Below are 56,497 nucleotides of genomic sequence, written 5' to 3' on the forward strand. Positions count from 1 at the left end.
GGGCGATGTCGACGACCTCGTCCAGGTTCAGGTGGATGGAGCGGAAGCCCTGGCCCACCACGTTCCAGTGGACCTGCTTGCCGACGAGGCTGAGAGCGGTGACGTCGGTCAGGGCGCGCTGGAGGGCATCGCGCAGCTCGGGGGTCGCGGTGAAGGTGGGCAGGACAGCGGGGGCAGTGACGTTCTTGGTGCTCATGGACTCCACTTTACATCAAAGACGATTAAAAGTACAGATTTTGATAACCGGCCCCTAGAAAATAGGGGTGGCGCTCATCCTCAGACCGACTCAGCCCTCAGCCTGCTGGGCGGCGATCTTGGCCTTGACGTCCTCCATGTCCAGCTCTCGAACCTGGGTGATAAGGGCGTCCAGCGCCTTGGCGGGCAGGGCGCCGGCCTCGCGGTAGACGAGGACGTCATCACGGAAGACCATGAGGGTCGGGATCGAGGAGATGCCGAGCGCGGCCGCAAGACCCTGCTCCGCCTCGGTGTCCACCTTGGCGAAGGTCAGGTCCGGGTTCGCCTCAGAGGCCTTCTCGAAGACGGGGCCGAACTGGCGGCACGGACCGCACCAGGAGGCCCAGAAGTCGACCAGGGTGATTCCCTCGCCGCGGACGGTCTCGTTGAACTGCTCGCCGGTGATGTTGATCGTGGCCACGGTGGCTCCTTCGTGCTGGTGGGCGACGCGGTGCGCGACGCCTGGCAGTTGCCTGCACCGGCGCTAACGGATAGAACTGCCTATCTATTCCGCCTCGCCGATCACCTGCACCAGATACCCGGTGCTCGGTTGGTGCACCCTGGCCCTGGCACTCGTGGTGCCCGCACTCATCAGCCTGCGCTGGTACCCCCGAGCCGTCGGGCTCCGGGCGCCCCGCCCGTTCGTCGTTGTCCGCCGTCAGGCTCGAGCCTCACGCAGCTCAGCAGCCACCAGCTCGGCGATCTGGACGGCGTTGAGGGCCGCCCCCTTGCGCAGGTTGTCCCCGACGGCGAAGAGCGAGATACCGTGCCCCTCGTCCCAGGCCTGGTCCGCGCGCACACGACCCACGAAGGTGCCGTCTCGGCCCGTACCCTTGAGAGGGCTGGGCACGTCCTCGTACGTGACGCCGGGCGCCTGGCGCAGCAGCTCGATGGCGCGCTCGGCGCTGATCTCGCGCTCGAACTCGGCTGAGACGCTCACGCCGTGGCCGGAGAAGACCGGGATGCGCACGCAGGTACCGGAGACCTTCAGGTCGGGGACACCGAGGATCTTGCGCGACTCGTTGCGCAGCTTCTGCTCCTCGTCAGTCTCGCGGGAGCCGTCACCGGCGTCGTTGCCCGCCCAGGCGACGGCGTTGAAGGCGATGGTGTCCACGTAGACGCCCGGCTCCGGGAAGGTCACGGCCCGCCCGTCCAGCGCAAGGCCCTCCAGGTCAGCTCCCTGCTCGACGACGGTGCGCACCTGCCCGGCCAGCTCGGCCACGCCTGCGCGCCCTGACCCGGACACGGCCTGGTAGGTCGAGGCGACGAGTCGCTTGAGTCCTGCCTCGTCATGAAGGACCTTGAGGGCCGGCATGATCGCCATGGTCGTGCAGTTGGGGTTGGCGATGACGCCCTTGGGCCGCACGCGCACGGCCTCCGGGTTGACCTCAGAGACGACGAGAGGGACCTGCGGGTCCTTGCGCCAGGCCGAGGAGTTGTCGACGACGACGGCGCCCGCCGCGGCGAACCTCGGGGCGTGCTCCTTGGAGGCGGCACCTCCGGCGGAGAAGATAGCGACGTCGACACCAGCCAGGTCCGCCGTCGCGACGTCCTCGACCTCGACCCGGGCACCACGGAACTCCACGACCTGCCCAGCCGAACGGGCCGAGGAGAAGAAACGGACCGAGCGGGCCGGGAAGTCGCGCTCCTCCAGCATCACGCGCATGACGCGCCCGACCTGGCCGGTGGCACCGACGACGGCGACCACGACGCCGTCGGCCGGGCCGACGTACTCGTTGACGACCTCAGACGCTGTCTGTGAGCTCATGGGACTACCTCACCTTCCGGTTCCGCCGTAGACGACCGCCTCAGCGGTCGAGGCGTCGAGGCCGAAGGCTGAGTGGACTGCGCGCACGGCCTCGTCGAGCACGGAGTCGTCGACCACGACCGAGATACGGATCTCAGAGGTGGAGATCATGTGGATGTTGACCCCGGCCTCGCTCAGGGCGCTGAAGAGCCTGGCCGAGACACCCGGGTGAGAGCGCATGCCGGCGCCCACCAGGGAGAGCTTGCCGATGTCAGGGTTGAAGTGCAGGGACGTGAAGCCGAGCTCTCCCTGCGCCGCCTCCAGTGCCGCGCGGGCGTCAGCGGAGTCGCCGTCGGGGCACGTGAAGGAGATGTTGGTCAGGCCCGTGCCCTCGGCAGAGACGTCCTGGACGATCATGTCGATATTGGCGTCCGTGCCCGCGACGATGGCGAAGATCCGGGCCGCGGCGCCAGGAACGTCCGGCACGCCGACGAGCGTGATCTTGTCCTGACTGCGGTCGTGGGCGATGCCGGAGATGACGGGGGCTTCCACGTTGTCCTCCTTCGCGGACGGGTGGGGACGGGCCTTGGCACGGGCCTGGATGGCATGAGAGTGGGCGGCGCCGACGTTCGAGGCGTCAGGCGCGGGCGTGCCGGCAGGCGCGACGACACGTCCCGACACACCGTCGAGCTGAACGGCCGGCCCCTGGGAGCCACGGCGGGCGGTCTCCTGGGAGGCACGCTCGTGGTCCTCGGTGTCCGCCTCGACCACAGCGTTGAGTCGCTCAGCCACGGCTGGCGGGGTGAAGCCGCCCTCTCGGCGGCCGTCATAGATCCAGGTACCGGTCTTGTCCGAGAAGGACGAGCGCACGTGGATCGGCACACCGAAGCGGCGGGCGTACTCAACAGCACGCAGGTGGAGGATCTTGGCGCCGTTGGCCGCCATCTCCAGGGTCTCCTCACTGGTGAGAGACTCGATGCGCCTGGCGGTGGGCACGATCCGGGGGTCGGCGGTGAACAGTCCGTCGACGTCGGTGTAGATCTCGCACACGTCAGCGTTGAGAGCAGCCGCGAGCGCGACGGCAGTGGTGTCCGACCCACCACGTCCCAGCGTGGTGACGTCCTCGACCTCGTTGATGCCCTGGAAGCCGGCGACGATGGCGACGGCACCCATCTGGATGGTGCGGGCCACGCGCTCGGGCAGCACGCCGACGATCGAGGCCTTGCCGTACCTGGAGTCCGTCAGCACGCCAGCCTGGGCCCCGGTGTAGGCGCGGGCCGGCACTCCCAGCTCGTTGATGGCCATGGCCAGCAGGGCCATCGAGATGCGTTCGCCGGCTGACAGCAGGATGTCCATCTCGCGGGCAGGTGCCTTGGTGGTCAGGGCGTCTGCCATGTCCAGGAGGTCGTCCGTGGTGTCACCCATCGCAGAGACCACGGCGACGACCGTGTTGCCGGCGTTGCGCGTGGCGACGACGCGCCGGGCGACGCGCCGCATCGCCTCGACGTCACTGACCGACGAGCCGCCGTACTTCTGGACGACCAGTGCCATGTGCTGCTCCTGAGGTTCCGTCACCGACAGACCGTGACCGCGCTCAGCAGGCAGCCTCACAGGTCTCGCAGATCGCTCAGTGCGGGCGGCCCACCTCAGCGTGGCTCAGGGGCAGCATACGGCGCGTCCAGGAAGTGGGCAGAGCCAGTTCTTCATATTGAGACTGCCAGGAGCGGCAGCGGAGGCCGCCATCACCCCCTTGGCCTCGCCTGCTACTGCCGGCAGCATGAAGCTGATCTGAGACTGACAGGCCACTGCGGCGCCGTTCATCGCTGAGCCTGCGCACCTGCCTGTCGAGACGTCCGCCTTCCGCTCTCCCCACGTGGCGAGCCTGGTCTCATGACGCCTCGCGCCGTCGCTCCTCGTGACCAGCGCCCGCTGTGGGAGCCCCACAGAAAGCACCTGTCATGCCACGCCACCCTTCTCACGCGCGTCCTCAGGCCCCACCTGGCGGCGCTCCCTCACACACGGCCGCCACCTTCCATGAGCTCACCTTCACCTGGCCCGACGGCGGGACCGCACTATCTGCCGTCAGCGGTACCTTCCCCACCGGCCGCTCCAGCCTCATTGGCCGCAATGGTTCAGGCAAGTCCACCCTCCTGCGTCTGATCGCCGGCGAGCTGGCACCGTCCTCAGGGCGGCTCAGCGCTCAGGGCGAGGTGGCCTACCTGCCCCAGACACTCACACTGAAGACAACCCTGTTGCGTCACCTCCTGTCCGGTGGGCCTGGCGCGCCTGGCCTCCCCCACGGTCGGTTACTCACCCAGCGAGTGGACTACCTCCCCCAGCGTCTGGACAACCTGAAGGAGGTAGCCAGCGCCATGGACAACGTCCGGGCCGTGTCACATGACACTCCGCCGGGCACCATCCGCAACCGGCTGGCACGGTTGCTGCTGGCGGATCCTCCCGCCGAGCTGCTTATCCTGGACGAGCCGACGAACAACCTCGACATCGACAGCGTTGAGCAGCTGGTCCAGGCGCTTACGGCCTATCGCGGTGCGCTGCTCGTCGTCAGCCACAACGAGGTCTTCTTGAGCCAGCTCAGGATCGACACACGCCTGGAACTGGACGAGAACGGGCATCTGGGCCGACAGTAGCCCTGCCAGTGGGTGGAGTGCTCAGCCCTCGACGCGGCGTCGCCCCTCAAAGGCGCGGCCGAGAGTCACCTCGTCGGCATACTCCAAGTCACTTCCCACCGGCAGCCCGGAGGCCAGGCGCGAGACCGGGACCTCCATCGTGCGCAGCATGCGGGTGAGGTAGGCGGCGGTCGCCTCGCCCACGACGTCAGGGTCGGTGGCGATGATGACCTCCTCGACCTCCCCGCCCAGCCGCGCCAGGAGCTCGCGCACGCGCAGGTCGTCCGGGCCCACGCCGTTGATCGGGTCGATCGCGCCGCCGAGCACGTGGTAGAGGCCGCGGTACTCCCGTGTGCGCTCGATAGCGACGACGTCCTTGGGCTCCTCGACCACGCAGATGACCCTCTGGTCCCGGCGTGGGTCACGACAGATGGCACACTGCTCGGACTCCGCGATGTTGCCGCAGGTCTCGCAGAAGCGCACACGGGCCTTGACCGCCCGAAGCGCCTCGATGAGGCGCTCGACGCTGGAGGAGTCCGCGGACAGGACGTGAAAGGCCAGACGCTGGGCGGACTTCGGGCCGATGCCCGGCAGCTGACCGAACTCGTCGATGAGGTCCTGGACCGCGCCCTCGTAGACCGCTGGCATCTTCAGTACTCCTCCGGGTTCACGATGATCTCCTCCAGGACGGTGGCTCCGAGCAGACGCTTGACCACCTCCAGGCCGACGACGCCGGCCTCCTCCGCGTCCTCGTCGTCCTCACTGGGGACGTCGTCCTCCAGGGACACGGTGCGTAGCTCGGCAGCCCCCGGAGGGGGAGCCTCGCCGCGGGCTGCCGCCCGTGCTGCCGCCATCGCCGCAGAGACCGAGGCTGACGACGCGCGCGAGGACCGCGCCCACGCGTCCCCAGGTCCGTCCGGGTCTCCTGGCTCCTCAGGGAGCGGGACCCCGTCGGAGAAGGTCGGCGGGGCAGGCTGTGTGGACGCCTCCGCCCGAGCAGGCTCCGGCGTCATCGCCGCTGAGCCACCCGGCCCGTGCGACGACGATGCCCCGCCGGGAGTCTTCGGCAGGGCGTGGAGGCGGTGGACGGTCGCGAGGTGAGGCTCCTCCTGTGAGCCCTCACCAGGCGGGGTGGGCTCGGACGGGCGCCCCAGGGTGGGACCGTCGGCATCAGCAGGTGAGACGGTTGTCGGGGCTGAGGAGCCACCCTCCGAGGAATCGTCCAGGCGACCGCTCACTGGGGAGCCGGCACCACCCGGGGTGCTCGCACGGTCTGTGTCAGACTCAGAGGAGCTAGGCGGAGTAGCCGGGGTATTCTCTGCGGTCTGCGGTGGATCCCCTGCTGTACCCAGGCCCTCCGGTACAGGCGCGAGAGCGTCAGTACTGCGGCCTGAGGCAGGCTCCTCGCGCGGGAGTACTACCTCGGCAGTCACGCTTCCAGCAGACGCTGTGACGTCCGAGCCGCCTGCCTCGCGAGGGTCCGGGGCAGGCTCAGCCTGCGCCTGACGAGCCCGCCCGATCGGTGCTACCTCGCCCCAGCCAACCGGCTCAGGCTCCGAAGGAGCCGGCAGCGAAGGCTCCGCCTGTGCACTGGGAACCTCGTGGGACGGTGCCGGTAAGGCGACAGCACCGACCCGCCCGCCCGACCCGGAAGGTCCGCGACTCGATGGTCCAGACCCGCCTGCGGGACCGGAGGAGCCTCCTGCCGGCCCGTCACCACCAGTCAGGACCGCCTGAACCTGCACCTGCAGGCCTAGCGCCTGGTGGATCGCCTCAGACAGGACCTGGGCGTGGCCACCGTTCTCAAAGGCGTTCACGAGCCCGGGCGCGGTGAAGAGCACCTGGAAGACTCCTCCCGTCAGGGAGCCTGGCTGGGCGTGCTGCTCCACCAGGGCCCAGGTCGCACGACGGGTGCGCCTGGCTGAGTCCAGGACCTCGCCCCACCGGGTACGGATCATCTCCGCGTCAGCCGCCTCCGGGGCCGAGGACCGACCCTCCGGGGCCGGGGTCGGCTCAGTGGCGACAGCTGCCGCCGCGCTGGCGGCCACCGGCGCGCTCGAGGCTTCAGGCACGCTGGGGCCCTCTGAGGCGGCCAGCGCAGAAGACGCGGGCGAGACGGGGACGGGTGCAGCTTCCGGCGACGGGGCAGCAGGCTGCCTGCGACCGGGTGACTGCACGGACGCCGGTTGCTGCGCGGGCGGGGCGCCGTCGACGCCGATCTCAGAACGACTCTGTGAGGCGTCAGGCTCCTGAGCATGCGCCGTCGCTGCCTGTCGAGCGATCTGCGCCGCAAGGGTGCGCCCCTGACCGGTGGCTGCGCCGTCGTCTGGGGCCGGCCCGTGAGGCGCTGGACGCGCGGAGCCAGCCGGCTGGGACGCACCTCCGCGCGCGACCGGCTGGGCAGCCTGGGTCGGCTGTGCGGGCACGAGCAGACGTGCCATGAGCAGCTCCAGCTGTAGGCGCGGTGAGGTAGCACCCACCATCTGGGTCAGCGCCTGGGCCGTCATGTCCGCGTAGCGGGACAGAGCACCCGATCCCAGGGTGCGGGCCTGGACCTCCATACGCTCCAGCTCGTCAGCAGGCAGGGAGCCGAGCGCCGGCCCAGCCTCAGCCCCGGCCAGGGCGATGACCAGCAGGTCACGCAGGCGCTGGAGGAGGTCCTCCACGAAGCGTCGCGGATCGTGGCCCGACGCGATGACCCGGTCCACGACGCGGAACACACCGGCGCCGTCCGCACCGGCGATCGCGTCCACGCACTGGTCGAGCATGGTGGTGTCCGTGTATCCCAGCAGGGCGACCGCACGCTGGTAGTCCACCTCGCCGTCGACCGCGCCACCGATGAGCTGGTCCATGACGGACAGCGTGTCTCGCACGCTTCCGCCGCCAGCGCGGGTCACCAGCGGGAAGACCCCGGGGCCCACCTGTACGTCCTCGGCCTGGCACAGGTGCGCCAGGTAGCCCTCCAGGACGTCCGGGGGCACCAGTCGGAAGGGATAGTGGTGGGTGCGCGAGCGGATGGTGCCGATGACCTTCTCCGGCTCAGTGGTGGCGAAGATGAACTTCACGTGGGCCGGTGGCTCCTCGACCAGCTTGAGCAGGGCGTTGAATCCCTGCGGGGTCACCATGTGAGCCTCGTCGAGGATGAAGATCTTGAAGCGGTCTCGCGCCGGGGCGAAGGAGGCGCGCTCGCGCAGGTCACGGGCGTCGTCGACACCGTTGTGGCTGGCGGCGTCGATCTCGACCACGTCCAGGCTGCCCGGGCCGCCGGTGGCCAGGTCCCGGCAGGAGGGGCAGACGCCGCACGGGGTGTCCGTGGGGAACTGCTCGCAGTTCAGGCAGCGCGCCAGGATACGCGCCGAGGTGGTCTTGCCGCAGCCGCGAGGGCCGGAGAAGAGGTAGGCGTGCGTGACACGGTCCGCACGCAAGGCCGCCATGAGCGGGGCAGTCACGTGCTCCTGCCCGATGACGTCCTGGAAGGTGTCTGGGCGGTAGCGGCGGTACAGAGCGGTGGTCACGGTCCGACTCTAAACGGGACCACCGACACGATGCGACGCTCTCGGGGACGGAGCACCGCCGTCGGCACGTCAGGACCCCCCGTGCACCCGCCAGAGCCCGCTTACCCTTGCTACCTTCCGGTCCTGGGGGATTCACTGGATGACGCCGCACGAGGGGCCGGGAGACAGTGTACCTGACGCTCGCGGCTACTCGTCCCCAGGTCCGATCCGCTCCACGCAGACGTGAGGCAGACATACGGTCGTGACCGATGCCACCGTCGCGGGCTGGCACCAGCGGGCAGCGTTCCGATATATTCCATTCCCGTTGCACGTACTGTCGCTCCACCGTCAGTACGTGGGACACCTGGAGGATTCGCCTAGTGGCCTATGGCGCACGCTTGGAAAGCGTGTTGGGTGCAAGCCCTCGGGGGTTCGAATCCCCCATCCTCCGCCACCATTTTTCCCCGGAACCGCAACGGTTCCGGGGATCCTTGTTTTCAGCGGTCAACACGTGCGATCAACACCTAGACGCCACTGTCATGACCGACAGCACATGCAGAAGAGGCGCCTCACCACCCATGAGCGGGTGGTGAGGCGCCTCTTCTGCACCTGGTCTGTCGAAGCGGAGCTTCACCGCTACTTCGCTGACAAACGCGTCAACCGCATTAACACCCGAAGAGAGTTCTTCTACGCCACCCCTGCAGAGGTACGAGATGCTCTCGCCAAGATCACCGGAAACCTCCTTGAATTCACGGAGGAACCAAAGGCTGAGCAGTATCGCCTCAGCCTCCAGCTGGCTACCGACGATGCGCAAACCGAATGAGATGCCGCCTACGAGATGACCCCATTTCGTGTCGGTGGTCGCCTCTAGCCTGCCGTGCATGACCCAACCGACCCTGGACGCCCTACTGCGCAAGTGCGCCGAGAAGGGCGTCCGTGTGGGACGCCTGCCAGGGGAGATGGCGGGCTGCTACGACCACTCCCAGTCCACGATCTGGCTACGAGACGGCGCCCCCGAGTGGGTGAGCGTGCCCATGCGGGTCGTCCAGGCTCTCCAGGCCACCCTCGTCCCCTGGGACTCGGGTACGTCCTCGATGGTGAAGCCGGAGCGGTCGAGGAAGTAGATCATGCTCATCCACGCCGTGCGCTTGTTTCCGTCCTGGAAGGCGTGGGCCTGGTTGATGGCGTCGAGGATCATTGCCGCCCGCTGTGTGACCCGCGTGGCAAGGGGAGCGCCGTCGAATGTCTGGAACGCGCGCCCGCAGGCGCCGGCCAGTTTCTCCGGTGAGAGGACAGCGTGGTCGGCGCCGCAGGCGCGCCGGTTGTACCTGATCGCGAAGCCGTGCAGGTCAGCGCCGATGTCGCTCGCGGTCACGAGGCGAGGCGCGCGAGGAGGCCGGCCCAGCGGTTCTCCTCATCCTCCATACGGGCGTCAGAGGCCTCGTCCCATCGGGCCTCCTGGGAGACTGCTGGGACGATGGTCGTCTCGTCCGAGGTGGAGAAGAACCGCATCATGGACTGGTGGGTGATCGGCTCCTTGGAGTCTGCTTCCTTGGGCAGGTCTCCTCTGGCCTGGGTCCACGGACCTGCCTTGTGGGTCAGGCTCATCATGCCGACCGGCCTGTAGCCGCGGTACCGCTCGACCACGGCCCGGATGAGCTCCTTCTGAGGCCCGGTCAGCACGGACTCGTCTGCTTCGTCCACCGCTCCGGTGCTGTGCTTGTCGGAAACGTAGACGGGCACGTAGACGGGGCCGAACCTCCAGGCCTGAGGCTCCTCAGGGAAGAGGGGTCTGCCTGTCTGGACGAGGTAGGAGCCCTGGACGTAGTAGAGGAGCTTCTGGATCTTCATCCTGTCAGCCGCCTCCAGGTCCCGGATGTACCTGGCGGTGGCGAGCAGCTGCTCGGAGCCCTGTCGGGCTGGGGTCACGAACGGATTCTTCATGCTTCCTCCCGTCAGCGGCTCATGGCCGGAGCGCCCATGAGGCTCTGGCTCTGTTCATCCATTACAACACGCTGGGGTTCCCGGGTCACCCCTTTGGTTCCCGTTGTGTCCCAGTCTGGAGAAGACGTTGTGGCGCACGGTGGTGCCGGCAGGGGTGGTGAACAGCGGGTCAGTGCGCTTCCTGCCCTCGGCCAGGTCCGCGAGCGCGGTGGCGACGTCGGGGGCGAGCGCGACGTGCCGGTTGGCTCGGCGTGTCTTGGGCGGGCCGATCTTGAAACCTCCGGGGACCTTCTTCCACGCCTTGTTGACGTGGACGGCGTCGGTGCCGAGATCCGCAACGGTGAGTGCTGTGACCTCGGACCAGCGCAGTCCTGCTGAGGCAAGGAAGGTCACCAGGGGCGGTAGTGCTCGGGGGTGACTGACCGCAGGGCGGCAAACTGCTGCGGGATCAGGAAGATCATCCCCCATCCTCCGCTGGCAGACCCCGCGATCGTCGAGATCCGGGGTTTTTCGCGCGATGGGGCGGATCTCCACCAAGGACGATCCACGCGGCGGCGCCTTTGGCAGGCTTGACCCATGCACACGTCCGCCCGTCTCACGGTCCTGTCTGCCGCCCTGCTGCTCGCCGTCTGCCTCGGTAGCTGCTCTGGAGGCACCGCCTCCACGGGCAGCACCGGCGCTCCCTCGTCCGCCGCGGCCACACCCACGGCCGACGGCGAGACGACGCTCGGCGCCACCACCTCACCAGGCCCCGCACTCACCTCGGTCCAGGACATCCGTAGCGGGGACTGCTTCGTACCGGCACCCGTCGCCAGCAGCCAGCCGTCCGCCGGCCCCGATTCCAGTGCTGAGGGCAGCGCCGCGGCCACCGCAGACGAGGACACCACGCAGTCCAGCCAGGTCGACCTCGTGTCGATCGTGGAGTGCTCACAGCCTCATCGCTTCCAGGTCCTGGACGTCACCGAGATGAGCGGGGAGTCCCTCCCTGAGCCTGACGCGCTGTACCAGCAGGCCCAGGCCTCCTGCGAGTCCGTCGCCGCCCCGTACCTGAGTGACCAGACAGGACAAGCCACCTACCGGGCCCAGTTCCTCGCCCCGACCGCAGACTCGTGGCGAGCCGGGGACCGCAGCCTCGTGTGCCTGCTCACCTCCGCTGACTCCACCGAGCTCACCGGCCCCGCCACGCGCTGACACGTGCTGGCCGGCCCCGCCGTCGGTGCCCCTTCCCGCTGGTCCTGCGCGGTCCGGACAGGCTGTGGGGTCCCACGCGGGTGTCACAGCCGGCCGCTAGCATGACCCCGTGATCTTCAAGGCCGTCCGCGACCGCGCTCCCTACCCTGACCACGGGGTCGAGGCGCAGCGCGACTGGTCCGTCATCGCCCCCAGGCAGATCCGTCTGGACCAGCTCACCACGACACGTGCCACCCTCGACCTACGCACCCTCCTCGACGACGACTCCACCTTCTACGGTGACCTGTTTGCTCACGTCGTGGCCTATCAGGGCGAGCTCTACCTGGAGACCGGGCTGCACCGCGCCCTGCGGGCTGCTCTCCAGGGACGCACGGTCCTGCACGCCCGGGTCCTGGAGCTGGACCACGCGGGCCGCGCTCTCCTGGCCCCGCCGCCTCCGGCCGTCTGAGACTGCCGGCCGCCGACGCCACGAGGCCTCCTGACCGCCACGCACCAGCTCGGTTACTGTTGGCCGGTGAGCACTCCCCCAGACCCGCGCGCTGAGTACCGCCGTCGTCTCCAGCACCGCCAGACGATGGTCATCGGAGGCATCCTGTCCACGATGGTCGTCCTGACTCTCGTGTGTCTGCTGCTGTGGACCGGGATCGTGCCCGCCCCCTACGAGCCCGGCTTCTCCAGCGCCAAGGACGAGGCGACTCCTGTGGCCCAGCCCTGCCCGCCCGCTGACGCTGTGACGGTCGAGGTCACCTCCGTCCCCGTCAACGTCTACAACGGCACGGACACCACCGGCCTAGCCGGTGACGTCACTACAGCCCTGACCGAGTCGGGCCTGACCGTGACGACGACGGCGGACTGGCCCCGCGGCTCCTACGACGGCAACGTCCTCCTGACCACCTCGCAGGCAGGGATCACCAACGCCTACACCCTGGCCCGCGTCTTCACCGGGACCGTCAACGTCACCATTGACGAGACCGCCGACGCCGCCGACCCGGCCGTGAGCGTCGTGCTCGGCTCGGAGTACAAGCAGTCGATCCTCACTACCTCGGAGATCGGTCAGCTCAAGGCCGGCACGCCGATCTCGGCGCCCACCAGCTGCGTCGCCGTCACGAACGCTCCATCCGATCAGGACAGCCCGGCTCCGGCCAGCTGATCGGATCACTCACTGCGGCTCCTTCAACGTCATGGGGGCGTGCTTCCCGGAACCTGGGAAGCACGCCCCCATCACGTGGGTACGCCCAAGACGTCTACAGCACGCCTCTCACCGCGCTCAGTGCTCAGTCCTTCTTACGCGCGCGGGTCGCGTAGGCCGGCCCCTCCAGCTCGGTTCCTGCCGGCGCCGAGGCAGGCGAGGCCTGCTCCAGGTTGGTCCCACGAACCTTCGAGATCCAGCGCATGGCGTGGTAGATCGCGATAGCGGCCGCCGAGCCCATGGCGATGCCTGTGAAGGTCATGTCACCCCAGTGCCAGGTGTAGTCAGCGATGGCCACGACCATGGCGATCGCCGCAGTGTTGAGGTTGACCGGGTCGGAGAAGTCCACACGGTTCTGCACCCAGATCCGCACACCGAGCATGCCGATCATGCCGTACAGGATCGTGGCCGCGCCACCGAGGACGCCAGCGGGGATCGTGGCGATGATGACGCCGAACTTCGGCAGCATGGACAGGCCTAGCGCCGTGATCGCGGCGACGACGTAGGCCGCGGTGGAGTACACGCGCGTCGCTGCCATGACGCCGATGTTCTCGGCGTAGGTCGTGGTGCCCGAGCCGCCGCCGGTACCGGCCAGCATCGTGGACAGACCGTCAGCGAACAGGGCCCGCCCCGTCACGTCGTCGAGGTTCTCGCCCGTCATAGCGGACACGGACTTCACGTGCCCGATGTTCTCGGCCACGAGCACGAGCACCACCGGGACGAACAGGCCCAGCAGACTGAGGTCGAAGGCAGGGGCCCTGAAGGTCGGGGCGCCCACCCAGTCCGCCGAGGCGATGGCAGAGAAGTCGACCTCATCGCGCACGCAGGCGGTGGCGTAACCGATGAGCACACCGATGAGGATCGCCAGGCGTCCGATGATGCCCTTGAACAGCACGGTGATGACAAGGATCGCCACAATAGTGACCAACGCGGTGACCGGCGCGGTCTTGACGTTGTTCCAGGCTGAGGGCGCCAGGTTGAAGCCGATCAGGGAGACGATCGCGCCGGTCACGATGGGAGGCATGAGCCGGTCGATCCAGCCTGCGCCCGCGAAGTGGACGATCAGGCCCACCACGACCAGGGCGGCACCTGCGCTGATGACTCCACCCTGCGCCAGTGAGGCCAGGTGGGGGTCGATGGCCTCTCCGCCGCCGGCCACGTATCCGGTCACGGCGCCGATGGGGGCGATCAGGGCGAAGGAGGACCCCAGGTAGCTGGGCAGACGCCCCGCCGTGATCCCCAGGAAGAGGAGGGTCCCCACGCCGGTGAAGAACAGCGTGGTCGAGGGCTCAAAGCCGGTGAGCAGCGGGACGAGGAAGGTGGCGCCGAACATGGCGACGACGTGCTGGACACCGATGCCGATCGTACGAGGCCAGGTCAGGCGCTCAGCCGGGGAGACAACCTCACCGGGAGCAATGGAACGGCCGTCGCCGTGCAGGCGCCAACCGCGTGCACGAGCAGGGCGGTCTGGGGAGGAGGTGGGCACAAGAGCTCCTGTCGCGAGTGGGTCGGGGTGGGTGGCGGCATGGGAGCATGCCTCCCGTGCCGAGCGACAGGGCCCGGCAGAGCCCTGCCGGGTCTCCAGTCTAGACGGCTCAGCCCCCACCTACCTGCCCACCCCGTGGCGTCGTCGGACACAGGGACGCCGGCGCCACCCTTGCCCTTCGGCGCCCATGAGGCATGATGGACGGGTGACGACGCCGCAGCCCGCCTTCTCCTCCAGCGCCTCAGCCCCAGCGCCGGGCCTGTCCGCCGGCGCCCGTACCGGCGGCGCCACGCCGTCGTACCCCCATGCCGCACCGCGTCGCCCCTTTCCTGGCACGGAAGAGCTGCGGGCCGCTGAGATCTTCTCCGGCCCCGGCTACCAGGCCCCGCACCCACGCACCAACCCGCTAGCCGTGGCCGGGCTCGTGACCGCCCTGCTGTCCTTCATCCCTGCGCTCGGACTCATCGCGATCGCGCTGGGAGCCGCGTCCTTGCGCACTATCCGCCGCCACTACCAGACCGGCGAGGCCCTCGCCTGGTTCGCGATCGTCGTCGGATCCGCCTCCTGCGCCTTCTGGCTCGTAGTCACGCTGCTGGTAGCGGTGATCTAGCCCCCGGAGGCCGGCGTTCATCCGGCCCCGGCCCCGTCTGTCCCCTCACCTCAGGACTCAGCCCTCCCGCCTGGTGGGACACCTCTGTGCGGAGGCCTCAGAGCCTTACAGTGGACCCGTGAAGCCCTTCATCATGGTGTCGACGCGTCCGGAGATCGAGGCTGCCGAGCAGGAGTACGAGTCCTTCCTGCTGCAGGGCGGCCTGGAGAAGGACCAGCTCCAGCACGTGCGCCTGGAGGAGGTCGACTTCCTCAGCGCCTTCCAGGCCGGAGACGTCTCAGGCGTCCTGATCGGCGGCAGCCCCTACGACCTGTCCACCGCCGAGGCCTCCAAGACCCGCACGCAGGTGCGCATGGAGGAGCAGGTCCGCGAGCTGCTGTCGGTGGCTCTCAAGGAGGGCGTGCCAGTGCTCACCACCGGCTTCGGGCTGGAGGTGCTCGCCGGGTACCTGGGTACTGAGACCTCACACCGCTACGCCGAGGACCTGGGCGCCACGGACATCTTCCTCACCGCCGAAGGACGAGCGGACCCTCTGCTGGAGGGGATGCCACAGACCTTCACCGCCTTCGTCGGGCACCACGAGGGTGCTGTGGCCGTGCCGGAGCACGCTACGCTCCTGGCCAGCTCCGCGGACTGCCCGGTCCACATGATCCGGGTGGGCAGGAACGTCTACGGCACCCAGTTCAACCCGGAGCTGGACGTCGAGCGCTTCCTGCAGCGTGTGTCCATCTACGCCGACGCCGGCTACGGGGACCCGGGCCTGATCGACGACGTCCTGACCGAGGCCCGCACCAGCGTGGACGAGCACCAGGCCGGACGAGTTATCCGCCGCTTCGTCGAGTACTTCGCCCAGGACTGAGCAGGCAGACGCGGGACCCAGGAGCCTACGACCGTGTCGTGTGCCTGGAGCGCGGGCAGGTCCTGCCCCGCGTCGAGGGCGGGACGAGCCAGCTCCTCGCAGCCGTCGCCGACCGCCTGACGGGCTGAGGGAGGGCGGGCCGGGCCAGGGGTCCGGCCCGCCCTCTTCTCAGGACAGGTCCGCGTAGTCCTGCGGGACCTGGGCCAGGGCCTGGGCGATCGGGGTGCTGCCGTCGCGGAAGGGGATGACCTTGCGAATCGTGGCGTCGTCCTCCAGGGCGCCGAGGATGACGCGGGCGACGTTCTCGCGCGAGGTCAGCAGGGAGCCACCGTCCTCGGTGCGCTCCACCGTGATCTCACCGGAGGCCGGCTCGGTGGTCAGCGTGCCGGGCCCCAGGATCGTCCAGTCGAGGTCGCTGGCCACCAGGTGGCGGTCGGCGTCGAGCTTGGCCATGGCGTAGGTATGGAGCGGGTGGTCGGCCGGTACCGGCTCGTCGCCGTAGGAACCCGCCCACGAGACCATGAGGTAGCGGCGCACTCCGGCCTGCCGAGCGGCCTCCATCGAGCGGATGGCAGCCTGACGGTCGACGGCGTCCGTACGCTCCGGGCCTCCCTTGCCACCGGCTCCCGCGGACCAGACGACGGCGTCCGCGCCGTCGAGGGCCGAGGCCAGCGCCTCCTGGGTCGCGTCCTCGACGCTGAGCAGCAGCGGACGCGCGCCTGCGGCCTCAACCTCGTCAGCGTGCTCAGGGTTGCGGATCACGGACACGATCTCGTAGCCGGCGTCGCGCAGGAGCGTGGAGGCTGCGAGCGCGACCTTGCCGTGGCCACCGAAGATGACGACACGGGACATAGCAGAACCTTTCTCACGACGGAATCATCGTGGGGAGCAACAGCCTGGCGCCCAGCGTCATTCCCGGGCCACGCCTTCCTCGCCGGTACCGGGTAAGGGCTCAGCGGGCGTAGATCTCCACGAAGTTGCGCAGCACCACCCAGGACTGGCTCACGTCCTGGGCCCGGGTCCACGCCTGGACGCTGGCCAGCTCGTCGGGGGCGAAGTAGCCGTGGTCGGCGTAGAAGGCCTGGCGGTGCGCGAAGGCCTCTCCGTCGAGCTCAGGGTGGAACTGGGTGGCGTACAGGTTCTTCCTGATGCGCAGCATCTGGATCGGGCACGCCTGCGAGGTCGCCAGGACCACGGCACCCGGTGGCGGCACGCTGATCGCGTCGTTGTGCGCCACAAAGGCCCGGAAGGTGCTGGTCATCCCGGCGCACAGGGGGTCTGCCAGCCCCTCGGTCGTCAGGGTGATCTCGGGGGCGTCCACCTCCTCGGCGTAGCGGGAGTCGATGACGGCGCCCTGGTGGCGGGCCAAGGTCCCGATGCCGTAGCAGGCACCGAGGAACGGGAAGTCCTCGGCCACGAGCCGGTCCAGCAGAGCGTCGAACTCCGCCTCCACGCGCAGCTGGACGGCGGACTTCTCCTCCTGCGGGGTGGTGGTGTTGAAGGGGGAGCCTCCCACCATGATCCCGGACCACTGGCTGAGGTCGAGGTCCGGCATGGGCTCGGCCTCCAGGCGGTGGCGGACGAGCTCGCGCTCGCTCAGGCCGGTGCGCGCGAGGAAGGCCGCGTACTCGCCGTCGGCGGGTCCGTCGTCGTCTCGTGTGGCCAGCAGGAGGAAGGGCTTCATGGTCCTGGAGCCTATCGGTCGGTGTCGGGGGCAGACGGCACGTCCGGGTGCTGGGCAGAGCTCAGCGCAGCGTCGACAGCACCGTCTCGACCGCCGCGCGCACGACGTCGGGAGCCGGCCGGTGCGCCGACCTCGCGTCCTGGCTCGGAGCGGCTGCAGCACGCCGGCCGGTGCGCCGACCAGAGGCTCCCGGGTGCGTCGCGACCACGTGGTCGACGTAGGCCAGGCCGGACACGCGCACACCACGTCCCGCCAGGGTCATCGCCTCAGCCACGCTGTCCATGACGACGGCGTCGGCCCCCAGCCGGCCGACGATCGCAGCCTCCGACCTGCTGGGACGCACCGGACCTGGCACGAGCCCGACCACGCCCATACCTCGCACCCCGCCGATCCGGGCAAGGTCCTCCGCCAGGTCCTCGTCCCACACAGCCTCCAGGGGGGCAGTGGCAGGGAAAAGGGGTGCGCCGGTGAGGTTGAGGTGGTCAGCGACGGCCAGGAAGTCACCCAGGGACGTCGCACCCAGGCTCGAGGCCCGCGTCACCAGCACAGCCGCGCGCACACCCGCGCCCGCGGCCAGCCGTGCCAGCCCCGTCACACGGCGCGAGGGCTTGCCCTCGTACAGGCAGGTGCGTCCGCGAGCCACGAGGACTCCCAGGCCTCCGCGGTCGTAGGAGGTCAGCAGATCCTCCTGACCCGGCACCTGCGGGGCAGAGACGCCAGGGAGGAAGGACAGGCGCACGCGGGAGGCGGGGCGCCCCCAGGCGGCGTCGAGCTCGGTCAGCAGAGCAGGCTCAGCCACGACCAGCAGGTCGTGACGAGGCCGACCCGTGGCGAGGAGGATGGAAGCAGCCGTGGGGTCCTCGTCCCAGGTACCGGGGTGAGCGCCTGCGGTAACGCCGGTGGGCTTGGGCGACACGGCTCCTCCTCATCGCGTGGGTGAATGCCTCCGACCTCGAGGGTACCTGTCGCCCACGTCCCGGGAACCCGCTGCCAGGTGGAGCACAGCGCGGGACGGCTCACACCCGCGTCTACGAGGTGACGTAGCTTCCGGCGCGCTCGAAGAACTCCTCGATCCTGCCCGCTCGCTCGTCAGCGCCCTCCACACGTACGGAGATCGCGTCCAGGAGGGCTTCCAGCACGGCCATGAGCGGGACCCGGCTACGGAACATCGGGCTGGCCTGGCTCGTGATCGCCAGCAGGTGGTCAGCCTCTGCCGTGGTGCCGAGCTGGAGGGGCCCCTTCTTCTGACCGAGCACGTCCTCATGGAGCTCGCTCCTGCCATCGGCCACGAGAAGGCGCACGACGTCCTGCAGGAGTACGTCACGCAGTACCAGCGCACAGGCGTGAGCCTGCGTGAGTACCTGGATTCACGTCCGGACACCCGCGAGGCTGTGGCTGGTATCGACCTGGAGGCCGCCACGGACCTGCGCAGCTACCTGGGCCTGGCTCGCGAGGTCGCCAGGCTCTAGGAGCACCACCCCCTCAACCGGCTGGGCCGGACAGCAGTGCCTGACACTCGCTGTCCGGCCCGGTCACAATGGCCGCGTGAGCAGCACGCCGTCCGGACCTCCCCCCGACCCCATCGCCCGTCTGCTGGCCGACCCGCCGCAGCTGCCGGTCGTGGCCGGCCTGCCGCACCTGCGTGAGCTGCTCACCACGGCGACGACGTCGGGGCAGGCCAGGTCCGTCGTCGTCACCGCCCCGCCCGGCACAGGAAAGACGACCCTCGTGCCCCCGCTCGTGGCTGACGTCGCGCGCCAGTCCGCTGACGTCCCAGGATCTCCAGTCCCCGGCCGCGTCCTGGTCACCCAGCCGCGTCGCATGGCCGCTCGCGCCGCGGCACGGCGCCTGGCCAGCCTGCTGGGGGAGAAGGTCGGACAGAGCGTGGGCTACGCCGTGCGCGGCGACCGACGCGCAAGCGCCTCCACCCGGATCGAGGTGGTGACCGCAGGACTGGCGCTACGCAGGCTGCAGGCCGACCCGGACCTGCCGGGCGTGTCCGCCGTCGTCCTGGACGAGGTCCACGAGCGCTCCCTGGAGGGCGACCTCCTGCTGGCGCTGCTGCTGGACGCCCGGGCCCTGCGCGAGGACCTCATGGTCGTGGCGATGTCCGCGACCGTGGACCTCGCGCGCCTGCCGCGGATGCTGGGCGAGGACGGCGCTCAGGCCCCGGTCCTCGACGTCCCCTCCGCCCTGCACCCGCTCCAGGAGCGCTGGGCGCCACCGCCCACGAGCGCCCCACGGCTCGGGCCCCGCGGTGTTCCTCGCGAGTTCCTGGCCCACGTCGCCGCCACGACGCTCCAGGCGCTTGAGGATCCCGGGGACGTGCTGGTCTTCCTTCCCGGCGCTCGCGAGGTTGACGACGTCGTCACCCGGCTGCGCGCGCAGGCTCCCCGCGACGTGGACGTCCTGCCGTTGCACGGCCGCCTGGGGCCCAAGGCTCAGGACGAGGCGCTCGCTCCCTCACTGTCGGGACGACGCCGGGTGGTCGTCTCCACGAACGTTGCCGAGTCCTCCCTGACGGTTCCGGGAGTGCGGGTCGTCGTCGACTCCACGCTGGCGCGCGAGCCTCGCGTGGACGTGGCCTCCGGTATCTCCGGCCTGGTGACGGTGGGTGCCTCCCGGGCCGAGGGAACCCAGCGTGGTGGGCGCGCCGGGCGCGAGGGCCCGGGTGTGGTGGTGCGCTGCTGCTCCCCGGCGGACTGGGCCCGCTCCCCTCAGGCGCCTACGCCGGAGATCCTGTCCTCAGACCTGACACGTACCGCGCTGGAGCTGGCGGTCTGGGGCGCCCCCGGCGGGCACGGACTGGCGTGGATCGACGCCCCGCCGCCGCCGGCGATGGCGGTGGCGGCCCGCGCTCTGGACGATCTGGGCCTGGTCACGCAGGACGGCGGTGTGACGCCCCTGGGACGTGCTGTGGCCGCGGTACCGACGGAGGTCAGGCAGGCACGGGCGCTGCTCCTGGCCTCCAGGATCCTGGGGGCGCGTCGTGCCGCGGAGACGACGGCGTTGCTGACCTCCGGTCTCAGGGCGAGCGGAGGGGACCTCACCGCGCTGGCTCGCTCGGTGCGGCACGGTGGCGAGGGTGCGAGCCTGTGGCGCGAGGAGGCCAGGCGCCTGGAACGAGCCGCCGGTCATGGTGAGCTCCTGGGGGTGGACGAGCTGGACGCCGTCGTCACCGTGCAGGCTGGTGGGGAGACGGGCGAGCCCTCCTGGTCGGGCGCTGACGCCGTCGGGCTCGTGGCGGCCCTGGCCCACCCGCAGTGGATCGCGCGCCGCCGTGGTCCTGTGCCCGCCGCTGGCCAGGAGGCACGGTACGTCAGCGTCGGAGGCGTCGGGATGCGGGTCGCAGCCGGCTCTGCGCTGGCAGCCTCCCAGTGGCTGGCCGTGGCTGAGGTCGACCGGGCCCCTGGCCGCTCCGAGGCCCTGGTGCGAGGCGCAGCCCCTGTGGACCAGGACCTGGCCCTCGCCGTCGCCGGAAGGTGGCTGGAGGAGAGCGAGGAGGTAGCCTGGGAGGAGGACCGGCTACGAGCGCGACAGGTCCGCTCCCTCGGTGCCATCACGCTGTCCCAGACCCCGTTGTCCGCGCCATCAGCCGACGCCGCGGCCAACGCCGTCGTCGCGCGCTGCCTTGAGGAAGGGCTGGGCTTCCTGCCCTGGGGCGGCGGCAAGCACCCTGCCAGCGTCCTGCGGGCTCGGCTGACGCTGCTGCACAAGGCGCTTGGTGAGCCGTGGCCTGCTGTGGACGACGAGGCCCTGCTCGCACGCGTGGATGAATGGCTCGTTCCGGCAGTGCGAGCTGCTGCGAGCAGGGACAAGCGTCTGGACGTGGGGCGCATCGACCTGACCGAGGCCCTGCGCGGCCTCCTGCCCTGGCCAGAGGCTGCCAGGCTCGACGAGCTGGCTCCCGAGCGGCTCACGGTCCCCTCCGGGTCGCAGGTCCGCCTGAGCTACCTCGACGAGCAGGGTGAGGTCCTGGAGCGGCCGGTCCTGGCGGTACGGGTCCAGGAGTGCTTCGGCTGGAAGGACACTCCGCGAGTGGCTGACTCCCGCGTCGGCGTGCTGCTGCACCTGCTCTCGCCCGCGCGCCGGCCCGTGGCAGTCACTGACGACCTGCGCTCCTTCTGGGAGGGGCCCTATCAGCAGGTGCGCCGCGAGCTGCGCGGACGCTACCCCAAGCACGCCTGGCCCGAGGACCCGTGGACGGCTCCGGCCGTCCGGGGGACCAGGCGTCGGGGCTGAACCCCACTCCACCATCGCAATCGTGGTTTTCTGTTCTGGATCGGGGGTTACGACGCGCGTATCCCCCGGTCCAGAACACGAAACCCCGGTTCTGATGGTCCGGGAGCCGCGCACAATGTGCTCATGAGCCAGCTGCGCGACCTGTCCTGTCCCACGACCCCCTCCAGCGCCGTCCAGGAGCTCATGGCCTCCGAGACGGCAGTGCGGCAGGAAAGCGTGCCTGCCGCCGCCGCGCTGTCAGAGGCCTGCGGGGCCCAGGCGGAGGTACGCGCAGAGCTGGCCAGCATCGTCGAGGGGCTGGCCCCCGAGATCGTCGCCCTCTCGCGGGACGTCCATGCCCACCCAGAGGTCGGCTACACCGAGCACCACGCCGTCGCGGCCGTGGCAGCCCTGCTGCGCAGGCACGGCATCGAGCCGGACGAGGGCGTCTTCGGGATGGAGACCGCGCTGCGCGCGCAGGTGGGCCCGGCCAGGTCCGCAGAGACAGGGCGCACCCACGGCAGCACAGCTGATGGGGCCAAGGCGGGCGTCGGCACTGAGGCGAGCGACGGCGTCGGCACCATCGCGATCCTGGCGGAATTCGACGCCCTGCCCGGCATCGGGCACGGTTGCGGGCACAACGTCATGTGCGCCAGCTCGGTGGGTGCCTTCCTCGCGCTGGCCGAGCTGGAGCGCTGCCGTCCCGGGACCCTTCCCGGCCGCGTCGTGCTACAGACCACCCCGGCCGAGGAGAGCGACACCGCCAAGGAGCGCCTGGCCGTGGCCGGGATGCTCGACGGCGTGGACGCCGCCATCCAGACCCACTCCTACGCCCACGACGTGGTCGACCAGCCCTGGCTCGGCGTGCGCCGGATCCGGGCCGTGTTCACCGGCGTGCCCGCGCACGCCGCCTCCCAGCCCTTCATGGGGCGCAACGCCCTGGACGCCGCCACCCTGACCCTGACGGGGATCGGTCTGCTGCGCCAGCAGATCACGCCCTGGGACCGGGTCCACGCCGTCGTGGTCGACGGCGGACAGGTCGCCAACATCATCCCCGAGCGCACCGAGCTGTCGATGTTCGTGCGCTCGAAGTACGCCGCCACGCTCAAGGACCTCGTCACGAGGGTCGAGGACGTGCTGCGCGGTGCCGCGCTCATGACCGGGACCGGTCTGGAGATCATCACCGCCGACTACTCCAACGAGATGCCGGTGCGCTCCAACGGCCCGCTGCTGGAGTCCTGGACCCGTGCCCAGCGCGCCCGGGGCCGCGACCCGCTGGCTCCCGGCGTCCTGCCGGAGCAGGTCGCCGCGGGCACCGACTTCGGCAACGTCTCTCAGCGAGTGCCCGGCATCCACCCGCTCGTCAAGGTCACCGAGAGCGGGGACGTCGCCCTGCACACCCGTGAGATGGCGGCGGCTGCGGGCTCCACCACCGGTGACGCCGCCGCTGTCGACGGTGCCTACGGCCTGGCAGCAGTGGCGCTGGACTGGCTCTCAGACACCGACCTTCGCGAGGCCGTGCGAGCCGATTTCGAGGCCAGTGGGGGCGTGGTCGACGTCGAGCACTTCTGGGACGAGTGAGACTGCCACCTTCAGTAACGGGGTTTTGTGTACTGGATCGGTGCCTACGCAGGTCGTAGGCACCGATCCAGTACACAAAACCCCGGTTTTCATGGTTGGTCTCCAGCTCTCAGATTCAGCTCGCAAGCGCCTGCCGCAGGACGTCCAGGCCCACGCTGCCCAGGCGCAGGGCGCGCATGTGGAAGTCCTTGAGGCTCGTGCCCCGGGCGACCGCCTCGTCGCGTACCTGCTCCCACAGCCGCTGGCCGACGGCGTAGCTCGGTGCCTGCCCCGGCCAGCCGAGGTAGCGGTCAAGCTCGAAGCGCAGGAACCCTTCGCTCATCGCCACGTTCTCACGCAGGAACGCCCAGGCCGACCCATAGTCCCAGCGCCCCTCGCCGACCCCGGGCAGGGACGCCAGCTCAGCAGGACGCTCCTTGCCCAGGTGCACGCCGATGTCAAGCACGACGCGAGCCGCACGCAGGCGCTGGGAGTCGAGCATGCCCATCCGGTCACCCGGGTCGTCCTGGAAGCCGAGGTCCGCCATGAGCTTCTCGGCGTACAGCGCCCATCCCTCACCGTGCCCGGAGACCCAGCAGCCCAGCCGCCGCCAGGAGTTGAGCTCCTCGCGCACGTAGGTCTGCATACCCACCTGCAGGTGGTGGCCGGGCACTCCCTCGTGGAAGACCGTGGTGCGCTCCTGCCACGCGGCGAAGGTGTCGGTCCCCTCAGGCACTGACCACCACATCCGGCCAAGTCGGCTGAAGTCGTCCGAGGGGCCGGTGTAGTAGATGCCGCCAGTCGCCGAGGGCGCGATCATGCACTCCAGGGTCCGTAGCGGCTCGGGGACGTCGAAGTGGGTGCCGTCCAGCGCGGCGACCGCCGCGTCGGAGGTCTCCTGCATCCACTGCCTGAGGGCCTTCGTACCGTGGATGGTGCGAGCCGGGTCCTCGTTGAGGCGGTCCAGGGCCTCGCGCACGCTCGTGCCCGGCCCGTAGAGCCGGCTCGCGATCTCCCGCTGCTCCGCGTCGATCGCCGCCAGGCGCTCGCGGCCCCACTCGTAGGTCTCGTCCAGGTCGACGACGGCGCCCAGGAACTCTCGGCTGAAGCGAGCGTAACGCTCAGGCCCCACGCCGTCGGCCTCGCCCGCGACCGGCAGGATCTCGGCCTCCAGCACCCGGGCGACCTCCTCGTAGCCCTGGCGCGCGGCCGTGGAGGCCGCCTCGAGGTCAGCCTTGAGGGCCTCGGACAGCTCGCCGCCGTCGGCCAGACGGGCCTCGGCGACCAGGGTCGTGTACGAGCTCGTGGCCACCCCGGCCTGGTCCCGGGCCTGCTCGATGCAGGCACGTACCTGGCGCTGGGCGGCGACGTCTCCGCGGGAGGCTGCCAGGCGCAGAGAGGTGGCGTACTCGCCCAGGGCGCGCGGGACGTCGCGCAGGCAGGAGGCGAAGTCCGCCCAGTCCGCCTCGGTGGCGGTGGGCAGGTTGTCGAAGAGGTCGCGCAGCCCCTGGATCGGCGAGGCGATGTTGTCCAGCGAGCGCAGACGCTCACCAGCCTCAGCCAGCTCGATGGCGACGCCAAGGCGCTCGCGCATGGCCGCCACGGTGACGCGGTCGACGTCATCAGTCGGCTCGACGCCGTCAAGCTCCGCCAGCGTACTGCGGTCGAGCTCGGTAGCGGCCTGAAGGGCGTCAGGCGAGTACCCGTCCAGGACACCGCGCCTGCCGGGCAGCCCGACGGAGACGGCGAGCTCAGGGGAGATCTCGCACAGGCGGGCCATGTAGCGCTCGGCGACCTCGTCGACGGCAGTGGGGCGACGCGAAGGCAGGGGCTGGGTCTCAGTCATGTCCCGAGGGTACGGCCCCTGGGCACGACGCACCCGCCATCTGACCTCGCTCCTCATCTGACCTCGCTCCTGCGGCCTCGCCCGGGTCCAGGCCGGCGTCTCCAGGAGCCCACCTGGAGCCACGCTGCCGTCACCGCACGGTCAGCCCGGCTTGGAAGGCTCGCACCATGAGCGAGACCATGACCCTCATGTCACCTGTCATCACGCCCGCCGACCTGCCCGCCCCACGTACCGCTGACGCCCCTTACCGGGTGGTCATGGTGTGCACCGGCAACATCTGCCGCTCCGCCATGGCCGAGATGGTCCTCATTGACCGCCTGACGGCTGCAGGCGTCCCCACCGACGGCGCCGACGGCGTCCTGGTCACCTCCGCGGGGGTCTCAGACGAGGAGCTGGGAAACCCCGTGGACCGCAGGGCCCGCCGGGTGCTTGCTGACCACGGCTACGGCACCGGGTCCTCCCCCACCGACCTCGCTGTCTCAACCGCGATCGCCACGCACCACGCCCACCGCCTATCCGACTCTGAGCTGGCTGGAGCCGACCTGCTGATGGCCATGACCTGTGCCCACCGGCGCGAGATGCTGAGTCGGGCCGAGAGGCTGGGCGTGGAGACCTCACGTGTCCGGATGTTCCGTGAGATGGATCCACGCGTCCTGGCTGAGCGCCAGGCGATCGCCGACGGGGCCAGCCACCGCTCCCTGGGCACCCTGGACGTCCCGGACCCGTGGTACGGGACGGTGGACGACTTCATTCAGACCCTGGAGGTGGTGGAGCGGGTGAGTGACGCCCTGGCGCCGGCGCTGGTGGAGCTGGCTGCTGAGAGGAGCCGGGCCTCTCAGGTCAGGCCCTGAGCAGCCGGGCTGCGCCCGCACCGACGTCGTCCCCTCTCCCGCATCTTGTCGCTTCAGGCCCTGAACAGTCGAGCCCGGTGCCGCGAGCACGGAGATCGACTGTTCAGGGCCTGAAGCGACGGGAGTCCTCAGCCCAGACGGGCGGTGAGCCAGGTTGTCAGCGCCTGGACATACTGTGTGCGGGCGGGTTCTGGACTAAGCGCGAGGTCATGAACGCCTCCCTCGATCTGACGGACCGTGACGTCATTGCCCAGGTAGGGAGCGCGGGCAATCATCTGCTCCACGCTCAGGACGACGTCGCAGCGCAACGCCTCCTCGCGCGTGACCTTCGGGCCCGCGGACGCCGTCGAGCAGCACAGCAGGATCGGGACCTCGATACCCAGGCCGTGGTGGACCTCGCGCTGAAGCCGACGGATTCCCGCCAGGAAGCCGGCACGCACCGGGAAGGAGGGGCTGGGCTTGAGGGTGAGGTCCCAGTCCCACTCGCCGCCCCACTGGCGGTGGAGGCTGCGGACGTAGACATCTGTCTCCTCGGCCTCAGCTTCGGCGGGGTTGGCGACCTCCCGCTCCGGGTCCCGTCGTGAGAGGAGGTCAACGAAGGCAGAGCCGTAGGAGCGCATGAGGGCGGAGGAATTGAGGTCCAGCCACGGGGAATTCAGGGTGACCGCCTCAACACCGCCCGGGTGGTCCGCCGCCCAGATGACCGCCTGCAGGCCGCCGGTGGAGTGGGCATTGAGAACGACGACGTCGTGCCCGTGCTCCTGACGGATGATCCGCAGGGACTCGGCCACCTCCTCGTCGTGGACGCGCAGGTCCCGTACGTCATGCGGTGACCAGTAGCCCAGGCCAGCACGTCCGCAGGCGCGCAGATCCAGGGCGTAGAACTCATAGCCCGCCTCATCTAGAGCGTCGGCCAGCCAGGTCTGGAAGAAGTAGTCGCTCCGGCCGTGGATGTAGAGCACGGCACGTGAGTGCCGTGGCCTGGCACCCGCCGGCGTAGCGGCCTGGCGGCGATAGACCAGCATGGCGTGGTCGGCGCCGGGAGCAGCCGCGGACTCAGCCACGGTGATGCGGTGGGCGAGCCAGGGTTCGCCCAGGATGTCGGTCGTGACATTCGCGCTGGTGACACTCATACCCTGATCCTGACATCCCACAAGGGATGTCTGCAGCATGTGCATCGTCCACCGGGCCCGCCCCACCCCGGCAGTCCCGCGTGACGTTCGTCCCACTGGAGGGTGCGCACTTGAACAGCTCTGTCTGCGCTGCCTATCGTTGCCGTGGCCATCCAGAGCAACCGAGAGACCTGGCTCGACGACGTTGCAGCAACCCCCGCTCACGCGGTGAGGGTGCTTCCGCCAGGACCGATGGAGGAGAGTATGAGCGCAGTCTCGGCACATCCCACTGCCATCGGCGTCCCCGACGGCACTGACGCGGCGGACGCCCGCACGGCAGGGTCCAGCGAGCCCATGATCTCCTTGCGCGACGTCCACAAGGTCTACCGTCTGTCCGACGGCCGCGAGGTCCGCGCCCTGGACGGACTGAGCCTGGACATCCAGCCCGGCACGATCCACGGCATCGTCGGCACCTCGGGTGCCGGCAAGTCCACCCTGGTGCGGTGCCTGACCAGCCTGGAGCCTGTGACGAGTGGGACCGTGCGTGTGGCAGGCAAGGACATGTCCTCACTGTCACCACGCCAGCTGCGTGAGGCCCGCCGTTCCATCGGCATGGTCTTCCAGCACGCCAACCTCCTGGAGCAGCGCACCACCGCCCAGAACATCGCCTACCCGCTGGCCATGGCCGGGGTGCGCAAGGGCTCACGCCATGAGACCGTGGAGAGGATGCTGGACCTGGTGGGTCTGGCTGACCGCGGCGCCTCCTACCCCGCTCAGCTCTCCGGCGGTCAGAAGCAGCGCGTCGGCATCGCCCGCGCACTGGCCGATCAGCCCTCGGTGCTGCTGTGCGACGAGCCAACCAGTGCCCTGGACCCCGAGACCACGCGCGCGATCCTGGAGCTTATCCGTGACGTGCGCGACCGCCTTGGCGTCACCGTCGTCATCATCACCCACGAGATGAGCGTGGTCCGCGCGATCTGTGACTCCGTGAGCCTGCTGGAGGCGGGCCGCATCGTCGAGTCCGGCCCCATTGAGGAGGTCGTCTCGAATGTCACCTCACGCTTGTCCCACGAGCTTGTCCCGGTGCCGGTCATCCCCGACGGTGCGGTGCACGAGGGCGAGGCCGTCATCGACGTTGCCCTGACAGCCCACCCCGGCCAGCCCGCGGCCGCCCAGGTCCTGGCCCTGGTCGCCGAGCAGGGCGCGGACGTGGCCGGCGGTGTCTTCGAGACCCTTGGCCAGGCCCAGATCGGCCGCCTGGCACTGACTCTTCCCGCCGAGCGGGCTCAGGAGGCCCTTCGCGTCCTAGCAGACGCCGGCGTCGTCGCGGAGGTGCGCGCATGAGCATCCTGACCACTGCTGTGGCGAGCCCACTGGCCACCAGCCTGCTCGCCACGGCTGAGGACGGCACCTGGTTCGAGCGCAAGGTCATCCAGCGCAAGCTCGTCTCCGCCACCATGGAGACCCTGGGCATGACCTTTGTGTCTGGCGCGCTCACGATTGTCTTCGGCCTGCTGCTGGGCCTGGCGCTGGTGTCCACGGGCAAGCGCGGCCAGCACCGCAACCGGGCCGTCTACGAGGTCCTGTCCCAGATCGTCAACTTCGGCCGCTCCATGCCCTTCATCATCCTGCTGGTCGCCATCATGAGCTTCACCCGCTTCCTGCTGGGGACCTCGATCGGCTGGCAGGCGGCCTGCGTGCCACTGACGGTTGGCGCGATCCCCTTCTACGCCCGGTTGGTCGAGACCGCGATCTACGACGTCGACCACGGCAAGGTCGAGGCCGCCCTCATGATGGGGGCCTCGGGCCGCCAGATCACCTGGGGCGTGCTCGTGCGTGAGGCCTTGCCCACCCTCATCTCCTCGGCCACCGTCACCATCGTGACGCTGTTGGGCTACTCCGCTATGGCTGGCACGGTCGGCGGCGGCGGTCTGGGGGACCTGGCGATCCAGTACGGCCACAACCGCAACTGGACCGACGTCATCATCATCACCGTCGTCGTCATCGCCGTCATTGTGGCGGTCATCCAGATCGTCGGCGACATGCTGGCGCGCGTCGTCGACCACCGCTGACGGCCAGTGCCATCGCACCGTCATCATCCGCACCTCGGCACCAACCTCTGACCATCACAGACTTCCTGATCCCATCAAGAGAATAGGAACTGACACTATGTCCCTCACGATCTCCCGCCGCTCCGCCGTCGCCGGTGGCCTGGCCGCTGCCCTGGCCGCCACGCTCGCTGCCTGCGGCAAGGGCTCCGACTCTAGCTCTACCTCATCAGCTGCCTCTGGCAGCTCCGACAGCGCGGTCAAGGGCATCACTGTCGACGGTGACGTCACCACCATCACCGTCGGCGCCACCCCCAACCCGCACGTCGAGATGCTGCAGTGGATCCAGGACAACCTGGCTGCTGACGCCGGCCTCAAGCTGGACATCGTCGAGATCACTGACTACCAGACCCCCAACTCCTCCCTGGCGGACGGCTCCCTGGCGGCGAACTTCTACCAGACCCCCAACTTCCTCAAGCAGCAGGAGGAGGAGAAGGGCTACGACTTCGAGGCCATCGCAGACGTCCACATCGAGCCGATGGGCATCTACTCCGCGAAGTACGCCTCGCTCAGCGAGATCCCCGAGGGCGGCCAGATCGTCCTCAACAACGACCCAGCCAACACCGCCCGAGGCCTGAAGCTGCTGGAGCAGGCTGGCCTCATCAAGCTCGACGGGTCCGTTGAGCTGGCCTCGGACCTCGACGTCACCGACAACCCCAAGAACCTCACCTTCACCACGGTTGACGGTGCCCAGGTTGCTCGCGCCATGGAGGATGCCGACGCCGCGGTCATCAACGGCAACTACGCCCTGGAGGCCGGTCTCAAGCCCAACGAGGACGCCCTGGAGCTGGAGAAGGCCGAGGGCTCGCCCTACGTCAACCAGCTCGTCGTCCGCACCGAGGACAAGGACAACGAGGCTCTCAAGAAGCTTGCCAACCTCATGAGTGACGACGCCTTCCGCACCTGGATCAAGGAGAAGTGGACCGACGGCTCGGTCCTGCCCGCTTTCTGATCCTCTCCCACCCATCAGGCTCGACGGCGTCGCCCGCCTCGCGAACGCCCGTTCCGATGCCCTGGGTCGCGACGACGGCGGGGAGCAGCTCAATGCTGCTCCCCGCCGTCGTCGTTGAGGTCCTTGGCTCCCCTCAGGGTCAGTCGACGATGCCGTAGAGACGGTCGCCGGCGTCACCCAGGCCGGGGACGATGTAGGAGTGCTCGTTGAGGCGTTCGTCCACTGCCGCGGTCACCACCGTGACGTTCGCGCGGCTGCCGACGGCCTTCTCCAGCTGCTTGACCCCTTCGGGCGCGGAGATGAGACAGATCGCGGTCACGTCGCGGGCGCCGCGCTCCAGGAGGTAATCGATGGCAGCGACGAGGGTGTGGCCGGTGGCGAGCATAGGGTCGACGACGAAGCACTGACGTCCAGATAGGTCGTCCGGGAGCCGGTTGGCGTAGGTCTCGACCTCAAGGGTGTCCTCATCGCGCTTCATACCTAGGAACCCAACCTCAGCGGTGGGCAGCAGGCGCGTCATGCCCTCCAGCATGCCCAGGCCGGCGCGCAGGATAGGCACGACGATCGGGCGCGGGCCGGCCAGGTGGCGGCAGCTGGCGACGGCGACCGGGGTCTGGATATCAACCTCCTCCGTACGCACGTCCCGGGTGGCCTCGTAGGCCAGGAGGGTCACCAGCTCATCAACGAGCTGGCGGAAGACGGCAGAGGGAGTCTCCCTGTCCCGCAGGACGGAGAGCTTGTGGTCGATGAGCGGGTGGTCGGCAACGTGCAGGCGCATAGGGCCAGGTTACGGCGTCGGACGCCCTTGTGTGATCCAGGCAGTGGTCCGAGCTGCTCCCGCCTCCGAGCCGCCCCTGAGCCGGGGCACAGCGGCGCTCTGGACCGGGGAGCGTGATCTCCGGTCCAGAGCGCGACCGTGAGGCCCGGGTGGCAGGCTCCGGGCGAGGCTTCCAGGTCAGACTGTCTCGCTGGCCCCCAGGTACTCGACCCAGCGCTCGTAGTGGTCCAGGACGTCATGGGCTACCTGGTCGGCTGTCCACCCCATGACGTCGTAGCCCACGCCACCGCCCCGGGGCCGGACCTCGAGGCGGGCCGTAAAGTCAGCCGCCTCCTTGAGGCCCACGCCGCCGTAGGTCGGTGCCGGGACCTCAACGATCCTCACGACGTAACGGAAGACTCGCTGACCTTCCGCCTGCTCGACGGCGTCGGTCTCGATCTCACCTTCTCGCGCCTCATTGTTGGGGTCACGCACGAACAACGTGGCCCGCCCCAGGAAGGTGCGCTCGTCGTCGGGGTCGACGGCCTCCTCCCCCTCGGTGTAGACCTCGGCCTCCCACTCCTCCTTGCGCAGCTCGTCCGCGACCGCCTCCAGGGCCGGCACCACGCTGCGCTGCATGGCCTTGCGCGCCTGTGCCGGGGAGACGGCGTCGAAGGTGTGGGCCAGACGGTCACGCCAGTGCACCCGCCGCAGACCCGCTGCCGTACCGGTGAAGCCAATCGCGCGGTTGCGATAGGCACGAGAGCGGGCCTCATTCCAGCTCATCTCGGTACGCAGTGCCTTGAACAGGCAGAACCCGATCATGGCGATGACAAAGCTGAAGGGCAGGGCCATCACCAGCGTGGCCTGCTGGAGGATGGAGATCCCTCCCGCCGCCAGCATGGCGATCGTCAACGCTCCGGTCAGGGCCGCCCAGAAGATACGCAGCCAGGCAACAGCGTCCTCCCGCTCCCCCTTGATCCGGCTGGAGAGGTTGGCCATCACCAGCGCGCCGGAGTCGGCGGACGTCACGTAGAACAGGATGCCAATGAACAGCGCCAGCGCAATGAGGAAGGCGCCACCGGGCAGGGCATCAAGCATGAGGTACAGCCCCTGCTCAGGTGCCTCCACGACCGTCTCCGCGAAGCCCTGGGCACCAGAGCGCACGAGGTACATCGCATTATTTCCGAAGATCGACACCCACATGGCGACGTAGGTGAAGGGCAGCACCAGGGCTCCCAGGACGAACTGGCGGATGGTCCGTCCACGGGAGATACGCGCCAGGAACATGCCTACAAAGGCTCCCCAGGTGATCCACCAGGCCCAGAAGAACAGCGTCCACCCGTTGAGCCACTCCTCAGGCCGGTTGTATGCGTATGTCTCCATGGTGAGCCCTGGGAACTGGGTGATGAAGTCACCCACACTGCCAATCAGGGAGTCGATGAGGAAGGCAGTGTTCCCGGTGACCAAGACCCACAGGGCCAGGCCGATCGCCAGCAGCACATTGATATTGGACAGGACACGCACGCCCTTGTCCACGCCGGTGGTTGCCGAGACCGTCGCCATCAGCACACTCAGGACGATGAGGCCGATCTGCGTACCAGTGCCCTGGGGCAGGCTGAACAGGATCTCCAGCGCGACATTGAGCTGGACCACGCCCACGCCCAGCGAAGCAGCGATACCAAAGACGCCGCCCACCAAGGCGGCTGTGTCGATCACGTCACCGACCCAGCCGTCCACACGGTCACCGAACAAGGGGCGCAGGGTTGAGCGCACCGCGAGGGCGTCCCGACGCCGGTAGGCGAAGTAGGCCATGGCCATGCCCATGATGCAGTAGATCCCCCACCCGGAGATTCCATAGTGGAACAGTGTCAGGACCACGGCGTTGCGCGCCGCCTCGATGGTCTCGCCCTGGCCGGTGGGCGGGTTCATGTACTGGGCCACTGGCTCAGCCACGGCGAAGAACATGATCCCGGTGCCGATACCAGCCGCAAAGAGCATCGCGGCCCAGGAGAAGGTGGAGAAGTCCGGGGTGGAGTTGTCCGGCCCCAGCTTGATGCGACCGTAGCGAGTCAGCGCCAGCACGACGACGAAGACGAGGGCGGCCGTCAGCAGGAGGATGTAGAAGGATCCGAACCATCGTCCAGCCCATGCCACGGCTGCGTCGAACATGGTCTGGACAGTGGTGGGCGTGATGAGAGCAGCGACAGTGACGCCAGCAATGATGAGGGCTGACGCCGCTAGGACCACCCAGTTGACAGGCTGACCCGTTCGAGGCGAACGCGGGTCCGAAGGCTCTTCCTCACTCGGGGCCTGGCGGCGCGAGGCTCCTGGCGGTGGCTGGGTCACGCTATCAACGGCCACGCCCCGGGAAGGCTGAGGGCGATCGGTCATCATTATCTCCGTTCATTGACACATGTCGCCGTCAAAGACTGGCAGGCAAGGTGTCGGGACGCAAAGTCCCCAGCTGGTCACCCAGGCCCACAGGACCTCAGGCCGTGCCAGGCTGAGCACATGAAGGTTGTTGAGGAGCGCTACCGCACAGCGATGGACAGAGCCCTCACGCTGGCCCGGGCCGCCGGTGAGAGCGGAGAGGTGCCCGTCGGCGCCGTCGTCATCTCCCCTGGGGGACAGGTCATTGCCGAGGCAGGCAACGCTCGGGAGGTGGAGCACGATCCGACGGCGCACGCCGAGATCCGGGCACTGCGTGCGGCCGGTGCGCGGCTGGGTCACTCGCATCTGGATGGCTGCACGCTCGTGGTCACTCTGGAGCCATGCACCATGTGCGCCGGCGCTATTCAACTCGCCCGGATCCGTCGCGTCGTCCTGGGGGCCTGGGAGCCCAGGACCGGTGCATGCGGGTCAGTGCGTGATGTGCTGCGGGACTCGAGGAGCAACCACCAGGTCGAGGTACTTGCCGGCCTGGGGGCGCAGGAGTCAGAGGAGCTGCTGCAGGGCTTCTTCGCGCGGCGCCGGTAAATCAGTGGTGCACGAGGCTGCGTGAGGCAACCTCGTGCCTACCTGCCCAGCAACCTGCGTGAGCGACTTCGCAGTGCAATGGAATTGGGGATAGGCACGCTGACGTGTACCCTCTGTCTGCAAGGTAGCGTGTCCGAGCGGCCGAAGGTGCAGATCTCGAAAGTCTGTGTGGTTCATAGCCACCCTGGGTTCGAATCCCAGCGCTACCGCCACGGGAAGCCCCGCCATTCCAACGAAAAGTCGGAGTGGCGGGACTTCTGCATGTAGCGCGCCGAACATATGCAGAACTCTGACAGCGGCGCCTCCTGATGTTTCTTGCGCTCACACAGTCCCGGAGGGACTCTCCGGGATGACCACCGGCTCAACTCCGGCCACCCTCCGCTACGACGGCCGTGGGGCGCTCGCGGGACGGTCTCACGTCACGGCGCAGACCCCTACGTGTAGGGGCGTTCAAGGAACACTCAGCCTACAGGCGGCCAGGTGGGGGGGCGGGCAGTGGCCTCCCCTCCCCCGTGCCTGAGGGGGGTCGCGCGCGCGTGATACCACAGACAGCGGAAGGTGTGGCCATGACGCCCACACCTTGCCTTGTGGTAGCACAGGCGCTGTCACGAGACCCTGCACCCCGGCCTGCGACGGGGCCAGCACGCCCCCATGCTCCTCGGACCTGCCACAGGCCCCCAGGCCCTGAAAAACAGACGGTTGACGACGCACGCAGGTCCGGGGCTGCTATCCAGCGGTTATGGGGCCCCTGGGGAGGGGGAGTCACCCCCACCCCGTTTGTCGTGTCATTTCGCGCCGGGATGTTTTTCCTGCGGTCTGCGTCGGAGTGCGGCGCGGTGTCTGGCTAGCTGGGCTGACTCGTGGGCAGTCTTGGCCCGGTGGCAGGCGGTGGAGAGGGCTTGGAGGTTGTTGGGGTGGTGGTTGTCGCCGGGGTTGATGTGGTCGACGTCGGTTGCCTTGCCATCGCAGCGTGGGTCGTGTGTGGTGGCTTGGCATTGGCCGTGTGCTTTGGTGAGAGCTTGGGCGCGGATGGAGGGCCAGTTGCGCGGGAGTCATCATCGGGGTCTCAGGTAGACGCCGAGGCAGGCACCGCAAGGACGACTGAGAGGTGGGGTTGGTGATTCCAGTACTATCACCAACCCCACCCCCTCAGGGTAGGGCATCGGCCTCCACGGAAGGAATGATGATGGGGACAGCGCCGAAGATCATGACCGGCCTGCTAGCCGGTTGCGCGATCGCCTTGGTCTGGGCCACGCCGAACCTACCCAGTAGGGGCATGGCGGTATCCGTGTGGACCTCGTGGGTCCTCGCCGCCGGGGTCACGGCGTGGGCCGCCCGTCAGACCAGAGACCACCATGAGTGAGCCGGTCCGCTACCTCGGACGCATCGACCTGGCGGCACGAGTCGGCATCACGGCCAAGACGGCTGAGAACTACCAGCGCGACGGCTACCTGCCGTCCCCCGACGTAGTCATCACCAACGGCGCCAGGTCGGTGAAGGGCTGGCTGCCTGAGACGGTGGACACCTGGCTCGCGAATCGTCCTGGCCGTGGTGCTCGGACGGACCTGCGCCGCTAGGGCTGACGGCCCCCGCTCTACCTCTGCGCTGGCTCGGGCGGGGGCGTCGTTTCCCTGTTCCCTCTTCGGGTTGAGCCCGTGTCGGCCTCGCTCACCGGGGCGAACCACTCGTCGCGTGTGTGAGGTGGCAGCACCTCGCGCTTGTCCGGCTGAGCAGGCAGGTGGGCTCGGTGCCTGCGCCGGGATTCACCCCCACCCCCATCCGCGAGCGCCATTCACTGCGATGTTGACAGCGGCGACAGTGGCGCGAGCGCTGGGTTAGATTGGGTGCGCCTTCACCCGGCAACTCTCCCCCGGAACACCGCTGTCCGATGCTGGGGAGGAGAGGAGTCAGGGAGGAGGTGAGGGCCGTGACCAAGCCGAAAGGTCGTCACGTCAAACCCCGAGAGGACAAGGATACGGCCCGGAAAGTGAGCGAGTTGTTGAACGCGATCGCTCGACTTATCCGGGCCGTTGCTGTCCTTACGGATGCCCTCAGCAAGTGGCTCAGCTGAAGCCTCTTGCTAGGAGGGGCCTCGCCTGGTTACAGCCGGGTGAGGCCCCTTCATTATGGACCCGCCCCTGCTCCACGGCAAGGGGGTACGCAGATCGTGCGTGCCCCTCCCAGGCCGCCACCAAGGGGACATATTGTGTACCCCCTGTTGGGGGATCCCTCATGTGTCCTGAGGGTGCCCCGGAACCATCCCTAGGGTAGGTGGATGATGCCCACCCCAGGAGTCCTGGATCGGGCTGGTCGTGAGGCTGGGGGCAGGCACCGTCTCGCTATCCTGGTTGTGAGCACTCCAGTCCTTCACGGCCTCGATGGGCAGTCCCAGCAGAAGAGCAAGCTCCTCCTGTGAGCCGCGTAGCCGGCTCTCGGAGGTCCTCGGTGGTTGCGCGATATATAGCCGGGGAACGTATCGGAGTGACCCGTAACGGCAAGCTCGCCGCCGCCGTCGGCGTGGCTGACCCCAAGGCGCTTGAAGCGCTCGAGATGGCTCAGGACGTGACCACCTACCGTCACGTGGTCACCGTCGATGACGGCGTGCGTGTGAACCTTGTGAACCCCACACCACCCACCTCCCCAGGTTCAAGAGGAGCCAGGCAGGGGAGCCGTCTCTCCCAGCTCCCGCTCAAGCAGGTCCAGTCCCACAGACCCCAAGGCGATAGCACGGTCATGGAAGTCCCGTAACGCCTGCCCCTCGCTGACCCCTCGGCCCCTGAGGCGCCGCAGTGCCACCTCGCGCCCAGACAACCACACCCGCTCACCCAGGACATAGGAAAGTCCCTGAGCCGGCCAGCCCAGCTGCTTGTCGACCTCGAAGTGAAGGAAACCCTCACCCAGTACGGTGTGAGCGCGCAGCACCGCCTGCGCCGTCGCCCGATCCCACCTCGGCGCTCCCGAGGCGCCCGGTAGCGCTGCGACCTCCGGCGGCACCGGCAGCCAGCAATGGATTCCCAGGTCCACAAGGATCCGGGCCACCCGCCACCGTCGTGCCGCCAGCCAGCCAAAGACCTCCTCAGGCCGCCAGATCAGTCCGTGCTCCACCGCAAGCGCCTCGGCATACAGCCCCCATCCCTCGTTGCAGCCGGGCACACGTGCCAGATGACGCTGCCACACGGTGAGCCGGGGATCAACGGACTGCGCACCACTGTGGATGTGATGGCCCGGTGTGGTCTCGTGGAGAACCGTGGTCCGCTCCGCCCAGGGCCACAGCACCTCGTCACCTGCCGCCAGAGACCGCAGCATCCTCCCGGGCGAGCCTGCCCTGGGCTCAGGCTCGTCATAGTGGACCCCGCCACCGGGCGCGTCCAGCTCAACCTTCGCCCGTCCCAGTGACGATGGCGCACTGACCACGGGGCCAACCAGACGCTCCCACGCCTCGTCAGCAACCTCCTGCGCCCAGGGCACGAAGTCCTGCGGTCGCAGTCCTCGCTCAGGCTCAGCACGCAGGTAGGAGTCATAGGCCGAAGCGGCCTCTCCCAGCCGGTTACCCGCGCCTGGCCCCAGCACCTCGCGGGCCAGTGCATCCTGCCGGGCTGTGACGGCCCGCAGCTCCTGCCGGGCCCACTCGCAGATCTGCACAGGCTCTACCTCAGTCCCCAACAGCCTGCGGACCCACAGCCGGTGGCGTTCGGGCCCAACCCCCTCACGCGTGGAGGCGACGGGCGCGATCTGGTGACGCATAAGGCTAGCCAGAGCATCCGCAGCCTGCCGAGCACGTGACACAGCTCTGCCGAGCCGACGCCGTCGCTCCACCGGCGCTGTATCTGGCTCGATCACCGTGCGCAACGGTCCGCGCTCGTCCGCCAGCGCGTCAACCTGCCCGGCCACGAGCAGCACCTGGCTTCGCGGAGCAACCACTCCGGCACGTGCTGACGATCTCAGGCCGTCACCGAGCGCCTCCAGGGCCTGAGGCAAGGCCTCAAGCACACGATCGGCATGCTCCTGGTCCTCCTGGCCCGTTCCGGCCTGGTTGACGGCCCGGACGAGCTCACGTCGCAGGCGCTGGAACGACGAGGTGAGGTTGCCCAGGTGAGCACTATCCTCCCCCAGCTCAATCATCTGGCTGGAGGTCTCCAGCCGGTCGATGAGGTGGTTGCGAAGCACGCGTGCACGTGTCTGTTCGCCCAGCAGGTCCGCGCCTGTGTGGCGGTCCGACGCCGTAGTCTCCAGCGTCCTCCAGCTCACCTGCCGTGCGCGTCGAGCCAGCTCCCGCTGCGCCCTCGCCTTGTCCGCGAGCACACCTGGTGCCAGCAGCGGCAAGGGCGGCGCGTCCTGTCGCTGCGGCAGGCCTGCGGCACGTGCGGCGGCGGGGTCATAAGCGGCTTCCAGCCTTGCCGCCTGCTCGGCGATCGCGGTCAGCTCCGTGAGCGCGGCTGCTGTGGCGGCCGTCTGGCCGCGTTTCCGTGCCACTTGTCGCTCTCCTGACCCACACAGCCCACCACCCATCTCTCACACCTGCGGATGACGGTGACGCACCGCCGCCTGCTCTCGCCACAGGGCGAGGACGGCTGCGGGTCCACGCACCTGACCGTCGTCGATCTCGGGGGCAAGTCCTACCACGCGGTCCGGCACGAACTCGCGTCCCTGGGCGACGACAAGCCTGAGATCGTGTAGCACGCCCAGGTCCGTGCGAGGGTCTCCGGCCACGGCGATGAGGTCGGCCGCAAAGCCCTCGGCAAGGACCCCTGTCACACCAGCCAGTCCAATCCCGGCTGCTGCACGGGAGGTAGCGGCTAGCAGCACCTCGGAGCGAGGCAGGCCCACAGCCTCCAAGGCCTGGAGCCCGCCAACGTAGGCACGCTGGGGGGATCCTGGGATCCCGGCATCGTGGCCGGCAACGATCCTGACGCCGTGCTCCCACAGGAACCGTGCCGGCGGTGAGAAGGAGCTGTCTCGCTCGATCATGGCGGGCAGGCTCGCCGTCACGGTGCAGTCCACATAGACGCCCGCCTGCGCCATGAGGTCAGCGAGCGCAGGGTCGGGGACACTACGCCCTTCGGCGGTGATGAAGGAGGCGTGGGCGATGTAGTCGACTCCCGCGCGCACCGCCCGTTCGATGCCCTCACTGCCATGGGCGTGGGCAGCCGTCCATCGGCCCAGTCGGTGGGCCTCGGCGACGAGTACGGTGAGCTCGTCCTGGCTGAACTGAGCGAACCAGGGAGCAGAGCCCCCGGTCATGAAGCCACCGGTCGCCATGACCTTGACGGTGTCGACGCCCATCTTGTGGTGGTGGCGCACCTGGTGGCGAATATCGTCCAGACCATCCGTCTCGGCACCCGCGTGCCAGGAGTGCCCTGCTGTGGTCGTGATCTGCGGACCCGCGGCCCGCACCCGGGGTCCACGCACCTCGTCAGCCGCGATCGCCTCGCGCACAGCGACGTCGACGTAGTGGCGTGCACCCAGGCTCTGGACGCTGGTGACACCTTCGCTGAGCAGCTCACGGGCGGCACGCGTGGCATGGAGCGTCAGGCGCGCGACCTCGTGCGGACCGTAGTCGGGGTACTCCACCGCCGTGCCAGAGGTGGCGAGGTGAGCATGGGTCTCGATGAGTCCGGGCATGAGGGTGGTGCCCGGCAGACTGAGATGACTCACCTCCCTCGCTCCCGCCCCAGCGCGCCCCGCCAGCTCACCTAGCCTGGCAAGGAGCTCGGCCTTGGTCCCGACGGCGAGGATCTGGGTGTCGTCAACCAGCACCGCGCCGTCGGGACCTTCAATCGTCTCCAGGCTTCCCGGTGCGTCCCCACGCCGCCCGGTCAGCACCCGGTCCGCGACCAGGAGGGTCAGCCCCTGACCCGACAGGCGCTCTGCGCCGTCGGACGGCGGGGTGATCCACGCGCGTTCGTCATCACGAACCTGCTGTGCCACAACGGATCCTTTCTGTCTCTTGCCGAGAAGGAGGCTCGTCTCCCCCTTAAGCCACCTCGGCGCGGCCGTGCTGGGTCCAGCCCCGCAGCTGCTCCCAGCTTCCCGCGCCGCCAGGCCCGGAGAAGAGCGGCGAGCCAGCCAGGTGCTCACGGCCGGCCGGTGCGTGCCACCGCTCGGTGGGGTTGCCGTCAACCGGCTTGCCGTCACCCGGCCCACCAAAGGCTGAGCGCCAGGTTCCGTCCTCACGCGGCAGGATGCCGTTGGCTCGGTCCTCACGGTCGATAGCGAATCCAGGCGTGGCATGCAGGTCGCGCGCATAGGCCCACAGGTGCGGGAAGTCGGTGATCCGGGCACTCGGTCCGATCTCGGCCGGGAAGCTGGGCCGGTAGCCCTGGTCGAAGGAGGCCAGGGTGACGAACAGCCGGATGTCAGAGTCCGTCAGGCGGTCTCCGAAGAGGTAGCGACGGGTCGCTAGACGGAAGTCAAGCTCCGCCAGACGCGCCTCCCACACCCCCCGTGCCACACGGGCCGCCTCTAGCGACTGGGCGAACAAGACCTTGTAGGGGCCGTTGTTGACGTCGTCGAACAGCTGCTGGTTGAGGGCGTCGATGTCATCACGCAGGTCCTGCGGGTACAGGTCGGGAGCCCCGTCCCTGTGCAGCGGCTTCCACGCGGTCTCCCACTCATAGGTCAGCAGGTGGTAGTCGTTGGAGACCACTCGCTTGTCCTTGAGGTCGTAGACCGTGGGAACCGTGGCCCGCCCCTCATAGCTCGGCTCGGTGGCGCGATAGAGGTCATCAAGCAGGCGGGCACCGGTCACCGGGTCCACTCCACCGGGCTGGCTGTTGAAAGTCCTTCCCTCCCGCGTCCGTCCACCGGTCCAGCCGATGGAGATGTGCTTATCCAGCCCGAGCAGGCGCAAGGTGATGGTCTGGCGACGCGACCAGCCGCAGCCGGCGTCCACAAAGAGACGGTAGCGCCCGGACTCCACCGGTGCCTGGCCCGGACGGTCACCGAATCGAGTAGTGAAGTAGTTGGTCCGACGGCGGAAGGCGCCGTCGGGAGTCTGTTCCACAACCCGCTCCGGAGCAAGCGGATCGGGACTGGCGGCCAGGGAGCAGGCGGCTGAGGAGGAGGTCGCAGGTGCTGGAGTCGTCAGGGTCATGATGTCGTCCTTGGAGCTGAACAGTGTTGACTGTGTTGCCGGGGGTGGCAGGGGCAGGGTGGGCAGGGTCCTGGCTCAGCCGGCCAGAGAGATGTTGTAGGCGCTGAAGATGCTGCCCGACCCGGTGTCCACGAGCGTGCCCTGAACCTTGTCGGAGTAGGCCAGAGAGTTGCGCGGAACGTACAGCGGCAGAAGGTAGGCCTGCTCCGTGACGGTGTAGGTCTGGAACTGGTCATAGATCTGTGCGCGCTGCTCCTGGTTGGTCTGTGAGCGGGCGCTGTTGAGCCACTGGTCAATCGTGGTGTCGTTGTAGCGGCCCCGAGCGATGACACCCTTGGCAGGGTCGGAGTTGTAGAGCAGGTCTAGCGCCAGCGCCGGATCGGGCGAGTTGTAGGTGTTGTCAAAGACCTCGTAGTCGTTTGCGTCCGCTCGCTCAGTCTCGGTGCCGGAATCCACCGGTTCAAAGACATAGTTGATACCCACGTTCTTCTTCATCGCATCAGCGATCGCGAGGTTGAGGGTGTCACGCGAGTCGCGCACATAGATCGCGCCAGACACGAGCCGCACGGTCAGGCGCTCTCCGTCCTTGGTCCTAAAACCCTCCTCGTCCCGTCCAGTCCAGCCAGCCTCGTCAAGCAGGGCGTTGGCGGCGTCGACGTCATACGTGATTGAGCCTGCCTCCAGCTCCTGGTTGTAGAAGGACGAGGTGGGGGACAGTGATGACCAGGCACGCTTGGCAGTGCCGTAGTAGATGGAGGTGATGATGGTGTCCAGGTCCACCGCCTTCTGGAAGGCCTGGCGCACGCGCAGGTCCTCCAGAGGGGACTTGGAGACGTTGAGGTAGAGGCTGTAAGGGGTCCCGGAGTTGAGGACCTCCTCGTAGGCGAATCCACCAGTACTGAATCCCTTGACGTTTTGCGCGGGTACGCCGTAGATCATGTCCACCTGCCCGGACTGCAGCGCCCCGGTGCGGGTGGCGGCCTCGGTGAGGAAGGAGACCTCAATCCCGTCCAGGTAGGCGGCCCCGTTGCGGCCAGTGAGTGCCTCCGGAGCCCAGTTGTAGTCCTCACGCTTGGAGAAAGTCAGGCTCGATCCCTGCTGGTAGGCGGTGATGGTGAAGGGACCGGTCCCGGCGATCGTCGGACCACCACCCTTGAGGCCACCATCGTCCAGCGAGGCCGGGCTCAACGGGGTCGATCCCAAGGCCGAGAGGTAGGCGATGAAGAGATTGTCCGGCTGGGACAACGTGAAGATGACGGTGCGCTCGTCCTCCCCCTTGGCCCAGCCGGTGAGGTTGGAGCGGCCCACGGAGTTAGTAGCGGTGTAGTCAGACTGAGCGAGCTTGTCAAAGTTTGCCAGGACGGCGTCGGCATCCAGGGCGCTGCCGTCAGAGAAGGTGACGCCCTCCTTGAGCACAAGGGTGACGTTCAGGCCGTCCTCACTCACCTCGTAGGACTCAGCGAGCCACGGGTGGTAGACCCCCTCCTCATCGCGGTAGAGGTAGGAGTCAAAGGCGTTGCGCAGCAGTGGTGCCACGGTGTCCTGGCTGGAGAGCTGGGGGTTGAGAGTCGCCGGCTCGGTCTCGTAGCCCAGCCGCAGTGTCCCGCCTGTGACCGGAGTGGTTACAGCCACGCTGGTGCTGGAGGAGGGGGATCCGCATGCGCTCAGACCTGCGGCGGTGATGGTGGACAGGGCAGACAGCTGCAGGAAGCTGCGGCGGTTGAGGGACATGGTGGTTCTCCTTGGAGTATGAGGTGTCAGGGTCAGGGGTCGACGGCGAAGCCGCCGCCGGTATCACTCGGTAGCCAGGCCGGTGGACAGGTAGTCGCGGTGGGCAGGCTCGCTCCACAGGGCAAGTGGGTTGTGCTCTGGCTGCACACGTGCGGCGTAACGACCGTCCGCGCCGGTAAGCACGCCGCTGTCGACCAGCTGCTCAGCCGTGACCTGGCCAGGACACGCAAGCAGGTCTCGGGCGTAGGCCCACAGCTGGGGATAGTGGGTCAGCGGGCTCGGGTCCGGGCCATAGTCCTGAAGCAGGGCGGCCAGGAGCCGGCTATCTGCGGCAGTGGGCCGGGGTCCCTCCAGGTAGCGGGAGGAGCCCAGGTACTGATTGAGACGCTTGAGCCGGTGCTCGTCTTCAGCATCCTGCCGGTCAGACTCGCGGCGCCTGTCACCTGCCAGGCTTTCAGCGTCGGCGAGCGCCGTGGACGCGCGTGCTGCTCGCCAGGCCGCGGCCTCCTGCCCCAGCTGCCGGGTGTAGACCAGCAGCCGTTGACCAGAGTCGACAATTCGGTCCTCGCGCTCCGGACGGCGGATGTAGCCCAGGTGCTCGTACATGCGATGGGCGCCGTGCATCTGGGGGCCGGAGTGGATAGCGATCCGGGTGGCACCGCGCGCCTGAGCGAGCTGCTCCACGTGCTCCAGTAGTGCTCGGGCCACACCACGGCCACCAGCACTGGCTCTGACCGCAAGACGCCCGAAGGACTGTTCCAGCTCACCATCAGGGCCGGCCTGCACGGTGCGTGGGATGAAGACGGCACCCAGGATTTCTTCTCCCCGGCCCTGGCCCACATGGGTGGCACGCACCTCAATAGCGAGGTAAAGATCCTCCCCTTGCTCCAGGTGCCCCTCAATGTCACACAGGTTGGCCCGGTAGCCGGGGGTGATCCAGAAGCGGGAGGTGAAGGCCTCGAGCAGCAGGGCCCGTACCTCCTCGTACTCGCTGGGCTCAGCACGGCGCAGTGTGACAGGCAGGTGGGCGGCGGGTGCAGGTGCAGGTTCCAGGACTGTGCTGGTCATCGTTGCTCCTCAGGTAGCTGGGGAAGAGCGGCCAGCAGCCGCTTGGTGTAGGGGTGCTGCGGGTGGTGGAAGACTTCATCCACCTCTCCGCTCTCAACAACCTGGCCGTCCTTCATCACCAGGACGTCATCTGCCAGGTGGTGGATGACGCCGAGATCGTGGCTGATGAACACGATGGCGGCACCCGTACGGGCACGCAGATGCACCAGGAGGTCGAGGATCTGGGCCTGGATGGAGACATCAAGGGCCGAGACCGCCTCGTCGGCGATGATGACGTCCGGCTCGCTGACCAGGGCCCGGGCGATCGCCACGCGCTGGCGCTGTCCACCAGAGAGCTCCCGCGGACTGGCCTCCAGTCGGCTCGCTGGAAGCCCAACGAGTCGGGCCGCCTCCTGGACCTTGTGCGCAATCTCGTGACGTGTCAGTCGGGTGCCCGGGGACGGGACCCCATGCCGGCCCGCCGCGACGCGTAGGGGCTCGCTGATTACCTCGCGGACGCTGTAACGCGGGTCGAAGGAGCTCAGTGGGTCCTGGCTGATGATCTGGATGCGGGGACGGCGCGCACGCCGCTGCTGTTCAGCGAGCGGTACCCAGGGCTCGCCGTCGAGGGTGACGGTGCCGGAGTCGGCAGGTGCCAGGGCGATGAGCAGGCGTGCCAGGGTGGACTTCCCGGACCCGGACTCACCAACGATCCCGAGCGTCTGGCCGGGCAGGACCTCCACGTCCACATCCCGCACCGCCTGGCGCCGTGTCCCGGCAGGCCCAGCAAAAGACTTGGACAGACCCGCCGCAGCCAGGACCGGGCTGGCTGCGCGGTCGATGGGAGCGCGCTGCGGCTCACGCTCGCCTGAGGCAAGCAGGGTCCCACGGGAGGAGGCTGAGGGAACGGCAGCAAGCAGGCGGCGGGTGTAGGGGTGGGAGGGGCGGGTGAGGACCTCGTGGCTCGGGCCGGCCTCCACCACCTCGCCGTCCTTCATGACCAGGACCTGATCGCACACCTGCCCGACGACGGCCAGGTCGTGTGAGATGAGCAGGAGCGCCGCCCCTGCCTCACGCCGGTCCGCCAGTACCTCCAGGACCTGGGCCTGGACCGTGACGTCCAGGGCGGTGGTGGGCTCATCAGCGATGATGAGGTCTGGCTTACCGGCGATGGCCGAGGCGATGAGGGCACGCTGACGCAGGCCTCCCGACAACTCATGCGGGTACTGGTCAACCCTCAGCTCAGGATCGGGCACGCCGACCTCCTCCAGCAGGGCGATCGCCCGCTCACGCTCTGCCGCGCGCAGAGCAGCGCCACCAAGTGGGCGGCGTCCCGCAGCCTCGCGCTCCTCGTTAAGGACACCGGTCAGCCGCAGGGTCTCCGTGATTTCCTGGCCCACCGTCCGCAGAGGGTCGAGGCTCGTCAGGGCGTCTTGGAGAACCAGTCCGATACGGCGCCCGCGGATGGTACGCCACTGCCGGTCACTGAGGGCGGCAGCATCGTGGCCCATCACCTCCAGCTGGGCAGCTGTGATCCTGCTGCGTCCTGAGGTCAGGCCCACCAGCGTGCGTGCGGTGACGGACTTTCCTGATCCAGACTCACCGACGATGCCGATGGCCTGGCCAGGCAGGATCGTCAGGTTGAGACCGCGCACGGCGTCGACCACCTCATGGGCCCGCAGGCCCTGGTGCTGATGCTGACGACGCCGGCTCCAGCCTCGGCTCGGCGGATCGAAGGAGACGGACAGGTCGCGAACCACGACCAGGGGATGGGGGCTGAGCCTCGCGTCCGTACTCTGCTGTCCAGCCCACGGCAAGGCGTCTGCCCCGCTTCCTGGCTCACGGGCAGGCAGGGTGGGCACGTGTGCCGGGGTGGTGACGGCGCTCATGCGGTCCTCCTCTCATAGGCTGTCTTGAAGGCGCGACCCAGAACGTTGGCGGAGACGACGGTGGCGGTCAGGACGAGTCCTGCGACGATCCCGGTCCAGGGAGCGATCTGGAGGAAGTCGCGGGCGTCAGCGAGGATCGCGCCCCACTCCGGCGTAGGCGGTTGAGGTCCCAGACCGAGGAAGGACAGGGAAGCCGCGCCGATAATTGCCGAGCCCAGCTCGATCGTGGCGATCACTGGGAGGACCCCCAGGGAGTTCGGCAGTACGTGACGAAGGACGAGGGGCAGGGAGGGCAGGCCGAAGCTACGTGCCTGGGCGACGTACTCGGAGGCGACCACGCGCCGGGTCTGCGTACGTACAACCCTGGCGTAGGTGGGCACGGTGGCAATGCCGAGGGTGACAGCGAGGTTGCCAATACCTGCCCCCGTGATGCCAATGACCACCAGGGCTAGGAGGATAGAGGGGAAGGATGCCAGGACGTCAATGAGGCGGGAGAGCAGGGTATCGACCCGTCCGCCCGCGATACCGGCAACCAGTCCGACGACGAGGCCGATACTCACAGCAACCAGCGTCGCCGTGACACCGATGGTCAGCGAGTAACGCGCGCCGTAGACAATACGGCTGAGCAGATCGCGTCCCAGGTAGTCGGTCCCCAGGAGGTGCTCGGCCGAGGGAGGATGGTTGAGCCGCAGCGGGTCCGTGGTCAACGGGTCGGTCGAGGTGAACAGTGAGGGAACCACAGCGGCCAGGACGACGACGCCCAGGACCGCTGCCGCCAGAACGGTGGAGGGACGCGGCCGGTGACGTGCGAGCCGTCGGAGGTGATCGGCCAGCTCTGGTGAGTGGGCCAGGCTCACGGCGATCAGTGGTGAGGTGGGGCGGATCGTTGTTGTTGTCATGATCGTCTTTCAGTGGCACGTGTGCTCAGGGAGGGGGTCGTGACAGGGGTGGCAGCGGCAAGGACGCCGGTGGGTAGAGGTGCAGACAGGGCGGGACGCCAGCTTCAGGAGGCTGCGCCGTCGTGCTCAGCGGCGCCGACGCATTCGCGGGTCGATCCACAACGCGACCAGGTCCACCACGGTCGAGGCGATGACGAACACCGCCGAGGCGAAGAAGGACAGGCCGAGGATGACGGGGACATCCTGGGAGTGGACCGCCGCCACCGCGATATGACCCAGGCCGGAGCGGCCAAAGACCTGCTCGGTGATCGCCGCCCCGCCCAGCAGTCCGCCCACGATGAGACCACCGATCGTCAGGGCTGGCAGACAGGCGTGACGCAGCGCATGGACAATCTTGACGCGGGCCACCGAGGCGCCTCGGGAGCGGGAGGTCAGGACGTAGGGAGCCGCCAGCTCGGCGTCGAGGTCCTCGCGCAGGACCTGGGTGAGGTAGGCACCGGTCGGCACACCAATGGCCAGAGCCGGCAGGACCAGGGCACGCAGGCCGTCCGTGCCAACCACAGGGAACCAGCGCAGCTGGAAGGAGAAGAGCGTCAGCAGGAGCAGGCCCAGCCAGAAGCTCGGCACGGACAGGATCATCAGCTCCAGGGCGCCGGCCACCCGACGCAGGAGGCCACGGCGTCCCGACAGGCTCAGGGACAGCAACAAAGCAATCACGACGGCGATCAGCAGCGCGGCCCCAGCGAGCTGGAGGGTGGCACCGATCTGGGAGGAGAAGATCTCTACAACGGGACGGTTCTGGACGTAGGAGATACCGAAGTCCCCACGGAGAAGGCCACCGAGGTACGCCAGGTACTGGACGAGGACGGGGCGGTCCAGCCCCCACTCGGCGATGACGCGTGAGCGCAGCTCAGGATCGTTGCGCTCCAGCCCCAGGAGGGTGTCCACCGTGTCGCCGGGGGCGAGGTGGATGCCGATGAAGGTGAGGGTGACTGCGAGCCAGACCACGACCACCGCCTGGATGGTGCGCCCAGCCAGGAGACGTGCCAGGTGCTGGCGCCGCTGGCTGCGCTGCTCCCGCGCGTCTTGGTTCTCGCGGGTGGCAACACCCGGGGTAGGGGTCGACGTCGTCGCGACGTCATGGTCAATCGCTGTCAGGGTGGGGGTGGCGGCTGCGCTCACGGTTGGTCCTCATGTCCCGGGCTGGTGGCCGTGGCGCCAGGTACGACAGCACGCACGGCCCTGGTGGGAGGGGACGCCCGCGCGAATGGATGTGAGCCGTCAGTGAGAGTAACCCTCTCAGCGGTGGTGGCTGCCAGCTGCGCGGACGCCCTTGGGCATACAGCAGCGACAACAGGCCATCGGCAGGCCGAGGGCACGGACCTGGGCAGCACGAGCGTCACGCGGAAGCGCCTGGGAGAGGCGATCGGTGCACGTCATGTCAGGTCCTTTGGTGGGGCGCGGCCAGATACCGCGAGGTGGCCGCAGTGTAGGCAGAAACGACCTGAGGCTTGTCAAGTGCGGTCGTGGTTCTCTGTGCCGCTTCTACGGCGGGATAGGAGTAAGAACGATTCCCTGTGTCTCCAGCTTTTCGCTGGAGACACAGGGAATCCTTGGTTGGAGGCCAGGCGGTCGAGACACGCAATGTATGAGACGTCACATACACGTGGCGTCTTACGAGGTGGTCATCGCCTCAGGCCTGCTGTGCCCGCAGGCGCGGTCGGCTACGGGGCTCACGAGGTCGTGGCGGCCTCCTTCCGGCTCTGCTCCTGCTCCGCACGCGCCTGCGCACCGCCCTCCTCGATCTTGTGGGCAGCCAAGTAGGCCAGGGCTACGAAGACCGCCCCGCCCACGATGTTTCCGGCTCCCACGATGAGGATGTTGCGGGCTGCCGCAGCCAGGGTGCCGCCGTCGACGCCCTCGAAGATTCCTAGGGCGAAGGTGGTCATATTGGCCACGACGTGCTCGAAGCCAGAGGTCACGAAGGCAGCCAGGCACCATGCCATGGCGATCATCTTGGCCACCTCACTGGTGGATCGGGTGACGCACCAGATCGCCAGGCACACCAGCACATTACACATGATGCCGCGCGTGAAGAGCTGGATCGCGGTGTAGTGACTGCCCTTGTTGAGCACGGCAGCAGCCAGCATCGCACCGCCCGCCGTCTCGGGCCCGAGCACCCCGGCTAGATGAACCAGGTAGGCCAGGACAATCGATCCCAGGAGGTTGCCCACGAGCATGAACAGCAGGACGCCGGCACCCTTGGCCCAGGTGATGGTTTTGCGCGCCCCACCGATCGTGAAGGTCATCATGGCGCTGGTGGCCAGCTCGCCTCCGGCGAAGACGCACAGGATGAGGCCGATACCAAAGACGAGCCCGCCCACGAGGGGGGCCCAGGGATCACCGGCCTCCTTCATGGGGCCTGCGGCGGTGAACATGAAGACGTCGGCGATCCCGATGTAGGCGCCGGCGAGCATGGTGGAGATCAGGAAGGGGAAGGGTTTGCGTGCCCCGCCAGTACGGGTGACGGCATAGCCGCCCTGGTACTCGACGTTCTGAGTGACGGTCAGCATAAGAAGATGATCCCTCACCCTGGGGCTCGGCGCATGACTTTTGACCCAAGGGCTCTGACTTCCGGGCTCGCAACAGCCTCAGTCGGTGACGTGTCCGTCCGGGATGATGAAGGAGCAGCCCAGGGCAAAGGGGAAACCGGGCTGGAGGATCACGTCAACGACGGGCTGCGCCATAGCGATCAGCCTCTCGACGTCCAGACCCTGCTGGGACGGCTCTCCCTGGTCGCCGCCTTCCTCGGCCTCCGCCAGGAGGCTGGAGTAGGGCACATCCAGGTCGAGCAGCGCCATCCCCCCGGAGTGCTGCGCCCGCTCCCACGCACCGCCCTCCACCTCCAGCAGGGTGCCGAGGTGAAAGTGCAGCACACCGTCGTCATCGACCTCACTAGGTGCCGACAGCAGGTGGTGCGCCTCAGGATCGTCAGGCGCCCGGAGCGTGAGCAGGAGGATGGCGCGGTCACGCGCCGCACGCAGCATGAGCCGCGCGATATGGACCGAGAACCCGGTGATGTCAAAGTCGCCGGCCGTCTCCCCCATGGCCTCCTGGATGCTCAGCGCCTCCGACAGGGGCACAGAAGCCCCGGAGCCAGGGTCGTTAACAGCCCGTCGGCCCGACGGCGTAGCAGCACGCAGCGTCAGGACCGGACCGACGGCGGAGCCAGCCTCCGCTCCTGACGCTGCGGCTGCGTCGTCGTCCGGCACGGGAGACGAATCAGCATCAGGTACGGTGGGAGGAAGGAGCGTTCCGGTCTCGACCCGCTCGCTCCACCCCTGTGGCACGGGCGAGGGTCCGGCCTCGGTCTCGACGTGGCCCAGACCCAGGACCTGGGCGAGGTCAGTGCCGTCCAGAGAGCGGTGCCAGGTGATCTGGGTGCCGTCGTGCCAGATCGGGACGACACCGTTGAAGGGCACACCGAAGCGCACGTGCTCCGGGCCCTCGGGCAGCCCGTCCGCGCAGGAGCCTTGGCCGTCGGCGTCGTCCTGCGGCGGCAGGCCGGGGATCGCGGGCTCCACCGTGTCCTGAGCCCCGCCCTGATCCGCCTGACCCACGAAGTACTCACTCATAGCCGCAAGCCTACGGGCTGACGAGTGTCAGGCCTCCTTCAGCAGGACGTCCAGCACCTCAGGCGCCACGAAACGTCTGGGCTGCCTCCCGGCCCCCTCGATCGCCGTGAGCATGCCCAGATCAACCAGCTGAGCGACCAGGCCATTCGCTCGGCTGTAGGACAGATGCAGAGCCTCCTCCACCCTCTTGACCGTGAAGGTCGGGTTAGCAACCGCGATGTCCACCAGCGCAGGCGCCTGGGCTGAACGAAGCGGAGACCCCGCAATCTGCTCCTTCATACGCTCCTGGACCTTGGCCAGGGCGAGCATCTGCCGACGTGTGGTTGTCGCCGCCTCAGTAAGCCCTTGCGCGAAGAACGACAGGAAACGGTCCCAGTCTCCATCAGTCGAGACCGCCAGGAGTGAGTCGTAGTACTCCGTCCGGCAGGCCTCGAACCACGGGGAGACCGCCAAGGTGGGCTCACTCAGAACCCCCTCATGCAACAATGACAGGACAATAAGGTAGCGTCCCAGTCGGCCGTTGCCGTCCCGGAACGGGTGGAGAGTCTCAAATTGGTAGTGGGCCATCCCTGCGGCAACCACCGGGTCGATACTTGCCGTGTGCTCACGTGCCATCCAATCCAAGAGCTGCCTGACTCCGGCGCGCAACTGGTCTCCCGGCGGTGCGGGCACAAAACGCGCGCTCTCGATCAGGGGAGCACGGGGGTCTCTGATGTCACGTCGTCCAATGACTACCTGCCCCGTGCGAAGCCGCCCAGACTCCACTTCAACGTCGGTTCCTCGCATGAGACGTCCCTGGAGGTCCTCAAGAAAGCCAAGCGTGACCGGACGTCCTTCCTGGACCCAGGAGAATCCGCTGTCCGCCATCGCGACGTAGTTCAGAACCTCGACCATCTCATGACTCGCCGGAGTGCCGTCGTCGGCGATGAGGACATCTGCGAGCGACGCATAGGTCCCCTCTAACGCCGAGGTAGACTATGCTTCGCGTCGAAGCGACGGCGTGCGCAACAGATACGGGTTGGGCAGCTGGCGGGCCGTGGCATCCAGCGCGGCAAGCGCACGACCCGCAGCGGCCACGGCTCGATAGGTCGCACCGGACAACATAGGCTCGTCCATCCCCAGTGGTGCGGGGACAAAGGCCTTGTGCGTCCATGAACCCCGTAGGTCCGACCCACTGATATCGACGAGTTCCCCCATAGCAGGGTTGGAGAACATCGTCAGATCCATATATTCCCCTTCCAGCACTTCACGGTAACGACCCGACCATTGATGACTGACAAGTGGCATTTGTCAGTCATCAACACGCCCATGATTGAACACAAGTGGCACTTGTCAGTCATCAACGTGGTCGAGATGCCGCACAACAGCTCTTTCTCAGGCATCACAGGACGTGTGTGCTCCCCGAGCACTTACGCTCGGGGAGCACACACGCCTTGCAGGATCGGCTCAGTCGAGCGTCAGAAGTCCCAGTCCTCGTCCTCGGTGGCCTCGGCCGTGCCGATGACGTAGGAGGAGCCGGAGCCGGAGAAGAAGTCGTGGTTCTCGTCCGCGTTAGGGGACAACGAGGCGAGAATCGCGGGGTTGACGTCCACGGCGTCAGCCGGGAAGAGCGCCTCGTAGCCCAGGTTCATCAGAGCCTTGTTGGCGTTGTAGCGCAGGAACTTCTTGACGTCCTCAGTCAGGCCGAGCTCGTCGTAGAGGTCCTCGGTGTACTGCTCCTCGTTGTCGTACAGCTCCATGAGCAGGTCAAAGGTGTAGTCCTTGAGCTCTGCCTGGCGCTCCGGGGAGGACTCGCGCACGGCCAGCTGGTACTTGTAGCCGATGTAGTAGCCGTGCACGGCCTCGTCGCGGATGATGAGGCGGATGAGGTCAGCCGTGTTGGTGAGCTTGGCGTGGCTGGACCAGTACATGGGGGCGTAGAAGCCGGAGTAGAAGAGGAAGGACTCCAGCATGGTCGAGGCGACCTTGCGCTTCTCCGGGTCGTCACCGCGGTAGTAGTCCAGGACGATCTTGGCCTTGCGCTGGAGGTTCTCGTTCTCCTCGCTCCACCGGAAGGCCTCGTCGATCTCCGCGGTAGAGATCAGCGTGGAGAAGATCGAGGAGTAGGAGCGCGCGTGCACCGACTCCATGAAGGCGATGTTGGTGTACACGGCCTCCTCGTGGGGCGTGCGCGCGTCCGGGATGAGCGAGACGGCGCCCACCGTGCCCTGGATGGTGTCCAGAAGCGTCAGACCGGTAAAGACTCGCGTCGTCATCGTCTTCTCGGCCTCGTTGAGGGTGGCCCAGGACTGGACGTCGTTGGACAGCGGCACCTTCTCCGGCAACCAGAAGTTACCGGTCAGACGGTCCCAGACCTCCAGGTCCTTGTCGTCAACGAGACGGTTCCAGTTGATCGCCTGGACGCGGTCGATGAGCTTGATCGGCTCCGGCATGAGCTTCCTCCGTGGTGGTGCGGGCGTGGTCTCATGCTACCGACCGGTACCGACAGGAACGGGCCGCCCCGACCCGGCCCGGCAAATCTCACCTGTGCCGGTCACCTCACGGGGCCACCGTCACGCGCCCACCCGCTTGGGCCCCTCTCAGCCGCACGCCCCTCATACTGAGGCCCATGAGCAGCTCCTCCGCCTTCGCTCCCCGGCTTCCTGAGACTGTCACCCGGCTGGAAGCCATGCTCGACGACGGCGCCAGCCGTGTCGTCGTCGGCCTTACCGGGGGCCCAGGGTCAGGGAAGTCCACACTGGCCCGGCTCCTGGCCAGTGAGCTGGCGAACCGTGGCCTGTTGGCCGGTGAGGTCCCCATGGACGGCTTTCACATGTCCAACACGGTTCTGGACGAGCTGGGCCGTCACGGACGCAAGGGGGCGCCGGACACCTTTGACGTGGCCGGCTACCTGGCGCTCCTCGACAGGGTGCGCCTGACAGGGCCTCACGGTCCGACTGAGGTCCTCGCCCCCGTCTACCGACGCGACCTGCACGAGCCCGTGGCCGCAGGCACGCGGGTGTCCGGGCCCGGCGTCGTCGTCACCGAGGGCAGCTACCTGGCCCTGGACTCCCACGGATGGGAGGAGGCTCGCAAGCGCATCGACCTCCTCATCATGCTTGAGGTCCCCGAGCACGACCTCATCTCCCGCCTCATACGCCGACACAAGGACTTCGGCCGCTCGCACGTCGACGCCGCCCACTGGGTGCGCGCTGTCGACGTCCCCAACAGCCGGGTCGTGGCCTCGTGCGCTGATCGCTGCGACGTGGTGTGGCGCTCGGAGGAGACCGAGCAGAACTGAGCCAGTCAGGAGACAACCATCAGGTGGCCGACGACAGAACAGACTGAGGAACGGGCTCCTCTGCCGTCTTTGAGGGGGCCAGCGCCCGCACCGCCGAGCGTCAGGAGCGCCCCTGGGACGGCAGGCAGCCGGAGGCTCACTCAGGATCCCCGAGCCGCCTGCAGATGCTGATGACGACGGCGGGGCTCACCTTCCCGGAGAAGGTGAGCCCCGCCGTCGTCGGCTCCGGACTGCTCTCCGGATCAGAGCATGCAGGACACGCAGCCCTCGACCTCGGTACCCGTGAGCGCGGCCTGGCGCAGACGGATGTAGTAGAGGGTCTTGATGCCCTTGCGCCAGGCGTAGATCTGGGCCTTGTTGACGTCTCGCGTGGTCGCGGTGTCCGGGAAGAAGAGCGTCAGGCTCAGCCCCTGGTCCACGTGCTGGGTGGCCACGGCATAGGTGTCGATGATCTTCTCGGGGCCGATCTCGTAGGCGTCCTGGTAGTACTCCACGTTCTCGTTGGTCATGTAGGGCGCCGGGTAGTAGACACGCCCGATCTTGCCCTCCTTACGGATCTCGATCTTGGCCACGATCGGGTGGATCGAGGAGGTCGAGTTGTTGATGTAGGAGATCGAGCCGGTAGGCGGCACCGCCTGGAGGTTGCGGTTGTACATACCGGTCTCGTGGATCCGCTTGGCCAGGGCAGCCCAGTCCTCACGGGTGGGGACGGTGATCGAGGAGCGCTCGAAGAGCTCCTTGACCTTGTCCGTCACCGGCACGAAGTCCTGGGTGGTGTACTTCTCGAAGAACGTGCCGGAGTAGTAGTCCGAGTCCTCAAAGCCCACGAAGGACTCCCCGCGCTCCACCGCCAGCTCGTTGGTCGCGGTGAGGGCCGCGTAGAGCACGCAGGCGAAGTAGACGTTGGTGAAGTCCAGGCCCTCCTCGGACCCGTAGAAGATGTGCTCGCGAGCCAGGTAGCCGTGCAGGTTCATCTGGCCCAGGCCGATGGCGTGGGACTCGTGGTTACCACGGTTGATGGAGGGCACCGAGGGCAGGTCCACCTGGTCCGAGACCGCGGTCAGCCCTCGCACGGCGGTGCGGATGGTGCGCATGAAGTCCGGGGAGTCCATCGTCTTGGCGATGTTGAGGGAGCCCAGGTTGCAGGAGATGTCCTTGCCCACGTGCTCGAAGGACAGGTCCTCGTTGAGCGTGGAGGCCTCGGAGACCTGAAGGATCTCCGAGCACAGGTTGGACATGATGACCTTGCCCTTGATGGGGTTGGCCCTGTTGACCGTGTCCTCGAACATGACGTACGGGTAGCCGGACTCGAACTGGATCTCAGCCAGGGTCTGGAAGAACTGGCGCGCGTCGATACGCGTCTTGTGGATACGCGGGTCGTCCACCATCTCCCGGTACTTCTCCGTCACCGAGATGTCGGAGAAGGGCACCCCGTAGACGCGCTCGACGTCGTAGGGGCTGAACAGGTACATCGGCTCCCTGTTCTTGGCCAGCTCGAAGGTGATGTCCGGGATGACCACGCCCAGCGAGAGGGTCTTGATGCGGATCTTCTCGTCCGCGTTCTCACGCTTGGTGTCCAGGAACCGCATGATGTCCGGGTGGTGGGCGTGCAGGTACACCGCTCCCGCACCCTGACGGGCACCGAGCTGGTTGGCGTAGGAGAAGGAGTCCTCCAGCAGCTTCATGACCGGCACGACGCCGCTGGACTGGTTCTGGATCCGCTTGATAGGCGCGCCCATCTCACGCAGGTTGGTCAGCAGCAGGGCCACGCCGCCGCCACGCTTGGACAGCTGGAGCGCAGAGTTGATGCCGCGCGCGATGGACTCCATGTTGTCCTCGATACGGACGAGGAAGCAGGAGACAGGCTCACCGCGCTGGGCCTTGCCCTCGTTGAGGAAGGTCGGGGTCGCCGGCTGGAAGCGACCGGTCATCATCTCCTCGATGAGGTCGAGCGCGAGCTGCTCGTCGCCGTCGGCAAGAGCGAGGGCCACCATCGACACACGGTCCTCGAAGCGCTCCAGGTAGCGCTTGCCGTCGAAGGTCTTGAGCGTGTACGAGGTGTAGTACTTGAAGGCACCCAGAAAGGTCTGGAAACGGAACTTGTGCGCGTAGGCGGCCTTGAAGGCCTTCTTGACGAAGTCCGGGGAGTACCTGTCCAGGATGTGGCCCTCGTAGTAGCCCTCCTCGACCAGGTACTCCAGCTTCTCCTCCAGGTCGTGGAAGAAGACGGTGTTCTGGTTGACGTGCTGGAGGAAGTACTGACGCGCGGCCTCATGGTCGGCGTCGAACTGGATCTGGCCGTTCGCGTCGTAGAGGTTCAGCTTGGCGTTGAGGGCGTGGTAGTCGAGGCTCGGGTCAACCGTCTCAGAGCCAGTGTCCGTCAGCGTGTCTGCCAAAACGTGTCCAATCCTTCTGTGACGCGTGCGACGTCGGTGGGGGTGCCAAGAAGCTCGTAGCGGTACAGGAACGGCACCTTGAGCTTGGCGGAGATGATGTCTCCGGCGAGGCAGTAGGCCTCGCCGAAGTTGGTGTTGCCCGAGGAGATGACTCCCCGGCACAGCATGCGGTTGTCCTCGTTGTTGAGGAACTTGATGACCTGCTTGGGGACAGCACCACGGATGCTGCCACCCCCGTAGGTGGGGACGACAAGCACGTACTCGCGCTCCACCGTCAGCGGCTCGTCCTGTGGGCGCAGCGGGATCCGTGCGCTCGGATAGCCCAGCTTGGTGACGAAGCGGTGAGTGTTCTCCGAGGTGGAGGAGAAGTAGACGAGGAACGGGCCGTCGTCAGCCTCAGGCCCTGAGGTGGCTGAGGCTGACGACGCAGCCTCGTTCTGGGTGGTCGAGAGGCTCACGGCTGCGAGTCGCCCCGGCTCAGATCGCGACAGCCTCGACAGCGGTAGCCAGAGCCTTGATCTTGTCCGGGCGGAAGCCTGACCAGTGGTCCTCACCGGCCATGACGACCGGCGCCTGGGCGTAGCCGAGGGCCTTGACCTGCTCCAGAGCCTCGGCGTCCACGGAGATGTCCACCGTGGAGTACTCCAGGCCAGCCTTGTCCAGGGCGCGGTAGGTGGCGTTGCACTGGACGCAGTTGGGCTTGCTGTAGACGGTGATCGCCATGTCAGTCACTTCCTGGCTCTGGTGTGGACGGGTGGTCACGATGGTTCCGCAAGCCTGACTGAGGGGCACCCTGGTGGGATTCCAACGGTGTAAGCACACGGATGTAGTTCGCGGGAGGGCAAGGGCGCCTCGCGAGGCAAGACACTACCCCTTGGGGTAGGAACTCGCCATCACCCCAAGATGATGTGGCCGATGTGTCGTTGTGCATCACAACCTTCCTTCCTGTGGACAGCGTTCCAACCCCTGTGGGCAAGTGCTTCGAGCGCCTTCCAGCGCTCTCTCACCGATCCCCTCCCGGAGGTCCTCGAAACGGCAGAACCATCGTCACCCGAGGGTCCGACACAAATTCCTGC

52 protein-coding genes, 2 tRNA genes, 1 other RNA gene and 1 riboswitch (1 of these 56 cut by a window edge) are annotated in these 56,497 nt (G+C 68.0%); of the genes, 19 read left to right on the forward strand and 36 right to left on the reverse strand.

The window, feature by feature from the left end:
• The 4 genes from HRL51_RS11080 to HRL51_RS11095 form a co-directional block, all read right to left on the reverse strand.
• A protein-coding gene (locus HRL51_RS11080) for a Dps family protein (protein ID WP_172191833.1) crosses the window boundary here: on the reverse strand, positions 1–196 show its 5' end (the start). Its footprint begins 293 nt before the window's first position; only the first 196 of its 489 coding nucleotides appear in the window; it begins with the start codon at positions 194–196; the stop codon falls past the left edge of the window.
• Between the two features lie 90 nt (positions 197–286).
• Entirely contained in the window at positions 287–655 is a 369-nt protein-coding gene (gene trxA / locus HRL51_RS11085; protein WP_172119150.1) for a thioredoxin, read from the reverse strand.
• Between the two features lie 237 nt (positions 656–892).
• Positions 893–2,002, reverse strand: coding sequence for an aspartate-semialdehyde dehydrogenase (locus tag HRL51_RS11090; RefSeq protein ID WP_172119149.1), 1,110 nt, complete (start codon positions 2,000–2,002; stop codon positions 893–895).
• A 9-nt stretch (positions 2,003–2,011) separates the two neighbouring features.
• Positions 2,012–3,532 carry an aspartate kinase gene (locus HRL51_RS11095; RefSeq protein WP_172191834.1) on the reverse strand — a complete coding sequence of 507 codons (1,521 nt, stop codon included), beginning with the start codon at positions 3,530–3,532 and terminating at the stop codon, positions 2,012–2,014.
• Between the two features lie 407 nt (positions 3,533–3,939).
• On the opposite strand from HRL51_RS11095, the gene HRL51_RS11100 reads away from it, so the two are divergent.
• A complete protein-coding gene (locus HRL51_RS11100; protein ID WP_172191835.1) occupies positions 3,940–4,629 on the forward strand; it encodes an ATP-binding cassette domain-containing protein in 690 nt (229 codons plus the stop codon).
• A 21-nt stretch (positions 4,630–4,650) separates the two neighbouring features.
• On the opposite strand, the gene recR is transcribed toward HRL51_RS11100, so the two are convergent.
• The 3 genes from recR to ffs all read right to left on the reverse strand — a co-directional run bounded on the left by recR (position 4,651) and on the right by ffs (position 8,285).
• On the reverse strand, positions 4,651–5,256 hold the full coding sequence (gene recR, locus HRL51_RS11105) for a recombination mediator RecR (RefSeq protein WP_172119147.1): 606 nt from the start codon (positions 5,254–5,256) through the stop codon (positions 4,651–4,653).
• Positions 5,257–5,258: 2 nt separating this feature from the next.
• Positions 5,259–8,123 carry a DNA polymerase III subunit gamma and tau gene (locus HRL51_RS11110; RefSeq protein ID WP_172191836.1) on the reverse strand — a complete coding sequence of 955 codons (2,865 nt, stop codon included), beginning with the start codon at positions 8,121–8,123 and terminating at the stop codon, positions 5,259–5,261.
• A gap of 67 nt (positions 8,124–8,190) precedes the next feature.
• Positions 8,191–8,285: signal recognition particle sRNA small type (gene ffs, locus HRL51_RS11115), an RNA gene on the reverse strand.
• Between the two features lie 183 nt (positions 8,286–8,468).
• On the opposite strand from ffs, the gene HRL51_RS11120 reads away from it, so the two are divergent.
• Positions 8,469–8,556 (forward strand) — tRNA-Ser (locus HRL51_RS11120).
• A gap of 99 nt (positions 8,557–8,655) precedes the next feature.
• Positions 8,656–8,925, forward strand: coding sequence for a GIY-YIG nuclease family protein (locus tag HRL51_RS11955; protein WP_342355648.1), 270 nt, complete (start codon positions 8,656–8,658; stop codon positions 8,923–8,925).
• A gap of 147 nt (positions 8,926–9,072) precedes the next feature.
• Here HRL51_RS11955 and HRL51_RS11130 read toward each other — a convergent pair whose 3' ends face one another.
• The 3 genes from HRL51_RS11130 to HRL51_RS11140 are packed head-to-tail and all read right to left on the reverse strand — an operon-like array spanning position 9,073 to position 10,439.
• Positions 9,073–9,477, reverse strand: coding sequence for a Fic family protein (locus tag HRL51_RS11130; RefSeq protein WP_172191837.1), 405 nt, complete (start codon positions 9,475–9,477; stop codon positions 9,073–9,075).
• Complete coding sequence (locus HRL51_RS11135; protein ID WP_194256526.1) at positions 9,474–10,046, reverse strand: Panacea domain-containing protein; 573 nt, start codon at positions 10,044–10,046, stop codon at positions 9,474–9,476. The genes HRL51_RS11130 and HRL51_RS11135 overlap by 4 nt, the downstream gene beginning before the upstream one ends.
• Positions 10,047–10,100: 54 nt before the next feature.
• Entirely contained in the window at positions 10,101–10,439 is a 339-nt protein-coding gene (locus HRL51_RS11140; RefSeq protein ID WP_172119140.1) for a site-specific integrase, read from the reverse strand.
• Positions 10,440–10,622: 183 nt separating this feature from the next.
• Here HRL51_RS11140 and HRL51_RS11145 point away from each other — a divergent pair, with 183 nt between their 5' ends.
• From HRL51_RS11145 to HRL51_RS11155, 3 genes are all read left to right on the forward strand, one after another.
• Positions 10,623–11,237 carry a septum formation family protein gene (locus tag HRL51_RS11145; RefSeq protein WP_172119139.1) on the forward strand — a complete coding sequence of 205 codons (615 nt, stop codon included), beginning with the start codon at positions 10,623–10,625 and terminating at the stop codon, positions 11,235–11,237.
• A 109-nt stretch (positions 11,238–11,346) separates the two neighbouring features.
• Positions 11,347–11,685, forward strand: coding sequence for a type II toxin-antitoxin system VapB family antitoxin (locus HRL51_RS11150; protein ID WP_172119138.1), 339 nt, complete (start codon positions 11,347–11,349; stop codon positions 11,683–11,685).
• A 66-nt stretch (positions 11,686–11,751) separates the two neighbouring features.
• The gene (locus HRL51_RS11155) at positions 11,752–12,387 is read left to right on the forward strand and encodes a LytR C-terminal domain-containing protein (protein WP_328704953.1); all 636 of its coding nucleotides are present in this window, start codon (positions 11,752–11,754) and stop codon (positions 12,385–12,387) included.
• A gap of 124 nt (positions 12,388–12,511) precedes the next feature.
• On the opposite strand, the gene HRL51_RS11160 is transcribed toward HRL51_RS11155, so the two are convergent.
• A complete protein-coding gene (locus tag HRL51_RS11160; RefSeq protein ID WP_172119137.1) occupies positions 12,512–13,912 on the reverse strand; it encodes a uracil-xanthine permease family protein in 1,401 nt (466 codons plus the stop codon).
• Positions 13,913–14,117: 205 nt separating this feature from the next.
• Between HRL51_RS11160 and HRL51_RS11165 the strand changes: the two genes are divergently transcribed.
• Both HRL51_RS11165 and HRL51_RS11170 read left to right on the forward strand, forming a co-directional pair.
• Positions 14,118–14,522, forward strand: a complete 405-nt coding sequence (locus tag HRL51_RS11165; RefSeq protein ID WP_244960180.1) for a DUF4190 domain-containing protein — start codon at positions 14,118–14,120, stop codon at positions 14,520–14,522.
• A 118-nt stretch (positions 14,523–14,640) separates the two neighbouring features.
• Complete coding sequence (locus tag HRL51_RS11170; RefSeq protein ID WP_172119135.1) at positions 14,641–15,381, forward strand: glutamine amidotransferase-related protein; 741 nt, start codon at positions 14,641–14,643, stop codon at positions 15,379–15,381.
• 168 nt (positions 15,382–15,549) lie between these two features.
• On the opposite strand, the gene HRL51_RS11175 is transcribed toward HRL51_RS11170, so the two are convergent.
• The 4 genes from HRL51_RS11175 to HRL51_RS11190 form a co-directional block, all read right to left on the reverse strand.
• Entirely contained in the window at positions 15,550–16,233 is a 684-nt protein-coding gene (locus HRL51_RS11175; protein WP_172119134.1) for an SDR family oxidoreductase, read from the reverse strand.
• Positions 16,234–16,333: 100 nt separating this feature from the next.
• Complete coding sequence (locus HRL51_RS11180; protein ID WP_172119133.1) at positions 16,334–17,065, reverse strand: glutamine amidotransferase; 732 nt, start codon at positions 17,063–17,065, stop codon at positions 16,334–16,336.
• Positions 17,066–17,126: 61 nt separating this feature from the next.
• Positions 17,127–17,981 carry a phosphorylase family protein gene (locus HRL51_RS11185; RefSeq protein WP_172191839.1) on the reverse strand — a complete coding sequence of 285 codons (855 nt, stop codon included), beginning with the start codon at positions 17,979–17,981 and terminating at the stop codon, positions 17,127–17,129.
• A gap of 112 nt (positions 17,982–18,093) precedes the next feature.
• A complete protein-coding gene (locus HRL51_RS11190) occupies positions 18,094–18,321 on the reverse strand; it encodes a hypothetical protein (RefSeq protein WP_172191840.1) in 228 nt (75 codons plus the stop codon).
• A gap of 6 nt (positions 18,322–18,327) precedes the next feature.
• Here HRL51_RS11190 and HRL51_RS11195 point away from each other — a divergent pair, with 6 nt between their 5' ends.
• From HRL51_RS11195 to HRL51_RS11205, 3 genes are all read left to right on the forward strand, one after another.
• On the forward strand, positions 18,328–18,534 hold the full coding sequence (locus HRL51_RS11195; protein WP_172191842.1) for a lyase family protein: 207 nt from the start codon (positions 18,328–18,330) through the stop codon (positions 18,532–18,534).
• Positions 18,535–18,610: 76 nt separating this feature from the next.
• Positions 18,611–21,307 carry an ATP-dependent helicase HrpB gene (hrpB, locus tag HRL51_RS11200; protein WP_172191844.1) on the forward strand — a complete coding sequence of 899 codons (2,697 nt, stop codon included), beginning with the start codon at positions 18,611–18,613 and terminating at the stop codon, positions 21,305–21,307.
• Positions 21,308–21,430: 123 nt separating this feature from the next.
• Positions 21,431–22,867 (forward strand): amidohydrolase, encoded by a 1,437-nt coding sequence (locus HRL51_RS11205; protein ID WP_172191846.1) that lies wholly within the window; start codon positions 21,431–21,433, stop codon positions 22,865–22,867.
• Positions 22,868–22,982: 115 nt separating this feature from the next.
• Here the strand turns inward: HRL51_RS11205 and HRL51_RS11210 are convergent, their stop codons facing one another.
• Positions 22,983–24,692, reverse strand: a complete 1,710-nt coding sequence (locus HRL51_RS11210; RefSeq protein ID WP_172191848.1) for a DUF885 domain-containing protein — start codon at positions 24,690–24,692, stop codon at positions 22,983–22,985.
• A gap of 167 nt (positions 24,693–24,859) precedes the next feature.
• Between HRL51_RS11210 and HRL51_RS11215 the strand changes: the two genes are divergently transcribed.
• Positions 24,860–25,543, forward strand: coding sequence for a low molecular weight protein-tyrosine-phosphatase (locus tag HRL51_RS11215; RefSeq protein ID WP_172119126.1), 684 nt, complete (start codon positions 24,860–24,862; stop codon positions 25,541–25,543).
• 128 nt (positions 25,544–25,671) lie between these two features.
• Here HRL51_RS11215 and HRL51_RS11220 read toward each other — a convergent pair whose 3' ends face one another.
• On the reverse strand, positions 25,672–26,676 hold the full coding sequence (locus tag HRL51_RS11220) for an alpha/beta hydrolase (protein WP_172119125.1): 1,005 nt from the start codon (positions 26,674–26,676) through the stop codon (positions 25,672–25,674).
• A gap of 145 nt (positions 26,677–26,821) precedes the next feature.
• Positions 26,822–26,914: riboswitch (SAM riboswitch) on the forward strand.
• A 5-nt stretch (positions 26,915–26,919) separates the two neighbouring features.
• Between HRL51_RS11220 and HRL51_RS11225 the strand changes: the two genes are divergently transcribed.
• The 3 genes from HRL51_RS11225 (at position 26,920) to HRL51_RS11235 (ending at position 29,715) form a co-directional block, all read left to right on the forward strand.
• On the forward strand, positions 26,920–27,999 hold the full coding sequence (locus HRL51_RS11225) for a methionine ABC transporter ATP-binding protein (RefSeq protein WP_235953982.1): 1,080 nt from the start codon (positions 26,920–26,922) through the stop codon (positions 27,997–27,999).
• Positions 27,996–28,727, forward strand: a complete 732-nt coding sequence (locus tag HRL51_RS11230) for a methionine ABC transporter permease (RefSeq protein ID WP_235953981.1) — start codon at positions 27,996–27,998, stop codon at positions 28,725–28,727. The genes HRL51_RS11225 and HRL51_RS11230 overlap by 4 nt, the downstream gene beginning before the upstream one ends.
• Before the next feature lie 97 nt (positions 28,728–28,824).
• The gene (locus tag HRL51_RS11235; protein ID WP_172191850.1) at positions 28,825–29,715 is read left to right on the forward strand and encodes a MetQ/NlpA family ABC transporter substrate-binding protein; all 891 of its coding nucleotides are present in this window, start codon (positions 28,825–28,827) and stop codon (positions 29,713–29,715) included.
• A gap of 139 nt (positions 29,716–29,854) precedes the next feature.
• On the opposite strand, the gene upp is transcribed toward HRL51_RS11235, so the two are convergent.
• A complete protein-coding gene (gene upp / locus HRL51_RS11240) occupies positions 29,855–30,493 on the reverse strand; it encodes a uracil phosphoribosyltransferase (RefSeq protein WP_172119122.1) in 639 nt (212 codons plus the stop codon).
• 177 nt (positions 30,494–30,670) lie between these two features.
• The gene (betT, locus tag HRL51_RS11245; RefSeq protein ID WP_172119121.1) at positions 30,671–32,866 is read right to left on the reverse strand and encodes a choline BCCT transporter BetT; all 2,196 of its coding nucleotides are present in this window, start codon (positions 32,864–32,866) and stop codon (positions 30,671–30,673) included.
• Positions 32,867–32,986: 120 nt separating this feature from the next.
• Here betT and HRL51_RS11250 point away from each other — a divergent pair, with 120 nt between their 5' ends.
• The gene (locus tag HRL51_RS11250; protein WP_172191852.1) at positions 32,987–33,451 is read left to right on the forward strand and encodes a nucleoside deaminase; all 465 of its coding nucleotides are present in this window, start codon (positions 32,987–32,989) and stop codon (positions 33,449–33,451) included.
• Between the two features lie 123 nt (positions 33,452–33,574).
• A tRNA-Ser gene (locus HRL51_RS11255) sits at positions 33,575–33,663 on the forward strand.
• Between the two features lie 937 nt (positions 33,664–34,600).
• Here HRL51_RS11255 and HRL51_RS11915 read toward each other — a convergent pair.
• A complete protein-coding gene (locus tag HRL51_RS11915) occupies positions 34,601–34,729 on the reverse strand; it encodes a hypothetical protein (RefSeq protein ID WP_268916146.1) in 129 nt (42 codons plus the stop codon).
• 77 nt (positions 34,730–34,806) lie between these two features.
• On the opposite strand from HRL51_RS11915, the gene HRL51_RS11260 reads away from it, so the two are divergent.
• Entirely contained in the window at positions 34,807–35,028 is a 222-nt protein-coding gene (locus tag HRL51_RS11260) for a helix-turn-helix transcriptional regulator (protein ID WP_172191854.1), read from the forward strand.
• 1,069 nt (positions 35,029–36,097) lie between these two features.
• Here HRL51_RS11260 and HRL51_RS11265 read toward each other — a convergent pair.
• From HRL51_RS11265 to nrdF, 13 genes are all read right to left on the reverse strand, one after another.
• The gene (locus HRL51_RS11265) at positions 36,098–37,924 is read right to left on the reverse strand and encodes a DUF885 domain-containing protein (RefSeq protein WP_172191856.1); all 1,827 of its coding nucleotides are present in this window, start codon (positions 37,922–37,924) and stop codon (positions 36,098–36,100) included.
• 39 nt (positions 37,925–37,963) lie between these two features.
• Positions 37,964–39,379 carry an amidohydrolase family protein gene (locus HRL51_RS11270; protein ID WP_244960181.1) on the reverse strand — a complete coding sequence of 472 codons (1,416 nt, stop codon included), beginning with the start codon at positions 39,377–39,379 and terminating at the stop codon, positions 37,964–37,966.
• A gap of 46 nt (positions 39,380–39,425) precedes the next feature.
• The gene (locus HRL51_RS11825) at positions 39,426–40,544 is read right to left on the reverse strand and encodes a glutathione S-transferase C-terminal domain-containing protein (RefSeq protein WP_172191858.1); all 1,119 of its coding nucleotides are present in this window, start codon (positions 40,542–40,544) and stop codon (positions 39,426–39,428) included.
• Between the two features lie 75 nt (positions 40,545–40,619).
• On the reverse strand, positions 40,620–42,275 hold the full coding sequence (locus tag HRL51_RS11280; protein WP_172191860.1) for an ABC transporter substrate-binding protein: 1,656 nt from the start codon (positions 42,273–42,275) through the stop codon (positions 40,620–40,622).
• A gap of 63 nt (positions 42,276–42,338) precedes the next feature.
• Complete coding sequence (locus HRL51_RS11285) at positions 42,339–43,343, reverse strand: GNAT family N-acetyltransferase (protein WP_172121231.1); 1,005 nt, start codon at positions 43,341–43,343, stop codon at positions 42,339–42,341.
• Positions 43,340–45,211 carry a dipeptide ABC transporter ATP-binding protein gene (locus tag HRL51_RS11290; RefSeq protein WP_172191862.1) on the reverse strand — a complete coding sequence of 624 codons (1,872 nt, stop codon included), beginning with the start codon at positions 45,209–45,211 and terminating at the stop codon, positions 43,340–43,342. Before HRL51_RS11290 ends, HRL51_RS11285 begins: the two co-directional genes overlap by 4 nt.
• Positions 45,208–46,110 (reverse strand): ABC transporter permease, encoded by a 903-nt coding sequence (locus HRL51_RS11295; protein ID WP_172121229.1) that lies wholly within the window; start codon positions 46,108–46,110, stop codon positions 45,208–45,210. The genes HRL51_RS11290 and HRL51_RS11295 overlap by 4 nt, the downstream gene beginning before the upstream one ends.
• A gap of 126 nt (positions 46,111–46,236) precedes the next feature.
• Positions 46,237–47,292, reverse strand: a complete 1,056-nt coding sequence (locus HRL51_RS11300; RefSeq protein WP_172191864.1) for an ABC transporter permease — start codon at positions 47,290–47,292, stop codon at positions 46,237–46,239.
• A gap of 551 nt (positions 47,293–47,843) precedes the next feature.
• The gene (locus tag HRL51_RS11305; RefSeq protein ID WP_172121227.1) at positions 47,844–48,683 is read right to left on the reverse strand and encodes a formate/nitrite transporter family protein; all 840 of its coding nucleotides are present in this window, start codon (positions 48,681–48,683) and stop codon (positions 47,844–47,846) included.
• 78 nt (positions 48,684–48,761) lie between these two features.
• Complete coding sequence (locus HRL51_RS11310) at positions 48,762–49,745, reverse strand: hypothetical protein (RefSeq protein WP_244960182.1); 984 nt, start codon at positions 49,743–49,745, stop codon at positions 48,762–48,764.
• 27 nt (positions 49,746–49,772) lie between these two features.
• Positions 49,773–50,639 carry a Fic family protein gene (locus HRL51_RS11830; protein WP_342355650.1) on the reverse strand — a complete coding sequence of 289 codons (867 nt, stop codon included), beginning with the start codon at positions 50,637–50,639 and terminating at the stop codon, positions 49,773–49,775.
• Positions 50,640–50,720: 81 nt separating this feature from the next.
• The gene (locus tag HRL51_RS11835; protein ID WP_244960183.1) at positions 50,721–51,032 is read right to left on the reverse strand and encodes a hypothetical protein; all 312 of its coding nucleotides are present in this window, start codon (positions 51,030–51,032) and stop codon (positions 50,721–50,723) included.
• A gap of 170 nt (positions 51,033–51,202) precedes the next feature.
• Complete coding sequence (gene nrdF, locus HRL51_RS11320) at positions 51,203–52,177, reverse strand: class 1b ribonucleoside-diphosphate reductase subunit beta (RefSeq protein WP_172121226.1); 975 nt, start codon at positions 52,175–52,177, stop codon at positions 51,203–51,205.
• A gap of 176 nt (positions 52,178–52,353) precedes the next feature.
• On the opposite strand from nrdF, the gene HRL51_RS11325 reads away from it, so the two are divergent.
• Entirely contained in the window at positions 52,354–53,025 is a 672-nt protein-coding gene (locus tag HRL51_RS11325; protein ID WP_172191866.1) for a nucleoside/nucleotide kinase family protein, read from the forward strand.
• 242 nt (positions 53,026–53,267) lie between these two features.
• On the opposite strand, the gene nrdE is transcribed toward HRL51_RS11325, so the two are convergent.
• Genes nrdE through nrdH form a run of 3 tightly spaced genes read right to left on the reverse strand, consistent with a single transcriptional unit; the run spans position 53,268 to position 56,144 of the window.
• Positions 53,268–55,421, reverse strand: coding sequence for a class 1b ribonucleoside-diphosphate reductase subunit alpha (gene nrdE / locus HRL51_RS11330; protein ID WP_172191868.1), 2,154 nt, complete (start codon positions 55,419–55,421; stop codon positions 53,268–53,270).
• A complete protein-coding gene (gene nrdI / locus HRL51_RS11335) occupies positions 55,406–55,879 on the reverse strand; it encodes a class Ib ribonucleoside-diphosphate reductase assembly flavoprotein NrdI (protein WP_172191870.1) in 474 nt (157 codons plus the stop codon). Before nrdI ends, nrdE begins: the two co-directional genes overlap by 16 nt.
• A 19-nt stretch (positions 55,880–55,898) precedes the next feature.
• On the reverse strand, positions 55,899–56,144 hold the full coding sequence (gene nrdH / locus HRL51_RS11340; protein WP_172191872.1) for a glutaredoxin-like protein NrdH: 246 nt from the start codon (positions 56,142–56,144) through the stop codon (positions 55,899–55,901).
• Between the last annotated feature and the right edge of the window lie 353 nt (positions 56,145–56,497).

The organism is Actinomyces faecalis, assembly GCF_013184985.2.
Taxonomy (GTDB): domain Bacteria; phylum Actinomycetota; class Actinomycetes; order Actinomycetales; family Actinomycetaceae; genus Actinomyces; species Actinomyces faecalis.

Bases quoted from the DNA above. Each gene is read 5' to 3' on its own strand.
- HRL51_RS11090 (WP_172119149.1), bottom strand. From the start codon at position 2,002: ATGAGCTCACAGACAGCGTCTGAGGTCGTCAACGAGTACGTCGGCCCG.
- HRL51_RS11095 (WP_172191834.1), bottom strand. From the start codon at position 3,532: ATGGCACTGGTCGTCCAGAAGTACGGCGGCTCGTCGGTCAGTGACGTC.
- HRL51_RS11100 (WP_172191835.1), top strand. From the start codon at position 3,940: ATGCCACGCCACCCTTCTCACGCGCGTCCTCAGGCCCCACCTGGCGGC.
- recR (WP_172119147.1), bottom strand. From the start codon at position 5,256: ATGCCAGCGGTCTACGAGGGCGCGGTCCAGGACCTCATCGACGAGTTC.
- HRL51_RS11955 (WP_342355648.1), top strand. From the start codon at position 8,656: ATGCAGAAGAGGCGCCTCACCACCCATGAGCGGGTGGTGAGGCGCCTC.
- HRL51_RS11135 (WP_194256526.1), bottom strand. From the start codon at position 10,046: ATGAAGAATCCGTTCGTGACCCCAGCCCGACAGGGCTCCGAGCAGCTG.
- HRL51_RS11145 (WP_172119139.1), top strand. From the start codon at position 10,623: ATGCACACGTCCGCCCGTCTCACGGTCCTGTCTGCCGCCCTGCTGCTC.
- HRL51_RS11175 (WP_172119134.1), bottom strand. From the start codon at position 16,233: ATGTCCCGTGTCGTCATCTTCGGTGGCCACGGCAAGGTCGCGCTCGCA.
- HRL51_RS11180 (WP_172119133.1), bottom strand. From the start codon at position 17,065: ATGAAGCCCTTCCTCCTGCTGGCCACACGAGACGACGACGGACCCGCC.
- HRL51_RS11195 (WP_172191842.1), top strand. From the start codon at position 18,328: ATGGAGCTCGCTCCTGCCATCGGCCACGAGAAGGCGCACGACGTCCTG.
- HRL51_RS11205 (WP_172191846.1), top strand. From the start codon at position 21,431: ATGAGCCAGCTGCGCGACCTGTCCTGTCCCACGACCCCCTCCAGCGCC.
- HRL51_RS11210 (WP_172191848.1), bottom strand. From the start codon at position 24,692: ATGACTGAGACCCAGCCCCTGCCTTCGCGTCGCCCCACTGCCGTCGAC.
- HRL51_RS11215 (WP_172119126.1), top strand. From the start codon at position 24,860: ATGAGCGAGACCATGACCCTCATGTCACCTGTCATCACGCCCGCCGAC.
- HRL51_RS11220 (WP_172119125.1), bottom strand. From the start codon at position 26,676: ATGAGTGTCACCAGCGCGAATGTCACGACCGACATCCTGGGCGAACCC.
- HRL51_RS11225 (WP_235953982.1), top strand. From the start codon at position 26,920: ATGAGCGCAGTCTCGGCACATCCCACTGCCATCGGCGTCCCCGACGGC.
- HRL51_RS11230 (WP_235953981.1), top strand. From the start codon at position 27,996: ATGAGCATCCTGACCACTGCTGTGGCGAGCCCACTGGCCACCAGCCTG.
- HRL51_RS11235 (WP_172191850.1), top strand. From the start codon at position 28,825: ATGTCCCTCACGATCTCCCGCCGCTCCGCCGTCGCCGGTGGCCTGGCC.
- upp (WP_172119122.1), bottom strand. From the start codon at position 30,493: ATGCGCCTGCACGTTGCCGACCACCCGCTCATCGACCACAAGCTCTCC.
- betT (WP_172119121.1), bottom strand. From the start codon at position 32,866: ATGACCGATCGCCCTCAGCCTTCCCGGGGCGTGGCCGTTGATAGCGTG.
- HRL51_RS11250 (WP_172191852.1), top strand. From the start codon at position 32,987: ATGAAGGTTGTTGAGGAGCGCTACCGCACAGCGATGGACAGAGCCCTC.
- HRL51_RS11915 (WP_268916146.1), bottom strand. From the start codon at position 34,729: ATGCCCCTACTGGGTAGGTTCGGCGTGGCCCAGACCAAGGCGATCGCG.
- HRL51_RS11260 (WP_172191854.1), top strand. From the start codon at position 34,807: ATGAGTGAGCCGGTCCGCTACCTCGGACGCATCGACCTGGCGGCACGA.
- HRL51_RS11825 (WP_172191858.1), bottom strand. From the start codon at position 40,544: ATGACCCTGACGACTCCAGCACCTGCGACCTCCTCCTCAGCCGCCTGC.
- HRL51_RS11280 (WP_172191860.1), bottom strand. From the start codon at position 42,275: ATGTCCCTCAACCGCCGCAGCTTCCTGCAGCTGTCTGCCCTGTCCACC.
- HRL51_RS11285 (WP_172121231.1), bottom strand. From the start codon at position 43,343: ATGACCAGCACAGTCCTGGAACCTGCACCTGCACCCGCCGCCCACCTG.
- HRL51_RS11290 (WP_172191862.1), bottom strand. From the start codon at position 45,211: ATGAGCGCCGTCACCACCCCGGCACACGTGCCCACCCTGCCTGCCCGT.
- HRL51_RS11295 (WP_172121229.1), bottom strand. From the start codon at position 46,110: ATGACAACAACAACGATCCGCCCCACCTCACCACTGATCGCCGTGAGC.
- HRL51_RS11305 (WP_172121227.1), bottom strand. From the start codon at position 48,683: ATGCTGACCGTCACTCAGAACGTCGAGTACCAGGGCGGCTATGCCGTC.
- HRL51_RS11310 (WP_244960182.1), bottom strand. From the start codon at position 49,745: ATGAGTGAGTACTTCGTGGGTCAGGCGGATCAGGGCGGGGCTCAGGAC.
- HRL51_RS11830 (WP_342355650.1), bottom strand. From the start codon at position 50,639: ATGGTCGAGGTTCTGAACTACGTCGCGATGGCGGACAGCGGATTCTCC.
- HRL51_RS11835 (WP_244960183.1), bottom strand. From the start codon at position 51,032: ATGCCACTTGTCAGTCATCAATGGTCGGGTCGTTACCGTGAAGTGCTG.
- nrdF (WP_172121226.1), bottom strand. From the start codon at position 52,177: ATGCCGGAGCCGATCAAGCTCATCGACCGCGTCCAGGCGATCAACTGG.
- HRL51_RS11325 (WP_172191866.1), top strand. From the start codon at position 52,354: ATGAGCAGCTCCTCCGCCTTCGCTCCCCGGCTTCCTGAGACTGTCACC.
- nrdH (WP_172191872.1), bottom strand. From the start codon at position 56,144: ATGGCGATCACCGTCTACAGCAAGCCCAACTGCGTCCAGTGCAACGCC.